This is a genomic window from Rathayibacter sp. AY1C4, assembly GCF_002932195.1.
GTDB lineage: Bacteria > Actinomycetota > Actinomycetes > Actinomycetales > Microbacteriaceae > Rathayibacter.
This window is the reverse complement of the sequence record NZ_PSWE01000012.1, coordinates 56,346-109,715: the sequence shown is the minus strand read 5'-3', so window position 1 is coordinate 109,715 and position 53,370 is coordinate 56,346. Positions and strand designations below refer to the sequence as shown.

The following is a 53,370-nucleotide window of genomic DNA, read 5'->3' as shown; positions in this document are numbered from 1 at the left end:
GCTCGCTGAGGGCGCTCTCGTCCTCGACGAGCAGGATGCTGGTCACGCGTGTTCTCCTATCGGGGCGGTCGCCGCGAAGGGCGTCCGGGCGGGGTCGGCCGTCGGGGTGACGGTCGGCGTCGCGGAGGGAGCGGGGGTCAGCGTCGAGTAGGCCTCGAGGGCGTTCGTCAGGACGGGGACGAGGAGCTCCTTGCCCTGCTCGGAGCCGTACTGGAAGTAGACGGGGAGCAGACCGCCGGGGATCGTGTCGATGTCGTCCATCTGGACGGCCTCGGTGCTGTCGGGGCGGACCTCGGTACGGCCTGGGACGGCGTCGACGGTGTCGCTGGTGCGGCCCGCGGAGCCCTCGTACTGCACCTCGACGCTCAGCGCCTCATCGGTGGAGTTCACGAGCGTCACGATCAGAGTGCCTGCCTCGCCGTCGTCCGAGACGATCATCGCGTTGCGGATGGCGAGATCGCCGATCGTCGCGCCGACTCCGTCGCTCGGGTCGTAGATCTTGCGCGTCGCCTGCGGGGCGACGAGGTTGCAGCCGGCGGTAGCGAGGGCGACGCCGACCGCGAGAACGACGGATGCAGCGATACGCGCCTTCACAGGAACCTCCAGATCGTCGGCCCCGCTCGCCCCGGACAGGGCGACTTCACTGTGCACGAGCCGACACCAGGCTAGCGTAGCGAGCACCGCGGCTCCGCCCGTCCGGACTCCCGTCCCGCTCGGCGCGCATGGTAATCTATCCGCCGCTGAAAGGACGTCGCATGCAGTTCGAGGTCGGAGAGACGGTCGTCTACCCCCATCACGGAGCCGCCACGATCGCCGAGGTGAAGACCCGGACGATCAAGGGCCAGGAGAAGACGTACCTGAAGCTCCGCGTCGCGCAGGGCGACCTCGTCATCGAGGTGCCCGCCGACAACGTCGACCTGGTCGGCGTCCGCGACGTCATCGGCCGCGAGGGCGTCGAGCGCGTGTTCGAGGTCCTGCGCGCCGAGGTCGTCGAGGAGCCGACCAACTGGTCGCGCCGCTACAAGGCCAACCTCGAGAAGCTCGGGTCCGGCGACGTCGTCAAGGTCTCCGAGGTCGTCCGCGACCTCACCCGCCGCGACCGCGACCGCGGCCTCTCAGCGGGGGAGAAGAGCATGCTCGCCAAGGCCCGCCAGATCCTCGTCTCCGAGCTCGCCCTGGCCGAGAAGACCGACGAGGACGCCGCCTCCGTGCTCCTCGACGAGGTCCTCGCATCCTGAACGGTCCGGCCGGCGCGCCGACCGCGGCCGTCGTCGTCGTCGCCGCCGGCAGCGGCACGAGGCTCGGCCGCGAGCGCCCCAAGGCCTACGTCGACTGCGCGGGGCGGACGATCCTCGAGCGCAGCCTGCGCACGGTGCTGCTGCTCGCGGAGCCGGTCCAGATCGTCGTCGTGGCTCCCGCCGCCCTCCTCGAGGAGACGGCCGCTCTCGCGCACGCCGCCGGCGCCCCGGACGGCTCCGTCAGCGTCGTCGCCGGAGGCGCCAGCCGCCAGGAGTCGGTCGCTCGAGGGCTCCGGGCGCTCGGCCCGGCCGTGGAGACGGTGCTCGTGCACGACGCCGCCCGCGCCCTCACGCCCGTCGACCAGTTCGAGCGGGTGATCGCGGCGGTCCGGGAGACGCGCGGTGGAGTGATCCCGGGTCTGCCGGTCACCGACACGATCAAGCGCATCCGCGCCGACGGCGGGATCCTCGGCACGGTGGACCGCTCCGAGCTCGCCGCGGTGCAGACGCCGCAGGGCTTCCCGCGCGCGCTCCTCGACGAGGCCTACGCCTCGGCGGAGGAGGACTTCACCGACGACGCGGCGCTCCTCGCCTCGCGCGGCGGCCCCTCGATCGTCGTCGCCGGCGATCCGCTCGCCTTCAAGATCACCACCCCCTGGGACCTGGCCCGCGCCGAGCAGGTGCTCGCACCGCCGCCCGTCGTCGTCGTGCCGCGCGTCGGCATCGGCACGGACGTGCACGCCTTCGACGACGCGTCGCCGCTCTGGCTCGCCGGGCTGCACTGGCCGGGGGAGCGGGGCCTGTCCGGGCACAGCGACGGCGACCCGGTCGCCCACGCGATCTGCGACGCGCTCCTGGCGGCGGCGGGTCTCGGCGACATCGGCTCCCGCTTCGGCACGGCCGACCCGCGCTTCGCGGACGCCCACGGCGAGGTCTTCCTCCGCGCGACCCGCGAGCTGGTGGAGGCCGCCGGCTTCGCCATCGGCAACGTCTCGGTGCAGCTCATCGGCAACCGCCCGAAGTTCTCGCCGCGGCGCGAGGAGGCGCAGAGGCTGCTCTCGGAGCTGCTCGGCGCACCGGTCAGCGTCGCCGCCACCACCTCGGACGCGCTGGGCTTCACCGGCCGGGGCGAGGGGGTCGCCGCGACCGCGACGGCACTCGTCCTCCCCACCCCCGCTGTCGCCCGGTAGTCCCCGGGCGGAGCCGCCGACCCGGCCGGGAGCGGTCCGCCCGGTAAACTCGCCCGCGTGACTCTGCGACTGCATGACTCGAAGGCCCAGGCCCTCGTCGATTTCGTCCCCCTCCGCGAGAACGAGGTCGGGATGTACGTCTGCGGACCCACCGTTCAGTCCTCGCCCCACATCGGGCACCTGCGCTCCGCCCTCGCCTACGACCAGCTGCGCCGCTGGCTGGCGTACCGCGGCTTCCAGGTCACCCTGGTGCGCAACGTCACCGACATCGACGACAAGATCCTCGCCATGGCCGAGGACGCGCGGCGTCGGGTGCCCGAGGGCGCGCCGGTCGAGCAGTGGTGGGCGCTCGCCTACCGCGTCGAGCTCGAGTTCACCGCCGCGTACACGGCCCTCGGCATCCTCCCGCCGACCTACGAGCCGCGCGCGACCGCGAGCATCGCCGAGATGATCACCCTCATCCAGACCCTGATCGAGCGCGGTCACGCCTACCCGGCGCCCGACGACTCCGGCGACGTCTACTTCGACACGCGGTCCTGGCCGGACTACGGCTCGCTCACCCACCAGCGCCTCGAGAGCATGGAGGCGGCGACCGACGCCGACCCGCGCGGCAAGCGCGACCCGCACGACTTCGCTCTCTGGAAGGGCGCCAAGGCGGAGGAGCCCGAGTCGGCCGCCTGGGCCTCGCCGTGGGGCGCCGGGCGCCCCGGCTGGCACATCGAGTGCTCCGCGATGTCGACGAAGTACCTCGGCACCCAGTTCGACATCCACGGCGGCGGGCTCGACCTGCGCTTCCCCCACCACGAGAACGAGCTCGCCCAGTCCAGCGCCGCCGGCCACGCCTTCGCCAGCTACTGGCTGCACAACGGCCTCGTGTCCGTCATCGGCCAGAAGATGAGCAAGTCGCTCGGCAACTCGGTGTTCGCCTCCGAGCTGCTCGAGGCGGCCCGCCCGCTCGTCGTCCGCTACTACCTCGGCTCGGCCCACTACCGCTCCACCCTCGAGTTCCACGACGGGGCCCTCGAGGAGGCCGAAGCGGCGCTGGAGCGGATCGAGGGCTTCCTCGAGCGCTCCCGCCGCCGCCTCGACGGCACGCGGTTCGCCGCGCTCGGCGAGCCGGTGGTTCCGGAGGAGTTCGCCGAGGCGATGGACGACGACCTGTCCGTCCCGCAGGCCATCGGCGTCCTGCACGAGACCGTGCGCGCCGGCAACGCCGCCCTCGACGCCGAGGACCTCGGCTCCGTCTCGGCCCTGCGCACCCAGGTGCTCGCGATGGCGGCCGTGCTCGGCATCGACCCGGAGGCGCCCGAGTGGGCGCGCTCCGACGACGAACCCTCGTACCGCGCGCTCAGCGTGCTGGTCGACCGCCTGGTCGCCGAACGCCAGACCGCGCGCGAGCAGCGCGACTGGGCGAGCGCCGACCGCATCCGAACCGATCTCGCCGCGGCGGGAATCACGATCGAAGACACCCAGACGGGTGCGCATTGGAGTCTCGATGGCGAATAAGCCCGGCCGCCCCGGAGCGGTCCGAAAGAAGAGCAAGGGCAAGGCCGTCGGTTCCGGCGGTCAGGGCCGTCAGGCCCTCGAGGGCAAGAAGCCCACGCCCAAGGCCGAGGACCGGCCCTACCACCCCGCAGGCAAGGCGAAGCTCGCGCGCGAGCGCTTCGTCGCTGCAGGCGGCAAGGGCCGCCCCGGCGGAGCCCTCTCCGCGGCCGCCCGCGGACAGGGGCGCCCCGCTCCGTCGCGCAAGCCCAAGAGCGGCGACGACTTCGAGATGGTGACGGGCCGGAACTCGGTCCTCGAGGCGTTGCGCGCCAGCATCCCGGCCACCACCCTCTACCTCGCGACCCGCATCGAGATGGACGACCGGGTCAAGGAGGCGCTCAAGATCGCCACCGCCCGCGGCCTTCCCGTACTCGAGGTCATGCGCCCGGAGCTCGACCGCCTCGCCGGCCCCGACTCCGTGCACCAGGGCCTCGTGCTGAAGGTGCCGCCCTACGAGTACGCCCACCCGAGCGACCTGCTCGAGCGCAGCGTCTCCCGCGGAGCGGTCCCCCTCCTCGTCGCCCTCGACGGCATCACCGACCCGCGCAACCTCGGAGCGATCATCCGCTCCGTCGCCGCGTTCGGCGGCCAGGGCGTCATCGTCCCGCAGCGCCGCTCCGTGGGCCTCAACTCCGCCGCCTGGAAGACCTCCGCCGGAGCCGCCGCGCGCATCCCCGTCGCGATGGCGTCCAACCTCACCGCCATGATCAAGGACTTCAAGCGCGCCGGCGTCTTCGTCATCGGACTCGACGGCGACGGCGACGTGATGCTGCCCGGCCTCGAACTCGCCGACCGGCCGCTCCTCGTCGTCGTCGGCAGCGAGGGCAAGGGCCTCTCCCGCCTCGTCACCGAGCAGTGCGACGCCGTCGTCTCCATTCCGATCAGCTCCGCCACCGAATCCCTCAACGCCGGGATCGCGGCGTCGGTCGCGCTCTACGAGATCTCCAAACTCCGCTCCGCCTCCGAGTAGCGCGGGCGCCGGCACGGCGATCTGCGGCGTTGTCGTCGGGCGCGATACCGCCGGTATCGCTTCCTCCTCCGCCTTGCAGCTCCCCGCGCGGGCACCGGCACGGCGATCTGCGGCGTTGTCGTCGGGCGCGATACCGCCGGTATCGCTTCCTCCTCCGCCTTGCAGCTCACCGCGCCGGCACCCGCGCTACGGGTCTGGATGTCACAGGCGCCGCCTGCGGCGAGCGGATCGAGGGGCGCCGCCTGCGGCGAGCGAGCCGGGGGAATGCGAAGAGGGCCCGTGCTGACAGCGCGGGCCCTCTTGCGGTGGTGGGGGGTCAGACGTTCTTCGTCCAGTCGACGTCGGCGTCCTCGTCGGTGAGCTCGGCGTCGCCGGACTCGTCGAGGACGAGGTTCGGGAGGGTCAGCGCCTCGGTGGGAGGAGCGATGACCGTCGCCTCGTCGCGGCGGTGACGCAGGATGTCGTTCACGTAGGCGGTGACCGCCTCCGCCAGGGGGACGTCGCGCGCCTGCTGCTGCGACATGAACCAGCGGTGCTCGAGCAGCTGGTGGAACATCTCGGCCGGCTCCAGGCGGCCCTTGAGATCACGGGGGATCGAGCGGATGACCGGCTCGAACACCTGCGCCAGCCACTCGTGCGCCACCATCTCCTCGTCCAGGCCCTGCTTGTCGTAGGTCGCCGTGTACGAGTCGAGGTCGTTGAGCAGGCGTCGCGCCTGGTTCTCCTGCGCGTCCAGCCCGGTGAGACGGAGCAGCCGCCGCTGGTGGTGGCCGGCGTCGACCACCTTCGGCTGGATGCGCACCGTCGACCCGGCCTCGTCGGTCTTGATCGCGAGCTCCTCGATGTCGAAGCCCAGCTCGTTCAGCCGGTTCACGCGGTCGTTGATCCGCCAGCGCTCCGAGGTCGCGAACGACTCGGCACCGGTCAGCTCCTTCCAGAGGCTGCGGTACGCCGCGACGATTCCGTCGGAGACCGTGATCGGATCGAGGTCGTCGTCGACGCGACCGCCGGCCTCGAGGTCGAGCAGCTCGCCGGCGATGTTGACGCGGGCGATCTCCAGATCGTTCTCGCGCTGGCCGTTCGAGAGGCCGCCCGAGTAGAGCTGCCCGGTCTCCGCATCGACCAGATAGGCGGCGAAGGCGCCGGCATCGCGCCGGAAGAGAGTGTTCGAGAGCGAGACGTCGCCCCAGAAGAAGCCGATCACGTGCAGGCGGACCAGGAGGAGCGCCAGCGCGTCGACCAGGCGGGTCGCCGTGTCCGGCCGCAGCGTCTGCGAGAAGAGCGCCCGGTAGGGGAGCGAGAACTTGAGGTGACGGGTGACGAGCACGGCGGGCAGGGCCTCGCCCTCGTCGTCGGTGCGGTTCGTGATCACCGCGCCCGGAACCACGCACGGCACGTCGAGGCGCTGCAGCGTCTTCAGCATCTCGTACTCGCGCCGCGACATCTCGGCGGTCGTCTCCTTGACGGCGACGACGTGTCCGGAGAGGTGGGCGAAGCGGACCGTGTGCCGCGAGATGCCCTTCGGCAGGGCGGCGATGTACTCGTCGGGCCAGTCGTCGAGCCGCAGGTTCCACGGCAGGTCGAGCAGGGCCGGGTCGACGGTGGCCGAGGTGATGTTCAGGGAGCCGGACATGGTGCGCCGTTCGTGTCGCGTGTCGGACGGTGGGGGAGCCGCAGACGACGCTGCCGCCGCCCTGGAGGGGACGGCGGCAGCGTGCGGTGCAGGAGGAGGCTCAGGAGAGGCGCTCGCCCGACTCCGCGTCGAAGATGTGCACGCGGTGGTTCGCGGTCACGTACACGCGGTCGCCCGCGGTCGGGTGCACGCGGCCGTCGACGCGCGCGACGATGTCGGTGCGGCGGCCCTCGACCTCGGTGTGGCCGTAGAGGTAGCCGTCCGAGCCGAGCTCCTCGATGAGGTCGACCTCGATCGGCAGTCCGCCGGGCTGGGTCGAGACGGTGACGTCCTCGGGGCGCACGCCGAGCGTGACGACCTTCTGGTTCGTCTTCGCGAGTGCCTCGCGGGCGATCGGGAGGACGGTGTCTCCGAACTTGACGCCGCCGTCGGTGACGTCCGCGTGGAACAGGTTCATCGCGGGCGAGCCGATGAAGCCGGCCACGAAGACGTTGTTCGGGTTCTCGTACAGGTCGCGGGGCGAGCCGACCTGCTGGAGGAGGCCGTCCTTGAGGACCGCGATGCGGTCGCCCATGGTGAGCGCCTCGGTCTGGTCGTGGGTGACGTAGACCGTGGTGATGCCCAGGCGGCGCTGGAGCGTGCCGATCTGGGTGCGGGTGGACACGCGGAGCTTGGCGTCGAGGTTCGACAGCGGCTCGTCCATGAGGAAGACCTGGGGCTTGCGGACGATGGCGCGGCCCATCGCGACGCGCTGGCGCTGGCCACCGGAGAGCGCCTTCGGCTTGCGGTTCAGGTAGGGCTCGAGGTCGAGCATCTTCGCGGCCTCGAGGACCCGCGCGGCGCGCTCGTCCTTGTTGACGCCGGCGATCTTGAGCGCGAAGCCCATGTTCTCGGCGACCGACATGTGCGGGTACAGCGCGTAGTTCTGGAAGACCATCGCGATGTCGCGGTCCTTCGGCGGAACGTCCGTGACGTTGCGGTCGCCGATGAGGATGCGGCCCTCGTTGACCTCTTCGAGGCCGGCGAGCATGCGCAGCGAGGTGGACTTGCCGCAGCCGGAGGGGCCGACGAGGACGAGGAACTCGCCGTCGCCCACCTCGAGGTTGAGCTTGTCGACGGAGGCGCGAGTGGCCCCGGGGTAGACGCGGGACGCGTGGTCGAAAGTTACGGACGCCATTGTTCTTGCTCCTTCACCGGCAGGTACGTGCCGGACGATCCGAGTGAATGGAAGTGATGGTCATCATCGCGTGGGCGACTCCGACCAACCGTCACAGTATGCCACGGGGCCGACAGTCGTCGGTCGGGCACCGCGTATCCGTCGTTTGGAGGTTTCCCAGGGCTCGCGCGTAGGATTCCGGCGAGTCGCGCCCGGCGACCCCCTTCTTCCCCCTCTCTCATTCGGAGCGTTCTTGTCATGACCACCGGCGGAGCCAATGACCGTCTCTCGAAGAACCAGCGACGAGAGGCCGCCCGAGAGAAGGCGCGCCGCCTGCGCGAGCAGCAGAAGCGCCGCGACCGCGTGAGCCGCTTCGCCCTGCAGGGCGGGCTCGCCGCCGTCGTGATCGCGGTCGTCGTGATCGTGGTCTTCGCCGTCACCTCGAGCATCCGCCCCGCGGGTCCGGGCCCGGCGAACATGGCGAGCGACGGTGTCGTCATCGGCGAGAACATGGTCGCGCAGACGAGCGGCGCCGTCGCCGCCGACGGGACGCCCACCCCCAGCGCGCTCGACACCTCGGCCGGCACGGTCGACATCCGGGTCTACCTCGACTACCTCTGCCCCTACTGCGGCCAGTTCGAGAAGACCAACGGCGACCAGATCAAGGAGTGGGTGACCAGCGGTGCCGCGACGGTCGAGATCCACCCGATCGCCATCCTCACGACCCGCTCCAACGGCACCAAGTACTCGGAGCGCTCGGCCAACGCCGCCGCGTGCGTCGCGGACCGCTCGCCCGACTCGTTCTTCGACTTCAACTCCCTGCTGTTCGCCAACCAGCCGGCGGAGGGGACCGACGGACTCTCGGACGACCAGTTGAAGGACTACGCCTCGCAGGCGGGCGTCGAGGACACGGCGGCCGTGAACACCTGCATCGACGACCAGAGCTTCGTGAGCTGGGTCCGCGCCGCGACCGAGCGCGCCACATCGGGTCCGCTGCCCGGCACGGACGTGCCCGCTGTCACGGGCACCCCGACCGTCCTGGTCAACGGCGAGGCGTACTCGGGCTCGCTGACCGACCCGGACGCCTTCAGCTCCTTCGTGCTCTCGGCCGCCGCCGACTCCTACTCGTCGGCGACTCCCGCGCCCACCTCCTCCGAGACCCCGGCGCCGAGCGACACGCCCGCCTCGACCGAGGCCCCCGCGTCGACCGAGACGCCCGCGTCGACCGAGACCCCGGCTCCCGGCGACGCCCCGGTCTCCACCGAGGCTCCGGCCTCCTCCGAGCCGACTCCGGCCGCCGCGGGCTGAGCCGCGGACGCGCAGGAGCCCCGCGTATGCAGAAGGCCCCGACCGCACGCAGCGGTCGGGGCCTTCTTCTCTCCTGAGCCGACGACGGGACTTGAACCCGTAACCGCCCGATTACAAGTCGGGTGCGCTACCAATTGCGCCACGTCGGCAGGTGCGCTCGCGCGCCCGGCCACCCTATCGCGGGCCCCGGATCCGCCCGGATCGGGGCCCGCCGCGTCTCACGGTTCGAGGATGCTGAGGTGCCGCTCGGCGGGAGCGGGACGCTTGGGGCCGCCGATCTTCCCGTCGGGACGGCCGACGTAGAGCCAGCCGAGCAGCTCCTCGCCCTTCTCGAGGCGATGCGCCTTCCGCACGGCCTTGTCGCGCGTGTAGGAGCCGGTGCGCCAGAAGACACCCCAGCCCGCCTCGTCGAGCAGCAGGCTCAGGAGGTGGGCGACGCCCGAGGCGACGGCCTCCTGCTCCCAGGCCGGCACCTTCGACTTCTTGACGCTGACCACGACGGCCAGCAGCAGGGAGGCGCGGTGCGTCTTCTCGATGTACTTCCGCGGGTCCTTCTTCGCCCCCGAGGCGACCGCGAAGCTGCGGCCGACCCGGTCGCGGGCGGCGCCGCGGATCTCGATGACCCGCCACGGGCGCAGCGAGCTGTGATCGGCGAGACGCGACGCCGCCGAGACGAACGCCGCGATCTCGTCGTGCCCCGGAGCCTCCGGCGTCACCTTCGAGCGCGATCGGCGCGCGAGGACGGCCTCGAGCACGGGGGAGGAGGACACGGTCACTCGCCCTCGGCCTGGAAGTTCAGGGCGATCGAGTTCATGCAGTAGCGGTCGCCGGTGGGCGTGCCGAAGCCGTCGGGGAAGACGTGTCCCAGGTGGGATCCGCAGTTCGCGCAGCGGACCTCGGTGCGGACCATGCCGAGGGTGCTGTCCTCGATCAGCTGGACCGCGTCCGGGTTCACGGACTCGTAGAAGCTCGGCCAGCCGCAGCCGGAGTCGAACTTGGTGCCGCTCTTGAAGAGCTCGGCGTTGCAGGCGGCACAGGTGTAGAGGCCGGAGCGGTGCTCGTCGAGCAGCTCGCCGGTCCACGGGCGCTCGGTGGCCGCTTCGCGCAGGACCGCGTACTGGTCGCGGTCGAGCTCCTCGCGCCACTCGGCGTCGGACTTGTTCACGGAATACGACGACATGGGTCTCCCTCGGAATCCTCGTCAGTGTACGGGGGCGGTCGCGCCCCTCCACCTGGTCCAACCCCCGGGGCGACGGCTCCATTCCGCCTCCGCGGGCTGTGGAGGAGACTCCCCGCCTCCATGCCGCGACACGGTCACGAGGTGTTCGGAGCGCCTCCCCGGCGGCGGCCGTGGGCCTGCCTACCCTGGAGGGATGAGCAGGACGACGGACCCGAGGCCGGGCACCGGTCTGTCCGAGCGCGAGCTGCGGGTGCTCGCCTTCGAGCGCGAGTGGACGGCCCGCTCCGGGGACAAGGACGACGCCATCCGCTCCCAGTTCGGACTGTCGGCCGCCCGCTATTATCAGGTGCTCAGCGCGGTGCTCGCCTCTCCGGCCGCCCTCGCGCACGACCCGATGCTCGTCACGCGGCTGCAGCGCATCCGCGACCAGCGCGCCGGCGCCCGCGCCTCGCGACGCCTCGGGCGCCTCGAGTAGACGAGCTGCTCGAGTCCACCAACGGAAGGCCGGCCGTACCCCCGATGTCGAACACGCACCCGAGAGACCGCTTCGACGAGGTCCCGGCGACGGAGGCGCGCGTCGGCGCCCACCGCCGGCCGCCGGCCCCTCACGCCCGCGCCGTCGCCCTCGCCTGGGCCGCGCTCGCCACCGGAGTCATCGTCCTGCTCGGCTTCATCGGGCTGCTGGTCATCGACGACCGGGTGCAGTTCACAGACGTGTTCACTCCGCCCACCGCGACCGCGGAGGCGACCCCGACCGCTGCCGCGACGCTCGATCCCGAGCTCGCCGTCGCCGTCCTCAACGGCACCGCCACCGTCGGACTCGCCGCCAGCGCCGGCGACGCCCTGACGACGGCCGGCTGGAGCGTCCCGACCGTCGCGAACGCGAACACCGAGGACATCGCCGCCACGACCGTCTACTTCACCGACCCGGCGCTCGAGGGAGCGGCCCTCGGTCTCGTCGACTCGCTCGGAACGGGGACCGTCCTGCTCTCGCAGGACTTCGTCGAGACGGGCTCCGTCGTCGTGGTCCTGGGGGCCGATTACGCGTCCGAGCAGGGCTGATCGGGGCCCTCTGTTACGGGCACGTTTCCTCCGTGTTGAATCCCGGGCAACTCTTCCCCGCGAGGCCCTTTCCAGCCCCTCCCGGGGCCGATAGCCGGATTAGTATTCCTGACCAGGCACCAGCACATCGCTCGTGCCGCGGGCATCACAGCACTGGGGAGTACAGAGATGGCGAACGGAACCGTCAAGTGGTTCAACGCTGAGAAGGGCTACGGCTTCATCACGGTCGACGGCGGCGGACAGGACGTCTTCGTCCACTACTCCGCGATCGACATGTCGGGGTACAAGGTCCTCGAGGAGGGGCAGCAGGTCGCGTTCGAGGTCGGCACGGGGTCGAAGGGCCCCCAGGCCGAATCGGTCCGCCCGGCCTGACCGCCGAGCCTCCCGGGAGCCGTCGTCCGCCTCGTGCGGGCGGCGGCTCCTTCGTGTCGGAGCGCGTGCCGGTCGCTTGCACTCGTCCACCGCGAGTGCCAGAATCGACCTTGGCACTCGCTCCGGTCGAGTGCCAGCACAGACATTTCACGACGTCCGGGAGGGACGAGAAACACACATGGCCAAGATCATTGCTTTTGACGAAGAAGCCCGCCGCGGCCTCGAGCGTGGACTCAACACTCTGGCCGACGCGGTCAAGGTGACCCTCGGCCCGCGCGGCCGCAACGTCGTCCTCGAGAAGAAGTGGGGCGCTCCCACCATCACGAACGACGGCGTCTCCATCGCCAAGGAGATCGAGCTCGACGAGCCGTACGAGAAGATCGGCGCCGAGCTCGTCAAGGAGGTCGCCAAGAAGACCGACGACGTCGCCGGCGACGGAACCACCACCGCGACCGTCCTCGCTCAGGCGCTCGTCCGCGAGGGCCTGCGCAACGTCGCGGCCGGCGCCGACCCGATCAGCCTCAAGAAGGGCATCGAGAAGGCCGTCAAGGCCGTCACCGCCGAGCTCATCGCCGGCGCGAAGGCGATCGAGACCAAGGAGGAGATCGCGGCGACCGCCTCCATCTCCGCCGCGGACCCCGAGATCGGCGCGATCATCGCCGAGGCGATCGACAAGGTCGGCAAGGAGGGAGTCGTCACCGTCGAGGAGTCGAACACCTTCGGCACCGAGCTCGAGCTCACCGAGGGCATGCGCTTCGACAAGGGCTACCTGTCGCAGTACTTCGTGACCGACCCCGACCGCCAGGAGGCGGTGTTCGAGGACCCCTACATCCTCATCGTCAACTCCAAGGTCTCGAACATCAAGGACCTGCTCCCGGTCGTCGACAAGGTGATCCAGGCGGGCAAGCAGCTGCTGATCATCGCCGAGGACGTCGACGGCGAGGCGCTGGCGACCCTGGTCGTCAACAAGATCCGCGGCATCTTCAAGTCGGTCGCCGTCAAGGCCCCCGGCTTCGGCGACCGTCGCAAGGCGCAGCTCCAGGACATCGCGATCCTCACCGGCGGCCAGGTCATCTCCGAGGAGGTCGGCCTCAAGCTCGAGAATGTCACCCTCGACCTGCTCGGCTCGGCCCGCAAGGTCGTCATCACCAAGGACGAGACCACGATCGTCGAGGGTGCCGGCGACGCCGAGGCCATCGCCGGCCGCGTCGCCCAGATCCGCGGCGAGATCGAGAACACCGACAGCGACTACGACCGCGAGAAGCTCCAGGAGCGCCTCGCGAAGCTCGCCGGCGGCGTCGCGGTCATCAAGGCCGGAGCGGCGACCGAGGTCGAGCTCAAGGAGCGCAAGCACCGCATCGAGGACGCCGTCCGCAACGCGAAGGCCGCCGTCGAGGAGGGCATCGTCGCCGGTGGTGGCGTCGCCCTCATCCAGGCCGGCAAGCTCGCCTTCGAGAAGCTCGAGCTCGTCGGAGACGAGGCGACCGGCGCGAACATCGTCAAGGTCGCCATCGACGCCCCGCTCAAGCAGATCGCCCTCAACGCGGGCATGGAGCCCGGCGTCGTCGCTGCGAAGGTCCGCGAGCTGCCCACCGGACACGGCCTCAACGCCGCGACCGGCGAGTACGTCGACCTCATCGCCGCGGGCATCATCGACCCGGTCAAGGTCACGCGCTCCGCTCTGCAGAACGCGGCGTCGATCGCCGGTCTCTTCCTCACCACGGAGGCCGTCGTCGCCGACAAGCCCGAGAAGAACCCGGTCGCCGCGGGCGGCGACCCCACCGGAGGCATGGACTTCTAGTCCGTCCCCCCACCACGCAGAAGGCGGTTCCCCTCCGGGGGAGCCGCCTTCGGCGTTTCCGGAGGCATCTGAGCGAGCAGCAGGCGACCGGACCGGCAGGTGGTCCTGGATCCGCTCCGCGACCACAACGGCGGTCCTCCTGCGGTGGCACCGCCCTCCGCGCCGCCTCGGTCTCCTCAGCGGACACCGGCACCAGAAGCGCGTGGGGTGCGCCGGTGCGGGTCGCGACGTACGGGGTCGGGGCGGAGATGTCGTCGGCCGAACGGATGCGGACGGCGACTCTGCAAGAGCCGGCGACGCGGCATCCGTCGAGCGTCGGGTGTCATCTCCAGCGGTCCGGGCGGGCTCGCCGCCCGTTGGTCCCCAAGAGGAGAGAGTGAGCCGTGCGCGGCCGTGCGCGGCCGTGCGCGGCCGTGCGCGGCCGTGAGCGCCGGGTGCGCGAGGTCACGGTCGCCCCGGGCGGATCGATCCGTGCCGCTCGCGGACGTCGACGGGAGAGCTCGGACCGAAGGGGCCCCCGAGGAAGGACGGACCGCGGTTCGGATCAGACCGAGGCGGGGGAGGTCTCGCCGTTCTGGCCGACCGTGAGCAGCGGCAGCGCGACGCGGAAGGTCGCGCCTCCGCCCGGCGTCTCGACGACGTCCACGCGGCCCTTGTGCGCGGCGACGATCGAGGAGACGATCGCCAGTCCGAGGCCGCTGCCGCCGGTCTCGCGGGTCCGCGAGGTGTCCGCGCGCCAGAAGCGCTGGAAGATCTTCTCGCGGATCTGCGGCGGGATGCCCTCGCCGTGATCGATGACCTCCAGCAGGGCGAGGCGGCGGGAGCGGTCGACGGCGACGCCGATCTCGATCGGAGTGTCCTCGGGCGTGTAGCGGACGGCGTTTCCGATCAGGTTCGTCAGGACCTGGCGGATCTTGTTCTCCTCCGCCATCACCATCGCGGGCACGCCCGGCTCCTCGGGGGCGGTGGCGGTGCCGGCGGCGATCTCCTCGGCGTTGACCCGGCGCGGACGCCGGCGGAATCGGGCGAGCCTCGCTCCTGCCGCGGCGATCGGGCCGGTGAGCCCGGGGTTCGTCAGCTCCATGGTCTGCGTGGCGGAGGCGCCGGCCTCGTCGGGCTCGAGCGCGGGCGTCTCCACGGGGGTGTCGTCGCGGGTCTCGACGCCGAAGTCGCGGTCGGGCCAGGAGGCCATCGCGTCCATCGCGGCGTCGCGGGCGAGCGGCATCAGATCGACGGGCGCGAGTGCGAGAGGCTTCGTCTCGTCGAGGCGGGCGAGCTCGAGGAGGTCCTCGACCAGGCCGCCCATCCGGATCGCCTCCTTCTCGATGCGCTCCATCGCCTGGCCGACGGCCTCGGGCGTCTGCAGAGCGCCCATCCGGTACAGCTCGGCGTAGCCGCGGACCGACACCAGCGGCGTGCGCAGCTCGTGGCTGGCGTCGCCGACGAAGCGGCGCATCTGGTCGATCGTGCGGGCGCGGTCGCGGAAGGCGGAGTCGATCCGCCCGAGCATCGCGTTCAGGGAGCGGTTGAGGCGTCCGACCTCGGTGTTGGGCGTCGTGCCGTCCAGGCGCTGGCTGAAGTCGCCGTCGGCGATGGCGGCGGCGGTCTGCTCGACCTCGCGCAGCGGGGCGAAGGTGGTGGTGACCAGCAGGCGGGTGAGGAGTGCGCCGATCACGACGATCGCGACTCCGAAGCCGAGGAAGATCGTGAGGTACGTCGTCATGATGACGTCGACGCTGCGGGTCGACACCGCGAGCAGGAGCGTCTGGTACTCGGTGCCCCTCGTGAACACCGTCGACATGACGTGGTACTCGACCTTGCCGTTGGAGCTCCAGATCTCCATCGGCTTGTCGCCGCCCTGCAGCGCCTGTTCGAGGGTGAAGGTCTGCGGGAAGGCGGGGTCGGCCGCGCCGGACGCGTTCGTGTTGTCGAGCGTGCCGTACTGGTCGTAGACGGCGCCGAAATCGGCCTTGGACTCGTCGATCGCGGCCAGGTCGTTGACGGAGAGGTCGCTCGCCGTCCGCTGGACCTGGTCGGCCAGCTGTGCGTCGAGCTGGGCGACGAGCTGCGGCTTCAGCATCGTCATCGTCCCGATCCCGGAGACGAGGAGTCCCAGCGTGAGCAGGAGGACCGTGACCGCGGTGATCTTCGTGCGCAACGAGATGGAGTTCCACCGCTCGGCCAGACCCTGGTGCATGGCGGTGGAACTCCCTCGGGATCGGCGGGCGCCGCGCCTCCGGCGGGAGGTGGCGCCGAGGTGGCGGAGGCTAGGCCTTCGCGACCTTCAGCATGTATCCGAATCCTCGCTTGGTCTGGATGAGCGATTCCTCCGAATGCGTGTCGAGCTTACGTCGCAGGTACGAGATGTAGGACTCGACGATGCCCGCATCGCCGTTGAAGTCGTACTCCCACACGTGGTCGAGGATCTGCGCCTTGCTGAGCACCCGGTTCGGGTTGAGCATCAGATAGCGGAGCAGCTTGAACTCGGTGGGGCTGAGCTCCACAGGCTCGTCGCCGACGAGGACCTCGTGCGTGTCCTGGTCCATGGTCAGCTCGCCGGCCCGGATGACCGCGTCCTCCTCGGCGTGCATGGTGCGGCGGAGGATCGCCTTTATGCGCGCGACGATCTCGTCGAGGCTGAACGGCTTCGTGACGTAGTCGTCACCGCCGACGGTGAGGCCCGTGATCTTGTCCTCGGTGTCGTCCTTCGCCGTGAGGAAGAGGATGGGGGAGGTGTACCCGGCCGAGCGGAGGCGCTTGGTCACGCCGAACCCGTTCATGTCGGGGAGCATCACGTCGAGGATGATCAGGTCCGGCTCCTCCTCGAGGACTGCCGAGATGGCCTGGGCCCCGTTGCCGACCGCACGCACGGCGAAGCCGGCGAAGCGGAGGCTCGTGGTGAGCAGGTCTCTGATGTTGGGCTCGTCGTCGACGATGAGAATGCGGGGTCCGTCCATGCAGGACAGTATCTGGCCGTCGGCTGTACGAAGTCTGGGAGGCGGTTGTCCGGGCGCTCGGTGCAGGCTCGGCGGCGGGGAACGCCGGATCGGAGGCGGTGCGGCAGGAGGAGAGCGCGTCCGATCAGGGCTGCGCGCGGCGGCGCCGGACACCCACGATGAGCATCGCGATCATCATGAGGAACGCGATGGGCAGGCCCACCAGCGGCACGGCGAAGACGAACTGCCAGAACGGGCCGGCGTACTCGCGGATCCCGAGCGCGGGGGCGACCAGGATCGCGAGGAACGCGAGGACCGTCACGACGATGATCGCGATGAACATGTAGGCGAGCGTGCGCTCCGCGCGTCCGACGCCCGCCGGCTCCTGTGGCTTCACTCGTCAAGGATAGGGCGGCCCCGGTCGACTAAACTGATGGCTGCTTCATTTCCAGGAGGGGTCTGCATGCCTACCGGCAAGGTCAAGTTCTACGACGAGGAGAAGGGCTTCGGCTTCATCAGCACTGATGACGGCCAGGAGGTCTTCCTGCACGCTTCCGCGCTGCCCTCCGGGACCGCGGTCAAGGCCGGCACCCGCCTCGAGTTCGGCATCGCCGACGGCAAGCGCGGGGCGCAGGCGCTCTCGGCGCGCGTCCTCGACGCCCCGCCGAGCCTGGTGAAGCTCAACCGGAAGTCCGCGGACGACATGTCCGTGATCGTGGAGGACACGGTCAAGCTGCTCGACGGGATCGGCGCCGGGCTCAAGCGCGGCCGCTACCCCGACAAGGCCCACGGGCGCACGATCGCGGCGCTCCTGCGCCGGGTTGCGGACGAGCTGGATGCCTGACGCCGACGGCACGACCGACGAGCAGCGCCCGGTCGAGGAGACCGTCGCCGCTCCGACCCCGGAGGACGCTCGCGTGGAGCAGTCCTCGGAAGAGGGCGACTCCGGCGAGCCGGACACGACTCCTGCCGAGGAGGACTCCTCCGCCGAGGACGCGAGCGGAGCCGACGAGGAGATCGCCGCTGACGAGGCGGCTCCTGTCGACGAGGCTCCCTCCGGCGAGGGTGAGAGCGACGCCGCCCTCCCGGTGACCGAGGCTCCTGGCGAGGACTCCGCCTCTGCGGAGGAGACTCCTCCGGCCGACGGTGTCGCCGCTGAGGCGGGGGCTCCCGGCGCGGACACGGCTTCTGCTGCAGTGCCGGCTCCTGCTGAGGACGCGGCCACTGCTGACGATGCGGTTCCTGCTGACGACGCGGGAACATCTGAGGACTCGGCTCCTGCTCAGGACATGGCTCCTGCTGACGACTTGACTCCTGCTGAGGATGCGGCTCCTGCTGAGGATGCGGCTCCTGCTGAGGATGCGGCTCCTGCTGAGGATGCGGCTCCTGCTGAGGATGCGGCTCCTGCTGAGGACGGTGCTCCTGCTGAGGATGCGACTTCTGCTGAGGATTCCGCCCCCGTCGCCGACGACCGTTCCGAGGCCGACGACGACGCTTCCCCGGGGGAGGCGGACGAGGCCGCCGCGGACGAGGCTCCCGAGCCCGTCTACGAGGCGGACGCCGTGCTCGCGGGGTCTCTCGATGTCGCTCGCGCCGCGCTCGCCGAGATCGCCCCCGAGGGGACGATCGGGGAGCTGGTCACGACTCTGGCGCAGGGCGAGCACGTCGTGTCGCTGCAGTTCGCGAACCTCATGCGCGGGTACCCGGGTTGGCTGTGGACGGCGACGCTGTCCCGGATCGACGAGACCGAGGACGTGAACGTCCTGGAGGTCGAGCTGCTGCCGGGCGAGGGCGCGGTCCTCGCTCCGGACTGGGTGCCGTGGTCCGTGCGTCTCGCCGACTACCAGACCGCGCAGGACTCGCTCGGCGAGGAGGTCGAGGACGCGGACGACGACGAGCTCGAGGACGCCGAGGAAGACGACCTCGACGACGAGTCGGACGACGACTCCCTCGAGGACGCGGGCGACGACGACGACTCGGATGACGACGACGACTCGGAGGACGATTCCGACGACCACGACTCGGACGACGAGGACTCGGACGAGGACGACTCCGACGACCCGGACGACGACCCCGACGACGAGGATTCCGACGACGTCGGGCCCGAACCCGCTCCCGCCCCGACCACCCGTCGCCGTCGCCGTCGCCGCTGATCCGGTCCGGCGCCGCCCGATGAGCATCGACTCCGACACCCGCATCGCCTATCCCGACGGCGCCGTGCGCTCCTCCGGGCGCGTGCAGCACGTGGGCCGGCTGCAGGACGGCCGCTGGGCGGTCGTCCTCGATGCGACCGCCGCTCACCCCGTCGACCCGACCTGGCCCGACCAGGGGCCCGACCGCGGTGCGCTGGTCGTGGCGGGGGAGCGGCTTCCCCTCATCGACTGCCGCATCGGGGCATGGCAGGGCGGCGAGCTGCACGTCGGCGAGCGGCTCCCGGCGCGGCTCGACACTCCGGAGTGGACCTTCGTCGTCGTCCACATCGTCGACGACGCCTCCTCACTCCACGTGGACGACGAGGTCGACGTCGAGGTCGAGCAGGAGCACCGGCACGAGCTCTCCCGCGGGCACACCGCCTGCCACCTCGCCTCCCTCGCCCTCAACGCCGCTCTGGCCTCGTTCTGGTCGAAGCCGGCACGCACCGACGCCCTGGGCAACCCCGACTTCGACCAGGCCGCGATCCAGACCTCGCGGATCCGCGAGTCCGGCTCCACCGACGTCTACCGCCTCGGCAAGTCCCTCCGACGCAGCGGGATGGACACCGCCCGCCTGCTGGCGGAGATCCTCGAGGTGCAGGAGCGGGTGAACGCCCTCCTCGCCGAGTGGATCGCCTCGGACGCGGAGGTGCGCATCGAGCGCGACGACGACCTCCTCAGCACGCGGCGGACATGGCGCTGCACCCTCCCCGCGGGGGACGCCGCGATCGCGTGCGGCGGCACCCACGTCGAGCGCCTCGGCGAGTTCACCGGCCTGCGCGTCCGTCTCGAGCCCGAGGCCGACGGCACCGGACTCCGGATGGAGACCGACGCGGTCTAGCGGCGGTTGCGGCTGTAGAACAGCCCGATCGTGCCGAGGACCAGTCCGATCACGACGGTCGACAGGACGACCGGCTCGATGACGGCTCCGACGGCCGTCGCCACGAGCACGGCCACGAGCGCGACCGCCCAGACGACGCATCCGACCAGCAGAGCCGTCGCGTCGTCGCTCGCGTAGGGCGGCGGCGCGGGCCGCCGCTCCTCCTCGCGCAGCCACAGCCGCATGGCGTGCCTCAGACCGCCAGGCGCTCGAGGACGTGGTCGATGCAGCCGAGCAGCGAGCGGACGTCGTCCGGCTCGATCGCGACGAACGTCGCCACGCGCAGCTGGTTGCGGCCGAGCTTGCGGTACGGCTCCGTGTCGACGATCCCGTTCGCGCGGAGGATCTTCGCGACGAGAGCGGCATCGACGGAGGCGTCGAAGTCGACGGTCGCGACGACCTGGGAGCGGTGCTCGGGCACCTCGACGAACGGGGTGGCGAGGCTCGAGGCCTCGGCCCAGTCGTAGATCGTGGAGGAGGACTCAGCCGTGCGCGCCGACGCCCAGGCCAGGCCGCCCGAGGCGTTCATCCACTCGAGCTGCGACTCCATCAGCAGGAGGGTCGAGAGCGCCGGAGTGTTCAGCGTCTGGTTCAGGCGCGAGTTGTCGACGGCGTTCTTGAGGCTCAGGAACTCGGGGATGTAGCGGCCGCTCGCCGCGATGCGCTCGATCCGCTCGATCGCGGCGGGGGAGAAGAGGCCGAACCAGAGTCCGCCGTCGGAGGCGAAGTTCTTCTGCGGGGCGAAGTAGTAGACGTCGGCCTCGGCGATGTCGACGTCGATGCCGCCCGCCGCGCTGGTGGCATCGATGACGGTGAGCGCGCCCTCGTCGCCGCGGACCCGGCGGACCGGGGCCATCACTCCGGTGCTCGTCTCGTTGTGGGGCCACGCGTACACGTCGATCCCCTCGACGATCTCGACCTCGCTCCGGGACCCCGCGGGGGCGGAGACGACGTGGGCCGGCTCGAGGAACGGCGCGGAGGCGGCGGCCGCGAACTTCTGGCCGAACTCGCCGAACGTGAGGTTCTCGGCGCGGCGCTCGATGAGGGAGAAGGCGGCGGCGTCCCAGAAGGCGGTCGAGCCGCCGTTGCCCAGCAGGACCTCGTAGCCGTCGGGGATGCGGAACAGCGTGGCGAGGTGCTCGCGCACGCGCCCGACGAGGTCCTTGACGGGCGCCTGGCGGTGCGAGGTCCCGAGGAGGTGCGCGCCCTGCGTCGCGAGGTGGGCGAGCTGGTCGTGCCGCACCTTGGACGGGCCGCAGCCGAACCGTCCGTCGTGGGGGAGCAGCTCGCGAGGAATGGTGAGGTCCGGCATGCGTTAATACTAGGGTTCCCGGCCCGCACCCCTCCTCCGAGCGACGGAGGCCTGCGTCGCGCCGCAGCGCCGATGCTGCGTCGAGGCGACCACTAGGGTGGAGCGCGCCGAGACGGGAAGGCTGAGATGACGGATCTGATCGACACCACCGAGATGTACCTGCGCACCATCCTCGAGCTCGAGGAGGAGAACATCATCCCGCTGCGCGCGCGCATCTCGGAGCGGCTCAGCCACTCCGGGCCGACCGTGTCGCAGACCGTCGGTCGCATGGAGCGCGACGGCCTCGTCGTCGTCTCGGGCGACCGCCACCTCGAGCTCACCTCCGACGGCCGCCGCAAGGCGATCCACGTCATGCGCAAGCACCGCCTCGCCGAGCGGCTCCTCCACGACGTCATCAAGCTCGACTGGGAGTTCGTGCACGAGGAGGCCTGCCGCTGGGAGCACGTGATGAGCGAGCAGGTCGAGCGCCGTCTCCTCGAGATGCTCGACCACCCGACGGAGTCGCCCTACGGCAATCCGATCCCGGGCCTGGACGAGCTCGGCGACACCCCCGCCTCCCGCTTCGCCGACGGCGTCATCAGCCTGCCGCGCTTCGTCGCGGGGTCGAGCGAGCCCCGCCGCGGCGTCGTCCGACGCCTCGGCGAGCCGGCGCAGGTCGATCCGGAGCTCCTCCTCCAGCTCAAGCAGGCCGGGGTCGTGCCCGGTGCCGAGGGCGAGTTCTCGGCCCTCAACGGCTACGTGCTCGCGCGCATCGACGGAGCCGAGGCGGGCATCGAGCTGCCCAACGAGGTCGCTGCGCACATCTTCCTCGTCGTCTGACCCGCGCGTCCCTGGGAGTGGCCCGTACGGGCCCTTACCGCATCCGGTGACCGGAGGCGAACGGGAGAGCGGTCTCTTTCCGCCGAGAAGGTGACAAATCGGTAACGGTCGCTTACGCTCTGTGGAGCCCTGCGGCCGAGCCTCGGTCCCAGGGCGCGGGATCCGACGCCCCCACACCCGTCTCGGATCCTGTGCACACCGATGCTTTGTGCATGAGACGGGACAGCTGCCTGGGCTGAGGGGACGTCGGAGGATCTCCCCCTTGCCCCAGAACCCCCTCACCCCGAACGAGGACGCCGGCTCACCCGACCGGTTCCGCTCCAACCACCCCGACCGCTCCGGCGACGCGACCTTCGAGAACCGGCCCCCGGTCATCCGCGCCCGGATCGACGGGGACGCACCCGTCTCCCGTCGCGCCGTTCCCGCAGCTCCTGCCCGCCGCGCGGACATCACCGACTTCGTGGCGTCGCCGGCCGGGACCCCGCGCAAGCGCCGGGGCCGTGTCGTCGGCAAGGTCGCGATGGTCGGCTTCGCCGGCGCGCTGGTCGCGACCATGGCGCTCCCTGCCTACGCCTTCACTCCGGGCAGCCAGGACGACGGCCTGTTCGCGGCGTCGCGAGCCGACCTCCTCCGCCAGGGCTCCGCGCAGACCGTCGCCGTCGACGGCGGAGTGGTGCAGGCCGCGATCGCCCGAGACGGCTTCTCGGCCGAGGCGGCGCCCCCGCCGCCCGCACCGGAGCCCGAGCCCGTCGTGGTCGCCGAGCCCGTTGTCGACACGAGCGACGTCGCCGAGGCGCGCGCCGAGACCGCCGAGGAGTTCAACTCCTACTCCGGCGCCTCGGCCAGCGAGATCGCGGCCGCCGCCCCGACCACCAGCTACAGCCTCTCGGCGGTGTTCGACACGGCGATGCAGTACCAGGGCGTGCCCTACGTCTTCGGCGGAGCCGACCCGAGCGGCTTCGACTGCTCCGGCTTCGTGATGTACGTCTTCGCGCAGTACGGCATCTCGATGCCGCACTCGGCCGCGGGCCAGGGCGCCATGGGCACCCCCGTCTCGCTCGCCGACGCGCAGCCCGGCGACCTCGTCATCATGGACGGCCACGACGGCTTCTACGCCGGCAACGGCAACATCCTGCACGCACCCTACGAGGGCGCGAGCGTCCGCGTGCAGCCGCTGTGGACCTCCGACTACCGGATCGTGCGCATCAACGGCTGATCCGGTCGATCCGCTCGAGAGCCCGTCCCCTCCTGGAGGGGGCGGGCTCTCGTCGTCCCGCCGTGTGAACGCCGCGTGACGAATCCGGACCGACCCCTGGTGTTCCGGGCGTGAAGGGTTAACCTGAACCCCAGTCCGCTCGCGTGGCGAGCGGATCGATTCGTCGAGGGACGGAGTGCCGGGATGGCCGAGCGGAGCGGGCGCCACAGCGTGGGGCTGCGCTCGCGCGTGCGGCAGGCCGATTCAATACGCGCGCGGGTCCTCACCGCTGCGGTGCACTCCTCCGACACGCGGATACGACTCCACGTCATCGCGCGGCACTCCGCCGCGGCCTCGCAGGGCGCCGTCATCACGACGGCGCCCTTGCTCGTGGTCGCGGCGCCTTCGCGCGACGGCGTGCGACAGCACGGAGGTCACTGATGCGCACTCTGGTTCTCAACGCCGGCTACGAGCCGCTCGCGGTGGTGTCGTTCAAGCGGGCCCTGGTCCTGCTGATGACGGAGAAGGCGACCGTGATCGCCGCGGACGAGGGCAATCCGGTGCACAGCGCGCACGGCGACCACGTGCGGCCCTCGGTGATCGTGCTGACCCGGTACGTGCGCATCCCGAGCGGCCGGAGTGTGCCGGTATCGCGCCGGGGCGTGCTCCGCCGGGACAACCACCGCTGCGGATACTGCGGTCAGCACGCGGCGACGATCGACCACATCCAGCCCAAGTCGCGCGGGGGCCGGGACACGTGGGAGAACCTCGTCGCCTGCTGCCAGCGCTGCAACAACGTCAAGAGCGACCGAACCCCGCACGAGATGGGATGGCGTCTGCGCACCGTCCCCCGGATGCCGCGCGCCGGCTCCTGGCTCGTGCGCGGCGCGGAGCGGACGCAGCCCGACTGGGACGACTACCTGGCTCCCGCAGCCTGACAGGCCGCGGTCGCGCCGCTGGCGGCGTCGTCGTCGGGCGCGATCGCCGGTATCGCTTCCTCCTCCGCCTTGCCAGCGCCTGACGGGCCGCGGTCGCGCCGCTGGCGGCGTTGTCGTCGGGCGCGATACCGCCGGTATCGCTTCCTCCTCCGCCTTGCCAGCGACACGACCGCGACCCGTCAGGAGAGGGGCGTCGGGTGCGGCCCAGCGTTACTCGTTGTCGTTGCCGGTGTTGGCGCTGGCGTTGCCGGAGCGCTCGCCGGCCCAGGTCCAGTTCGCGACCTCGGGGATGTCCTCGCCGTGCTCGCGGGTGTAGGCGCGGGCGCGGATGCGGGCGTCCTGCATCTCCTGGCGGAGACCGGCGGCGCGGGCGCCGAGGCCGGGGGTCCGGTCGATGACGTCGATCACCAGCGAGTAGCGGTCGAGGTCGTTGAGCATCACCATGTCGAAGGGAGTGGTGGTGGTGCCGTTCTCCTTGTACCCGCGCACGTGCAGGTTGCCGTGGCCGGTCCGCTTGTAGGTCAGGCGGTGGATCAGCCACGGATAGCCGTGGTACGCGAACACGATCGGGCGGTCGGGGGTGAAGACCGCATCGAACTCGCGGTCGGAGAGGCCGTGCGGGTGCTCCGACTCCGACATCAGACGCATCAGATCGACCACGTTGACCGTGCGGATCGCAAGGTCCGGCAGCGTCTCGCGGAGGATGCTCACCGCCGCGAGGGTCTCGAGGGTCGGCACGTCGCCCGCGCAGGCGAGCACGACGTCCGGGGACTCGCCCTGCCGCTCGCTGCTCGCCCACTCCAGGATGCCGAGGCCCCGCGTGCAGTGCGCGACCGCCTCCGCCATCGTGAGCCACTGGGGCGAGGGCTGCTTGCCGGCGACGACCACGTTGACGTAGTCCACGCTCCGGAGGCAGTGGTCGTAGGTCGAGAGGAGCGTGTTCGCGTCGAAGGGCAGGTAGACGCGCACGACCTCGGGCTTCTTATTGACGACGTGGTCGATGAAGCCCGGGTCCTGGTGGCTGAAGCCGTTGTGGTCCTGGCGCCAGACGTGGCTCGAGAGCAGGTAGTTGAGGCTCGCGATCGGGCGGCGCCACTCGATGTCGCGGGTGCCGTCCAGCCACTTCGCGTGCTGGTTGAACATCGAGTCGATGATGTGGATGAACGCCTCGTAGCAGGTGAAGAGCCCGTGGCGGCCGGTGAGCAGGTAGCCCTCCAGCCACCCCTGGCACTGGTGCTCCGAGAGCACCTCCATGACCCGCCCGGCGCGAGCCAGGTGGTCGTCGAGGGGGCTGAGCTCGGCGTCCCACTGCTTGTCGGTGGCGGCGTAGACGGACTGCAGCCGGTTGCTCGCGACCTCGTCCGGCCCGAAGAGGCGGAAGTTGGTCGGGTTGGCGCGGATGACGTCGGCGAGCCATTCGCCGAGCACCTTGGTCGCCTCCGCGACGGTGCCACCCGGCTGCTCCACGACGACCTCGTAGCGGCGGAAGTCGGGCAGGTCGAGGGTCTGCCGCAGCAGCCCGCCGTTCGCGTGCGGGGTCGCGCTCATCCGCAGCTCGCCCTCGGGGGCCAGCGAGCGGACGCGGTCGACCACGCCGCCCTCCTCGGTGAAGAGCTCCTCGGGCCGGTAGGAGCGGAGCCAGTCCTCGAGGAGGCGGGTGTGCGCCTCGGTGTCGCGGGCGTTGGGCAGCGGGACCTGGTGCGAGCGGTAGGTGCCCTCCACCTGGACGCCGTCGATCTCGGTCGGGCAGGTCCAGCCCTTCGGGGTCTTCAGCACGATCATCGGCCAGGCCGGGCGTGAGAGGTCGCCGGCGGCGGCGCGCTCCTTGATCGCCGCGATGCGGTTGAGCACCGTGTCCAGGACGTCGGCGAACCGCTCGTGCACGCGCATCGGGTCCTCGCCGTCGAAGCCGCCCTCGACGAGGAACGGCTCGTGGCCGTAGCCCCGGAGGAGGCTGTCGAGCTCCTCCTGCGGGATGCGGGCGAGGACGGTCGGGTTCGCGATCTTCCAGCCGTTGAGGTGCAGGATCGGCAGGACGACGCCGTCGGTGAGCGGGTTCACGAACTTGTTGGAGTGCCAGCTGGTGGCGAGCGGGCCGGTCTCGGCCTCGCCGTCGCCGACGACCGCCGCGACCAGGAGGTCCGGGTTGTCGAAGGCCGCTCCGTACGCGTGGCTCAGCGCGTACCCGAGCTCTCCGCCCTCGTGGATGCTGCCCGGAGTCTCGGGGGCGGCGTGGCTGGGGATGCCCCCGGGGAAGCTGAACTGGCGGAAGAGGCGGCGCAGCCCCTCCTCCGACTCGTCGATGTGGGAGTAGATCTCGCTGTAGGTGCCGTCGAGGTAGGCGTTGGCGACCATGCCCGGTCCGCCGTGGCCGGGACCGGTGATGTAGAGGGTCGGCTGGCGGCGCTCGCGGATCGCGCGGTTCAGGTGCGCGTAGATCAGGTTGAGGCCGGGGGTGGTGCCCCAGTGGCCGAGCAGGCGGGGCTTGATGTCCTCCCGGCTCAGCGGGGTCTTCAGGAGCGGGTTCGCGAGCAGGTAGATCTGCCCGACCGCGAGGTAGTTCGCGGCGCGCCACCAGGCGTCGACGGTGTCGAGAGTGTCCTGCGTCAGCTCGGCGTCGGCGGGTCGGGCGATCCAGCTGTGCTCGGGGACGGGCAGGAGGGACGGAGCGGGGGAGTCGGCCATGTGCCCACGCTGGCATCCGGACGCCCGGGGCGGAAGGGCCTTGCAGGCCCGGCTCCGGAGGGGGTCAGGCGCGCGGCGTCGCCCGGCGGAGGACCAGCGAGCCGACCGCCGTCAGGAGCGCGGCGGGGACGAGGAGCAGAGCGGCGGCTCCGGCGGTGCCCGCGCTCTCGAGGACGTCCACCACGACCGGCCGGCCGCCGGCGAGAGCGACGACGACGACCACCGCGAGTGCCGCCGCTCCGAGGACGAGGAGGAAGGCCGTCACTCCGCGCTCCCGCCAGCGGAGGAAGACCGCGCCCGTTGCTCCGCCGAGGGCGAAGGCGGCGAGGAGCGAGCAGAGCAGGACGACGAAGCGCTCGAGCCACGGGCCGTCGAGGGGAGAGGCGAGGAAGAGCGCGCCGCCCAGCCACCAGCCCCTGGTCGCCTCCTCGATCGCCCCGAGGGCCATGACGATCGCGGACCAGAGCACGGACAGTGCCGCGAAGGCGAGGGCGCTGCCGAGGACGTGGTCGCGCCGGGTCGCTCCGTAGCTCAGCGCCAGCCCGAAGGTGGCGGTCGTGGCCTGGATGGAGCCGATGAAGAGGAAGACGACGATCAGCATCCCCGGCCCCACGAGCAGGATGCCCGAGTCGCCGCCGCCCCGCTCGGCCCCGATCCCGCGGAGGACGAGCCACCAGATCACGAGGTTGCCGGCGAGGACGGCGAGCAGGACGAGCAGCGGCCAGCCGAGGACCGTCCCGGGGTGGGCGAGGTGGAGCCTCAGGACGGAGAGGATCCTCCGCGGGGAGGCGGAGCGGCGGGCGGGGGCGGTCATGGTCGGTCCTCTCGGATCGGTGGCGGTGGTGTCAGCTGCTGCGCGGGGTGGCGCGGCGGAGGATCGCCCAGCCCGCGACTCCGGCGATCGCGGTCGGGATGAGCGAGAGGGCGTAGCCGCCCGCGTATCCGACGCTGCCGAAGAAGGAGCCGACGGCGGGCCAGTTCTCGGTGAGGGTGAGGAGGGTGATCACGGCCAGCAGGAGGGCGCCGAGGATCCCGAAGAAGAGCAGCATCCCGCGCTGGCGCCAGCGCACGTAGACCGCCGCCGTCGCCGCTCCGATGAAGAAGAAGAAGAGCAGGGCGCAGAGCACCGCGACGGCCTGCTCGCCCACGGAGTCCCCGCCGAAGTAGATCGAGCGGAAGAAGCTGCCGCCGAAGCCCCAGCCGTCGGTCGCGCGCTCCACGATCCCGAGGACCACGAAGACGCCGGTGTAGAAGACCGAGAGGGCGACGAAGGTGAGGGCCGTGCCGAGGGAGAAGTCGCGGCGGGTGGCACCGTAGCCGAGGGCGAGGCCGAAGGTGACGTTCACCGACTGGACGGCCACGACCATCATGTAGACGAAGAGGAAGAAGGACGCGCCGGAGTAGGTCATCCCCTCCTGCGCCTCGAGGCGCTCGCCGGAGTCGAGCCCGCGGAGGATCAGCCACCAGACGACCAGGTTGCCCGCCAGGATGACGGCCGTGATGATCAGCGGCGTGTAGAGGATCGTGGCGGGGTTCGCGAAGTGCAGGCGGACGATGCTGCCGAGGCGGCCGACGGCGGTGTCGTGGCGCGTGTGGGCGCCGGTGAGGGCGGTCATTCCGAGGCCTTCCCGGTGGTGAGCTGGACGACGAGCTGCTGGAGGGGGACGGACTCGAGCTCGAGCCCGTGGCGGGCGGCGGAGGCGCGGCCGGCGTCGTCGAGGCGGGGGAGCGTGGCAGAGGCGCGGCTGCCGAGAGCGGAGCGGGCGATGACCTCGCGGCCGGCGGTGAACGACTCGACGGCCTGCCGGGGTCCGATGACCGTTGCCGCAGCACCCCGCAGCTCCTCCGCGTCACTGTCGACGACGAGGCGGCCCTGGTCGATGACGAGGACGTGCTCGAGCAGGCTGCTGACCTCGTCGATGAGGTGGGTGGAGAGGACGACCGTGCGCGGGTGCTCGGCGAAGTCCTGGAGGAGGCGGTCGTAGAACAGCTGCCGGGCGACGGCGTCCAGCCCCAGGTACGGCTCGTCGAAGAACGTGAGCGGGGCGCGGGAGGCGAGACCGACGATCACTCCGATCGCCGAGAGCTGTCCGCGGGAGAGCTTCTTGATCTTGCGGTCGACCGGGAGGCGGAAGTCCTCGACGAGCTCGCGGGCGAACGCCTCGTCCCAGCCGTCGAAGAACCAGGGAGCGCTGCGCAGGACGTGCTTCACCTTGAAGTCGTCCGGGTACTTCTGGCTCTCCTTGATGAAGCAGGTGCGGGAGAGGACGGCGGCGTTCTCCACAGGCGACTGCCCGAAGACGCGGATCTCGCCCGAACTGGCGAACTCCTGGCCGGTGAGCAGCGACATCAGCGTCGTCTTGCCCGCGCCGTTGCGGCCGAGGAGGCCGTGGATGCGGTTCTCCTCCAGCGCGAAGCCGATGCCGTCGACGGCGCGCATGCGTCCGTAGTGCTTGGTGAGGTCGTGGACCTCGATGACCGCGCTCATCGCGATCCCCCTTCTGTGATCATGTCGGCGAGCTGCTCGGTGCTGAGGCCGAGCTTGGCGGCCTCGGCGAGCAGCGGAGCGACGAACTGGTCGCGGAACTGCGTGCGGCGCTTCTCGACCAGCCGGTCGCGCGCCCCCTCGGCGACGAACATGCCGATTCCCCTCTTCTTGTAGAGCACCCCGTCGTCGACGAGCAGGTTCACGCCCTTGCCGGCGGTGGCCGGATTGATGCGGTGGAACGCGGCGAACTCGTTGGTCGACGGGACCTGCGACTCCTCCGGCAGCGCGCCGTCGATGATGTCGTTCTCGATCTGCTCGGCAATCTGCAGGAAGAGCGGGCGGGAGTCGTCCACGCGGGCTCCTTCGGTGCTGGGTTGAGTGGTTAGTTGGTGTTGTAACTAACCATGGAGGCGGGAGGCCTTCGTGTCAAGAGGGGTGTGCCGCGCAGTCGCCGCGACGAGGGCCGTGGCGTGCTTCGCTGGCCTTGTGGTGGGGCCCTGTCGTCGCTTCGCGGGGGGCGGGGCACGGCGGGTACACTGGCTCGGCCAGCCTCTGTAGCTCAATGGAAGAGCGACTCCGTCCTAAGGAGCAGGTTGGGGGTTCGAGTCCCTCCAGGGGCACCACGATCCGCAATCGGGATCAGTCCATCGGACGACCGCCGCTTTCGCTCCGTCTGACGCCAGCGTCCGCCCCCCGCCCAGCACTCCGAGCTCTGCTCGTCGAGGCGACGACGGTCCGAGCCCTCGATGGTCCTGCCCGGGTGGGGACTCCTCGGCGGCAGGGACGCACGACCGAGGAGCTCCGTCGCGCGTTCTCGGCCGTCCTCGTCCTGAGCCTCTCCATCCAGCGGGACCCGTTCGCGGACAGACGGCGCGCGGGTTTCAGTGCGCTGCTCGCGATAGCCGGTCGCATGGCGGCCGTCCGCAGGCGGTGACCGGCGGAATCCGAGACCCCCTTCTCGGCGGGATGTGGCGGGCCGTCTTCCGCCCGCGGTACGTGCGCGAGCTCCTCGATCAGGCGGGGAGCACGGATACGCTCTCGAAGCGTCGCCCGAGGTTCCGACCGCTCACGGTCTTCTGAGGGCGTCCCGCGGGCCTTCGTTCAGGCTGCCTCGACATGATCGAGGCTGGTACTCGACGGAAGGTTCTCTGTGAGCATGTTGAAGCGCGTTCTCGGCATGGCGTCGAAGGCGCTCGATTCGAAGAGCGGCTCGGGGTCGTCCTCGAGCGGGACGACCGATTGGCGCGACCTGGTGCGCACCGCCGCCGACAAGGTGACGGGCGACTCGCGGAGCGGGCAGGCTCAGCCGCCCCAGCAGTACGGCTCGCCGCAGCGCCCCTCCGCGCGACCCCAGGACGCCCGGCCCGGGCAGCAGCCTGTGGTCACGCAGGAGGACCGCGCGGCGATCGCGCGCTACGACTACCTCCTCCGCACCGCCGACCCGGAGCAGCTCGAGCAGGTCCACCGCGACGCGTTCGCGAAGCTGACGCCGGCGCAGCGCACCCAGGTCGAGGCCCGGCTCCGCGACGAGCTGCCCGCGAACGAGCAGCCGCGGTCCTCCGCCCCCGACGACCTGGCGCGTGCGGCGACGCGGGGAGAGGCGAACAACCCGGGATTCCTCAAGAAGATGTTCTCGAAGCCGGGGACGCGCGGTACGCTCGCGGGCGCGGGCGTCGGAGCGGCGGCGGGCATCGGGCTCGGCGCGGCGGGCGGACTGCTCGCGGCGGTCGCAGGCGGTGCCGTGATCAGCAGCGTCGCCGGTCCTCTGCTCGCGCAGGCGTCCGGTCTCGGCGTGGACTTCGAGAACCTGGCCGGCGGATTCGGGGACCTGGGTGACTTCGGCGACATCACGGGCGGCGCGGGCGAGTTCGTCTCCGGCGCGGGCGAGCACGTGTCCGGGCTGGGGGAGCAGGTCTCCGAGTTCGGCTCGGACTTCCAGCTGCCGGGTCTCGGCGACCTCGGGAACCTCTTCGACCGCTAGGCGGTCCCGGCCGGAGCGCTCCGGCGGCGGAGGAACGGCGACGCGATCGCGAGCGCCGCTCCGACGACGAGCAGGACGGCGCCCACGATCGCGACGGCGGTCGTCGACCAGTCGGGGAGGTCGACGACCGTCGTGCCGTTGAGGAGCTTCCATTCACAGGCTGCGCCGAGCGGCCACCACGACCAGAAGCCGCGGACGAGCTCTCCCGCTTCGGGCGGGACACCGCCGAGGCTGACGCTGCAGACGTAGTCGAAGCCCTGACGGTCGATGTTCGCGTACTGCAGAGGCACGAGTGCGAGCGCGGCCAGGCCGGCGACGGCGAGGACGAGGCCGGCGATCAGGGCGAGACGGGCGGCCGTGAGGCGCTTCTTCACCGGTGTCGAGGCGGGGGCGGGCGGCGTCTCGGTCATCGTCCGATGGTGGCACGCGTTCGTGGGGAGCAGGCGTGTGCCCGGGATCGGCGCCGAACAGCGCGGAGGCACGGGGCGGATCCGTCGGAGCCGCTCCTCGACCGCAGGCGCCACGGACGTCGGCCGGCACAGCGGCGACGGGGAGCCCTCGGCGTCGTACCCTCGACTGCATGGGGTTCGTCTTCTCGCTGGTGATCATCGTCCTGACCGTGCTCGCGCTGGTCGACGTCGTACGGCAGCCGGACAACGTCATCAAGAACCTGCCCAAGATCGTGTGGATCCTGCTGATCTTCTTCCTCCCGCTCATCGGCGTCTCGCTGTGGTTCCTGCTCGGGCACGACTGGAAGCGTGGTGACGGCGGATCCTTCGTGCCGGGCGGCCGAGTGCCCCGCCGCCGGAAGCACGCGCCGCCGACGGTGGTGGTGCGGCCCGCTCCGAAGAGCACCGAGGAGCAGCTCGCCGACCTCGAGCGCGAGGAGGCGCACTACGCGCGGCTCGCGGAGGAGCAGCGTCGCCGCCGCGAGGGGGAGCGGCCGCTCGACGCGTGAGCGGCCGCTCCGGAGGCCGCTACTTCGAGAAGTTCGACGCCGTCCACTGGATCGAGGCGATCTTCGCCTGGCCCGCGACGCTCGGGTGGAAGTAGTCGGTGGTCCCGATCAGGCCCTTGGTGACGGGGGTCGCGGTGAGCGCTCCTCCGTCCCAGTCGCAGAGCTGACCGGCGGCGCTGCACGCCGTCTGCAGCGCGGTGTTGTACTGCGTCGTCCGCGTCTTCGCGGCAGCGGCGGAGGCGGCCGCGGCGGTGCTGCTGAGCCTGCGGCCGGTGGAGCTGACGCCGCGCGTGGTCCGGCAGAGGTCGCCGCCCGCCCAGACGAGCGCGCCGACTCCGGTCTTGACGACCGACCACTCGGAGGCCACGTTCGGCATCGACGAGAGGACGATGCGGGCGGAGGGCCACGTGGTGCGGATCTTCGTGATCGCGGCGGAGGCTCCGGTGCGGAACGTGCTCGCCGGGGTCATCGTGTAGCCGTCGGAGGCGACGCGGTTGTCGGGCGAGCAGAGGTCGTTGCCGCCGATGAGCAGGGTGACGACGTCCGGCCGCACGCCGGCGGCGACCGCGGCGTCGATCCGCGAGGGGACCTGCGCGACGACGTCGCCGGTGGTGGCGAAGTTCGCGGTCGTGACGGTGGTGCCGGGGAGCGCGGTCCGCAAGCGGGAGGCGAAGGAGTTCACGGAGGAGCTGGTGCCGGTGGACCAGTTGTTGCGGGGGCAGTCCGCGAAGGAGCCGCAGGTCCCGTAGGCCTGGGTGATGGAGTCGCCGAGGCTCAGCACCGAGAGGGTGGCGGGAGTGGCGGCGGCGGCGGCCTGCGCCGGGAGCAGCGCGGCGGCGAGGGCGAGCGCGGCTCCGACGGCGAGGGCGCGGACGCGGCGGCTCGGGGTCGGCGGGCGGGAGAGGGAGAGGCTCATGGGGGACCGTTCTCGAGGGGGAGGACGGTGGGGGAACCGTCGGTGCTGACGCTAGGGGAGCGGCGCCCCGGATGACCCCGAACGGGTGACCCCAGAACGGGCCGGATGTGCGCGACGGCAGCGGATCCGGTCGTCCGGCGGGCGGAACCGTCTAGAAGGCGAGCGTCCTCTCAGCCGCCTGCCACCGGCACGATCCGCAGCCGGCTCATCGCCCAGACCAGCGCCCCCGACGCGAGGAACGCGACCGCGATCACGACGACGAACACCGACACCTGCCCGTACCCGGTCGCGGGATCCAGGAACGGATAGGGCACCCAGCCGTCCGTCGCTCCGCGGATCAGCACCACGACGAGCCAGACGATCGGGTAGACCACGACCAGCCAGAGCCTGCGCCACGGCAGCGGAGGGCGATCCGCGAGCAGCAGCCAGTCGAGCAGTCCGTAGACGGGGAACAGCACATGCATGACGGTGTTGGCCCACGGCAGCGCCACTCCGCCCGCCACATCGGTGAGGAGGGTGTTGTAGACGAGGCCGACGACGATGATGTACCCGGTGAAGGCACCCCGCACCAGTAGGAGCCCGCCGGGCGCGGGACGGCGGCGGAGCGCGAGCACGGCGGTGGCTCCGAGCACGACGGCCAGCACGATGTTGCTCTGGATGGTGAAGAAGCCGAAGAAGTTGAACGGGTTCAGCGGCGTCCGAGAGGCGGTGTCGACGGCCGTCGCGATCACGGCCACCAGAACGGCGGCGGCCACGAGGAGGCGGAGGAGCGCGACCGGCACGCGGGCCGACTCCGCCCGGGAGGAGGGAGCGGGTGGCGTCATCGCTCGAGCGTAGCGCCGGAGCGCCTACCCTGTCCCCGTGCTCACGATCGGTGTCGACCTCGCTGCGGAGCCGGTGCGCACCGCTCTCGCCGCCCTCGAGTTCTCCGGCGGCCGGGCCGTCGTCCGCTCGCTCGTACTCGGCGCCGAGGACGCGACGATCGTCGAGGCGTCACGGGACGCGGCGGTCATCGGGATCGACTGCGCGTTCGGCTGGCCGGTGGAGTTCGCGGCGTTCGTCTCCGCGCACACGCGACGGGAGGTCTCGCCGCGGACGCTCGCGGGACGCGACTGGCGCCGCCGCCTCGCGTACCGCGAGACGGACCGGGTGGCGCGCGAGGTCACCGGCCGCTGGCCGCTCAGCGTCTCGACCGACCGGCTCGGGATGACCGCGATGCGCTGCGCGGAGCTGCTCGACGCCTTCGCCGCGAGCGGGGAGGACGTCGACCGCTCCGGGCGCGGACGGCTCGTCGAGGCGTACCCGGCGGCGGCGCTGCGGCTCTGGGGAGTGGACACCACGGGGTACAAGACGCGACCGGAGGCCGTGGCGCTCGCCGCGGAGTCGCTGCGACGGGCCGCACCCTGGCTCGATGTGCCGGCGCCCGCGCTCGCGCTGATGAGCCGCTCCGACGACGCGTTCGACGCCGTCGTCGCCGCTCTCAACGCCCGCGCCCACGCCCTGGGCGCGACCCTGCCGGTGCCTCCCGAACTGCAGGAGGCGGCGGAGGCCGAGGGGTGGATCGCGGTCCCGACCGGATCGCTCGCGGAGCTCGCGGGCTGATCCGGCCGTCTCGACGGGTGTGCGCTCAGGCCGGGATCTTCGCCCCCAGCAGGCCGGCGGCGACCTCGGCGGCCCGCTCGGCCTCCTCGACGGTCGAGAAGGGTCCGGTGGGGACGAGGGAGGGCGCGGTGGTCAGTCGGGCGTCGATCTCGAGTCGGAACCGGGGCAGCTCCGCCCCGGGAACGACGACGATCCTGACTCCGTTCCGGCTCCATCGCGCGGGTTGGATAGAAGAAATCTGTGTCATGGTGCTCTCCGCTTTCGCGATCATCCGCACGGGTGGCTGACGCCTCGACCGTGCACGCTTCACGCTACGTCCGGTGCCCGTCTCTCCGAACGGGCTTGACCTCTCAGGCTCGTCGGGCGTAGTGCCTCATTGCAGTCGGTCGAGGGTGTCGCTGATCCGCCGCAGGCACTCGATGAGGACCGACACCTGCGCGGCGTCCAGGTCGGCGAGCACCTCGCCCTCGGCGGCGACGAGATTGCGCATCGCCTCGTCGACCCGCTTCGTGCCCCGCGGGGTGAGCGAGACGATCTTGCTGCGCGAGTCGGCGGCGTTCTGCTCGCGGACCACGAGCCCGCGGGCCCCGAGGCGGTCGACGCGGCTGGCGAGGTTGCCGCTGGACAGCGCGAGGTGCGTGGCCAGGGCCGAGGGCGTCATCCCGCCCTCCCCGCGCTGCCGCAGCAGCGAGAGGAGCTCGAACTCCCACGGGGCGAGATCGCTGACGGCGAAGGACTGCCGCCGCACCTCCTGCACGCGCGGGCTGAGCCGGCGGAGGCGGGAGACGACGTCCAGAGGCGCGAAATCGAGGTCGGGCAGGGCCCCGGCCCACGCGTCGATCACCAGATCGACATCGTCGTCTTCGCGCATGCCCCGATTATCCCCGGACGGCGCGGGCGCCGACGACGGGTGGTCCGGGGAGGCCGGCGGGCCTAGCCTGTGCGGACGACGGGCGGACCGGTCAGGCGCGGGCGGCCCGGACGTAGGCGACGATCGCGTTGGCGTGGCCGTGGCCCAGGCCGTGCTCGGTCTTCAGCCAGGTGACGACCTGCATGTGCGGCTCGGAGCGCAGACGCTCGTCGGCGAGGTCCAGCCAGTCCTGGACGGGACGGTCGTAGGTCTTCTCGATGCTCGGGAAGTACGAGGCCGGTCCCTTCGGCTTCGCACCGTCGGCGGGCGGTTCGGGAGCGAGCACGCGGTCGGTCATGCGGTCACGATAGCGAGCCGCGGTCAGGTCGTGTAGGCCGAGGGGTCGAACCGGCCGAGCTCCTCGCGGAAGGCGAAGGCGAAGTCGGGCCAGAGCAGGGTGAGTCGCCGGTTGTCGTCCAGGTACCAGCTCTCGCAGCCGCCGTTGGTCCAGACGGTGTCGGCGCTGAGGGCGTCGAGGCGGGCGACGGAGGCGGCCTCGGCCTCGGCGGTGACCTCGAGCCGGTCGGCGCCGGAGACCGCGAGGTGGTCGAGCGCGGCGAGCACGTAGGCGATCTGCGTCTCGATCATGTGCACCGCGGAGTTGTGGCCGAGGCTCGCGTTGGGGCCGTTGACGACGAAGAGGCTCGGGAAGCCGTGGACCGCGGTCGACTCGTACGCGACCATGCCGTCGGCCCAGCGGTCGGCGAGGAGGACGCCGCCGCGGCCGCGGATGCGCCGGGCGAAGGGCGGCCGCGTGGAGTGGAAGCCGGTCGCGAAGACGAGCACGTCGACCCCGTGCGGGACGCCGTCGTCGCCGAGCGCGGCCCCCTCCTCGAGGCGCCGGAGCGGACCGGGGACGACGCGGACGTGCGGCTGCGCGAGAGCGGGGTAGTAGTCGTCCGAGAGGAGCACGCGCTTGCAGCCGATCTCGTAGTCCGGAGTCAGCACGGTGCGGAGTGCGGGATCGATGATCTGCGACTCGAGGTGGCCGAGCGCCTCCGCCCGCAGCCGGTCGATGGCCTCGGGCACGGCGACGCGGCCGGCGAAGCCGAGCTCGGCGCGCCAGAACAGCTCCTCGCGGAGCCTCGCCAGGGCCCCGGGCGCGCGGGAGAGGGTTCGGCGCTCCTCCGGCGGGTACGGGCGGTTCCGGCGGGGGACGACGTACGGGGCTGAGCGCTGGAAGAGCACCACCTCGGCGGCGCGCTCGGCGAGGTGCGGCACGATCTGCACGGCGGAGGCTCCCGAGCCGACGATGCCGACGCGCTTCCCGTCGAGGTCGACGTCGTCCCGCCAGCGGGCGGAGTGGAAGGCGGGACCCGCGAACGAATCCAGGCCCGGGACGGCCGGGAGGCGGGGCTCGGAGAGGCGCCCCGCGCAGACGAGGAGGACCGCGGCGGAGTAGTCGCCCCGGGAGGTGCGCACCCGCCAGCGGTGCGCCTCCTCGTCGAAGACCGCCTCGAGCACCTCGGTCCCCAGCCGGAGCCGGGGCGCCAGGCCCTCCTTCTCGACGACGCGCTCGAGGTAGGACTGGATCTCGGCCCCGGGGGCGTAGAACGCCGACCAGTCGGCCTCGGGGGCGAAGGAGTAGGAGTAGAGGTGCGAGGGGATGTCGCAGGAGACTCCGGGGTAGACGTTGTCCCGCCAGGTCCCGCCGATCCGCTCGGCGCGCTCCAGCACGACGAACGAGGTCCCGCCGCGGCGCTCCAGGCGGACCGCGGTTCCGAGCCCGGCGAACCCGGCGCCGATCACGACGACGTCGACGTCCATCAGACCGTCGTCCTCGCCAGGACGCTGCCCGCCGGGTCGCGGTGCGGATCGGCGAGGAAGTGCTCGAGGACGGCGAGGAGCTCGGCGGGCCGCTCGGCGAGCACCGCGTGACCGGAGTCGAGGACGGCGTAGCGGGCGTCGTCGATCGCGCCGAGCAGGGCCTCGGCGCCCTCGACTCCTGCGACGGCATCGGCGGAGCAGCCGACCACGAGGGCGGGAACCCGGCAGTCCATAGCGGCCGCAGCGACGTCGGCCCGGGCGGAGGCGGCGAGCATCCTGGCGGCGTCGGCGCCCCACGGGGAGGAGGTGGTGGCCGAGCGGACGGCGAGGAGCCGAGCGGCCTCCTCCTGCGCGTCGGGCGGCAGCATCGGCCAGAGGCGCGCCGTGCGGAGGAGGCGCTCCGTCGGGCGCAGCCATCCGGCCACGAGGGCGAGGGCGCGCACCCGCCGATCGCCCGCGGCGAGGGCCACGGCGGCTCCGAGCGAGTGGCCGATCAGGACGGCCTCCTCGGCGCCGAGCGCGTCCAGGGAGGCGCGGACCGCGGCGGGTCCGTCGAGCCAGGGGTCGCCGAGATCGGCGAGCTCGAGCGCGGCGACGCGGTGGCGCCGCGCCAGCATCGGCAGCAGCAGCCCGGTGTCGCTCCGTGCGCCCCGGCCGACGCCGGTCAGCAGCAGGACCGCGCGCGGGCTCCCGGCGCCCGCGGTCAGCAGCCGCACGGTGGCGCTGTCCGACTCGATCCGCTCCTCCCGGACCAGCTCGGCCTGGCGCCGCAGGTACTCGGAGCGGGTCATGACGCCCGGCGGGTCCCGCGGACCGGGAGGCGCATCCGCTGAGGACCCGCCGCTGCGACGGGCTCCGCCCGCAGCGCCCTCTCCGGCGCGACCACGCCGTACGTCGTGGTGCGCTGGCGCCAGCCGCGGCCGATCTCGCCGCTCAGCCGGGCGACGGTCGCGATGTCGAGCGAGCGGTAGGCCTCCGCTCCGGCCTCGGGCCGCAGGGCCCCGTCGAGCAGCAGGCCGCCGAGGTCGTCCGCCCCGCCGCGGAGGAGGACCTGCGCCGCATGCAGTCCGAGCTTGGTCCAGGCGGTCTGCACGTGGGCGATCCGGCCGTGGAGGATGAGCCGTGCGACGGCGTGCACGGCGCGGGTCTCGCGGAGGGTCGGCCCGCCCCGGCTCGCGCGCACCACGGAAGGAGGCGCCTCCGCCGGGACGAAGGGCATCGCGATGAACTCGGTGAAGCCGCCCGTCTCGTCCTGTATCGCCGCGAGCGTGCGCAGGTGCGCGAGCTGCTGCTCGGGGGTCTCGACGTGTCCGTAGACCATGGTCGAGGTGGAGCGGAGGCCGCTGCGGTGCGCGGCCGTGATCGCCTCCCGCCACTCGGCCACGGTCGGGTCCGTCCCCTCGCTCAGGACGGCGCGGACGTCGTCGTCGAGGATGCGGGCGGCGGTCCCCGGGACGGAGTCCACGCCGGCCTCGCGCAGAGCGTCGAGCATCTCGGGCAGGGTTCGGCCCGTACGCCGGGCGACCTCGAGGATCTCGCCGGGCCGGTAGGCGTGCAGGTGCAGCGAGGGCTGCCGCTGCTTCAGCGTGCGGACGATCAGCAGCAGATCGTCGCCCGGGTGCTCCGGTCCGATCGCGCCCTGAAGGCAGAGCTCGGTGGCGCCGAGCGCGACCGCCTCGTCGGCGAGCTCCTCCAGCCGCTCGACGGTCAGATCGCCGACTCCCCAGAGCGAGGTGTCGATGTTGCGGTTCACGACGACCGAGACCTCGTCGCCGGCGGCGTCGTGCCGCAGGTCGTCCGCCAGAGCGGAGAGGGCGTCGAGGTCGTCGCCGTCGGCTGCGAGCAGGGCGAGGTAGTCGGCGTCCTCGAGACCGGCGGGGTCCGTCTCCGCCCGGGCGAGCACGGCGCCGAGGGCGGGCGCGACCGGTCGGGGCAGGGGGTCGAGCGAGTCGCGGTAGGGCCGGGGGAGGACCGCCGCCGCCTCGTCGGCGAGCCAGGTCCCGCGGTCGGCGAGTGCCTCGACGTAGGGAGCGACGCGCGGATCGATCCAGGTGGCCGAGTCGCGGAGGTACTGCGGGTGGGCGGTCAGCCGCTCGTGCAGCCGGTAGCCGGCCGCCGCGGTGAGCCGCGCGAGGTCGTCGATGTTCGGCCAGGGGCGCTCCGGATTCACGTGATCCGCCGTGAGCGGGCTGACACCGCCCCAGTCGTCGACCCCGGCGCGCAGCAGCAGCCCGAGCTCCTGCTCGTCGGTGAGGTTCGGCGGCGCTTGGATCGTCGCCTCGGCGCCCAGCACGAGGCGCGCGACCGCGACGTTGGCCACGTACTCCTGCAGCTCGAGGTCGACCTCGTTCTGCATGGCCGTCCGCGGCTTCGCGCGGAAGTTCTGGACGATGCACTCCTGCACATGGCCCCACCGCTCGTGGGACTCGCGGATCGCGAAGAGGGCGTCCGCCCGCTCCGCCGCGTTCTCGCCGATGCCCAGCAGCACGCCGGTGGTGAAGGGGATGCGGCTGCGTCCCGCGTCCTCGAGCACGCGCAGGCGCAACGCCGGGTCCTTGTCCGGGGAGCCGTAGTGCACGCCGCCCTTCTCGGACCAGAGGCGCTCGGCGGTCGTCTCGAGCATCATGCCCATCGAGGGCGCGACCGGGCGGAGCCGCTGCAGCTCGGCCCACGACATCACGCCGGGGTTCAGGTGCGTGACCATGCCCGTCTCGCTCATGACCAGGACGGCCATCGCGCGCACGTACTCGAGCGTCGAGGCGTAGCCGTGCTCGGCCAGCCAGGCGCGGGCGACCGGCCACCGGTCCTCCGGGCGGTCGCCGAGCGTGAACAGGGCCTCCTTGCAGCCCAGCGCGGCACCGGCGCGGGCGACCTCGAGGATCTCCTCCGGCTCCATGAAGGTCGACTCGCGCTTGGCCGCGAGCCCGCCCGGTGTCTCCACGAAGACGCAGTAGTGGCACCGGTCGCGGCAGAGCTTGGTCAGCGGGACGAAGACCTTCCGCGAGTAGGTGACGACGCCGGGCCGTCCGCGGCGGGCGAGTCCGTCGTCGCGCAGGCGGCCGGCGGCCTCCAGCAGCAGGTCGAGGTCGTCGCCGCGCGCGCCGAGGAGCTCCTCGGCGGTCTCGCGCGTCAGCGCCTCGCCGCGGTCGAGCCGGGCGAGCAGGGTGGCCGTGGTCATGCGGGAGCGGCCCTTCCGAAGGGGGTCGTGGCGGAGGCGGGAGGTCAGAGCGCGCGCAGCCGCGGCGCGAGGTCGCGCTCGAAAGCGTCGAAGAAGCGCTGCTGGTCGTCGCCCGGGGCGTGGAAGACCAGGTGGGTGAAGCCCGCGTCGACGTAGGGCTTGATCTGCGCGACCGTCTCCTCGGGGTCGGAGCCGACGATCCAGCGCTTCGCGACCTGCTCGATCGGCAGCTCGTCGGCGGCGCGCTCCATGTCGACCGGATCGGTCAGCGAGTGCTTCTGCTCCGGCGACAGCGAGAGCGGCGCCCAGAAGCGCGTGTTCTCGAGCGCGAGCGCCGGATCGGGATCGTAGGAGAGCTTGATCTCGATCATGCGGTCGATGGTCGAGGAGTCGCGATCGGCCGCCGCGGCGCCCGCCTCGACGGCGGGGAGCAGCTTCTCGGTGTAGAGCTCCATGCCCTTGCCCGACGTGCAGATGAAGCCGTCGCCCGCCCGGCCGGCGTACTTGGCGACGACGGGGCCGCCCGCCGCGATGTAGACCGGCACGCCGCTCTCGGGCTTGTCGTAGATCGACGCCTCGTGCGTGGAGTAGTACTCACCGTCGAAGGTGACGCGGTCGCCCGCCCACAGCGCGCGCATCAGCCGCACGGCCTCGCGCAGGCGGGCGAAGCGCTCCTTGAAGTCGGGCCAGGTCTGCTCGCCCGCGCCCTGATAGCCGGTGGCGACCTCGTTCAGCGCCTCGCCGGTGCCGACGCCGAGCATGATCCGCTCGGGGTAGAGCACGCCGAGCGTGCCGAACGCCTGGGCGATGACGGCGGGGTTGTAGCGGTAGTGCGGGGTCATGACGGAGGTGCCGAGAGTGATGGTGGAGGTGCGCTCACCGGCCGCGGCGAGCCAGGCGAGGGAGAACGGCGCGTGCCCGCCCGTGTGCCGCCACGGCTGGAAGTGGTCCGAGACGACCGCGGTCTCGAAGCCGTGCCGCTCGGCGCCGACCGCGAGCTCGACGAGCTCCCGGGCGCCGAACTGCTCCGCCGATGCCTTGTACCCGAGCGTGATCGTCATCTGCAGCCTTCGTGAGAGGTGGGACGGCTCCCGGAGCGGGAGCGGCCCCTCCATTCTGCGCCTGCCGCGGCGCCCGGCGGGACGGGTGGACGCACCCGGGGGAGGCGTGCCCCGATCCCGCGCTGGGGAGGAGCGTCAGGCCGGCGGAGCGGCGATGTTCACCATCCAGCCGACGCCGTAGCGGTCGACCAGCATCCCGAAGCGGTCGCCCCAGGGCGAGGCGACCAGCGGCTCGACGACCGTGCCGCCCTCGGCCAGGCCGTCCCAGTAGCCGCTCAGCTCGGCGTCGTCGTCGCCGAAGAGCGCGATCGTGATGCGGGCGCCGCTCTCGGCCGGGCTCGAGGAGGGGGAGTCGGAGCCCATCAGGATCATCCCGCTCGGCGTGACGAGCTGGGCGTGCATGATCCGGTCCTGGTCGGCCGGATCCGCGCTCATCCCGAAGTCGCCGAAGCGGCTGGAGCTGAGCTCGCCGCCGAGGACGTCCCGGTAGAACTCCATCGCCTCCTGCGCGGAGCCGTCGAAGCCGATGTAGGGGCTCAGTGAAGTGGGCACGGCACGCCTTTCCGTCGAGGTGCGCCCAGTATCTCCGCGTCCCGACGCGAGCACCAGGGGCGTCCTGCAGAAGGTCCGCCCCCGGCCCTCAGAGCTCGTCGCGGGTGGGCGGGTTCGCGCCGGAGCGGGAGGTCGTGATGCCGGCGACGTGCGCGGCGTGGCGGCCGATCGCGTGCAGGGCGGGGCCGTCGAGGAGCATCCCGTTCGCGGCGCCGAGGCCCTGGCGGAACGCCTCGTCGAGGATCGCGCCCATCGCGGAGTCGCCGGCGCCGATCGTGTCCGCCACCACGATCCGGGCGGCGGGCACGGTCACCCGCGTGACGGTCGAGGCCAGCAGCAGTCCCTCCGCGCCGCGTGTGACGACCGCGAGCTGCGACCCGAGCGAGAGCAGTCGGCTGAGGACCTCGTCGAGCTGCATCGTCGGGTAGAGCCACTCCGCGTCCTCATCGCTGAGCTTCACGACCTCGCACGCGGCGGCGATCCGCTCGAAGCGCGCGAGCGCCTCGGCGTGCGCGCCGACCAGAGCCGGGCGGATGTTCGCGTCGACGCTCGCCGTCGTTCCGGCGGGCAGAGCCTCGAGGAGCTCGAGCACGGCGGATCCGCCCGGCTCGAGGAAGATCGCGATGGAGCCGGTGTGGACGTGGGAGGCGCCCTCCGGGTCCGCCGCCGGCGGGTTCCAGGAGAGGTCGAAGACGTAGCGGGCCGACCCGTCCGCGGCGAGGACCGCCCGAGCGGTGCTGGTGCGCTCCGAGTCGCCGTGCCGGACCTCCACTCCGGAGGCCTCGAGGTGGGCGCTGATGCGGCGGCCGCGCTCGTCGTCGGCGATGTCGGTGACGAGGGTCGCGGGTCGCCCGAGTCGGGCGAGCGTGAGGGCGACGTTGGCCGGGGAGCCGCCGACGTGCTCCGTGGCGCTGCCGTCGCGCTCGACGATGTCGATCAGCGCCTCGCCGATGACCAGGGTGCGGGAAGCCGGGCTGACGCGCTCGTCGGTGGAGGACATGCCGACATCATGCCGGGTGACGGGGTCGCCCCGCGACGCGCGGGGCCGACCGGCGGAAGCGGCTCGCGTCCCGCCCGCGGTCTCAGCCCCGGTCGCGCAGGTCCGCCAGCACCGCGTCCACGGTCGTGATCTCGATCAGCGGCGCGTACAGGGACATGGCGTCGAGCGCGCGCTGGTGGTCGGCCTCGGAGGCGCCCGCGCAGGCGTCCGCGGCGACCCTGACCCGCACTCCGGCGTCCGCGGCCGCCAGCGCCGTCGAGAGCACGCAGCAGTCGGTCGAGACGCCGGTGAGCACGAGCTCGCGGGAGTCGTCGAGCTCGGCCTCGAGCTCGGGCCCCCACTTGCCGAAGGTCGTGGCGGTGATCGTGCGGTGGCCCTCGAACCCGGCCACGAGCTCGTAGAGCCGGTCGCTCTCGGGGACGAGCGCGAACGGCCACTCGCGGTAGTAGGGGATCCACGCGCCGGCGGGCCGCTCCGGGGCGACGAAGCGGGTGGTCACGACCCGCTCGCCGAACGCCGGGAGGAGCCGGCGGGTCCCCTCGGCCGCGCGCTCGAATCCGCCGGATCCCCACGGCGACTCGGCGTCGGCGAAGACGTGCTGCAGGTCGATCGCGACGAGCAGGCTCACGCCGAGGCCTCCTGGCGGCGGACGGCCCCGCGCGAGAGGGCGAGCGTTCCCGCGAAGCCGATCACGAGCGCCACGAGGACGCCGAGGTTGGCGCCGGCCCAGTCGCCGTCGCGGCCGCCGAGCGGGCCGAGGAGGTAGCCCTCCCACTCGAACCCGGGGGAGTAGTTGACCACCAGGCCCCAGCCGACGATCGCGCCGATCAGCACGAGGGCCACGGGGACCGCCGAGACGCTGCCGTAGCGGCCGCGGGAGTCGTACAGGGCTTCCTGGTCGTAGTCGCGCCGGCGGAGGAGGAGATCGGCGAGGAACACGCCGAGCCAGGCCGCGATCGGCACGCCGAGGGTGATCAGGAAGCCCTGGAACGGGCCGAGGAAGTCGCCCGCGACGAACACGACGTAGACCGCTCCGAGGACCATCAGCACGCCGTCGATCCCGGCGGCCACCGGCCGCGAGACCTTGAGCCCCGTGCTGAGCAGCGCCAGGCCCGAGGAGTAGATGTCCATCACGGCCCCGCCTATCAGGCCGAGCAGCGCGACGACGATGAAAGGGAGCAGGAACCAGGTCGGCAGGATCCCGGCGAGCGCTCCGATCGGGTCCGCGGCGATCGCGTCCGAGAGCTCCTGCGAGGAGCCGGCCAGCAGCAGGCCGACGACCACCAGCACGACGGGCGCGACCGCTCCGCCGATCGTCGTCCACGCAATCACTCCGCTCGTGCGGGCACCGCGGGGGAGGTAGCGGGAGTAGTCGGCCGCGGCGTTCACCCAGCCCAGCCCGAAGCCGGTCATCATGAACACGAGCCCGCCGATGACCGCGGCGGCCGAGCCCGCGGGCAGGGCGCCGACGGCGGCGAGGTCGATCCGGTCGAGGACGAGCACGACGTAGACCACGGTCAGCACGGCGGTCGCGACGGTGATCGCGAGCTGGAGCCGCATGATCAGGCGGAAGCCCGCGATCCCGGCGATCACGATGAGCGCGGCGACCACGATCAGCGCGACCACCTTGGTGAGCACGCCCCCGTCCCAGCCGAACTCCTCGAACACCGTCGCCGTCGCGAGCACCGCGAGGGAGGCCAGCACCGTCTCCCAGCCCACCGTGAGCAGCCAGGAGATCACCGAGACGAGGCGGTTGCCGTCGACCCCGAAGGCCGCCCGGCTGAGGACCATCGTCGGGGCGGAGCCGCGCTTGCCGGCGACGGCGACCAGACCGCAGAAGAGGAACGAGACGACGATCCCGATCACGCTGACGAGCGTCGCCTGCCCGAAGGAGAGGCCGAAGCCGAGGAGGAAGGAGCCGTAGCTCAGCCCGAGCACGGACACGTTCGCGGCGAACCACGGCCAGAAGAGGTCGCGAGGGCGGCCGTGCCGCTCCGACTCCTGGATCGTATCGAGGCCGTTGAGCTCGATGCCGCTCGCGGGGCGGGTGCTCGGACGATCGGGGGAGGTCATCGCGTCCTCGTTCTCACGGGTGCCGGCCCTGCGCCGGAGCTGTGACGAACCTACAGCGCCCCGCGCTCGAACAGCAGCCGGAGCGATTCGAGGTCGTCCGCGACCCGCGCGCAGTCCTCGTCCCAGTCGTCGAGACTCATCCCGAGGCGCCGCCGCACGGTGAAGGCCACCTCGGCGCCGTCCCCGTTCACGAGCACCCGGAGCGGATTGTCCACCACCGTCCCGTCGGGGAGCGTGACCTCGTGGTCCGCGACGCCGAACGGGTTCTGCGGGGCGAAGCGCACCTCGACCCGGCCCATCGGCGAGTCGGCGAACCAGCGTCCGTCGACCTGCTCGAGCGCGGAGGAGGCGAGGCCCGCGGCCCACCGCGGGAGGTTCGCCGGGTCGGAGACGAAGGCGTACACCTCCGCGGCCGGAGCCTCGATCACGACGCCCACGGGGCGCGATTCGTACAGGGTCATCCGCTCGTCCTTCCTCTGCAGCCGGTCAGTGCTCGTCGCCGAAGCTGGCGACCAGCAGCGCGGCCAGCGCCGTCCGCTCCAGCATGCCCTCGATGCCGATCGCCTCGCTGCGCGCGTGCGCCCCCTCGCCCGGGGCGCCGAGCCCGTCGAGGACCGGCAGGCCCAGGGCGGCGACGAGGTTGCCGTCGCTCGCCCCGCCGACCGCGATCTCGCGGAGGGGGACGTCGATCCGCTTCGCGACCCGCTCGGCCCTGCGGTAGAGCGCGGCGACGGAGGCGGTCCGCTCGAAGACGGGCCGCTCCCAGGAGCCGCGCACCTCCAGCCGGATGCGCGGGTCGGCGGCGGCGAGCGCGTCGAGCTCGGCCTCGACGCGGGCGGCCTCGGCGGATCCGCGGATCCGCGCCTCCAGCTCCAGGCGCACGCGGGCCGTCGTCACGTTGACCCGCGAGCCGCCGGAGACCACTCCGATGTTGACCGAGGTGCCCTCCTCCTCCCGCGCGATCGCCAGCACCCGCGGGATCAGCGAGCCGAGCTCGTGGATCGCGCTCGCCCCCTTCTCCGGCTCGACCCCGGCGTGCGCCTCGACCCCGACCACGTCGATCACGAAGCGCCCGATGCCCTTGCGCGCCGTCTTGACCGCGTCGCCGATCGCGCCCTCGAACACCAGGACCGCGTCGGCGCCCGCGCACTGCCGCTCCAGGAACGGGCGGGAGGCGGCGCTGCCGATCTCCTCGTCCCCGCTCATCACCAGGCGGACGGCCGGATGCGGGACGCCGGCGTGGCGGAGCGCGGCCACCAGCCACACCATCTGCACCAGCCCGGCCTTCATGTCGTAGCTGCCCGGGCCGCTCAGGCGGTCGCCGTCGACGGCGAAGGGCCAGGAGCGGGTCGTGCCCAGGGGCCACACCGTGTCGTAGTGGCCGAGCAGCGCCACGAACGGACGCGTGCCCCGGTGCGGTCTTGCGCCACCGCTCGCCGGGACGGTCCAGCTGGTCGCGGTCGGCGCGTCCTGCGCACGCCGGTGCTGCACGTCGGCGTCGTGCCCGAGCCGCTCTCCCACCCAGTGCACCAGGAAGGCGTGCAGCTCGCCGAGCGCCTCGAGGGAGTCGCTGGGGCTCTCGATCATCACGAGGTGCCGGACGTCGTCGAGCATCCGCGAGCGGTTGTCGCGGAGGAAGGAGCGCACGCGGGCGGCGTCGTCGGCATCGGGGAAGGTCATCGACTCCGGAGTACCAGAGTGCGGCCGCTCGCGCGAACCGGCTGAACCGTTCGGGCCCCCGTTACGTTGGTGCAGGAAGAGGTGGAGATGTCCGAGGATCAGGCCCAGATGCTGCGTGCGCTGCACGACGAGCACGCCAGCGCGCTCTGGCGGTTCGTGCTGCGCCTGACCGGCGACCGCCAGATGGCGGAGGACGTCGTGCAGGAGGCGCTGCTGCGCGCCTGGAAGCACCCCGAGATCCTCGCCCAGGGCGAGGCCGCCGCCCGCTCCTGGCTCTACACCGTGGCCCGGAACCTCGTCATCGACGACCGCCGCAGCGCCCGCTACGCCCGGGAGCTGGGCACGGACGAGGTCCCCGAGCGCCCGACCGCCGACCGCACCGACCAGGTGCTCGACGCCTGGCTGCTCTCGGACGCGCTCAGCGGACTGAGCCACGACCACCGCGCGGTCATCGTGCACGCCTACTACGGCGGCCGCACGGTCACCGAGATCGCCGCGCTGCTGGGGATCGCCCCGGGCACCGTCAAGTCGCGGATGCACTACGGGATGCGGGCCCTCAAGCTCGCACTGCAGGAGCGGGGGGTGACGGAGCTGTGAGCCGCGACCCCTCCTCCGACGACCGGCACGACGACCCCTTCCGCGACTGGGACGCCGCGTACCTCCTCGGATCCCTGACCGCTGCCGACCGCCGCGAGTACGAGCTGCACCTGCGCGCCTGCCCCGGCTGCCGCGAGTCCCTCGCCGAGTTCGTCCCGCTGCCGGGCCTGCTGGCCCACCTGCCCCAGGACGAGGCGATGCGCCTGGTCGAGGAGCCGGAGGCGGCCGGCGATCCGGCTCCGGCGGCACTGCTGACCCGCCTCGCCGCGGCCACCGACTCCGTCCGCCGCCGGACGCGGCTGCGCATCGCGGGCCTGGTGCTCGCCGCCGCGGGCGTCTCGGCCGCCGCCGCCGTCGCCCTGCCGCTCGCGATCGGCCCGACCCTCGCCCCCGTCGAGACCGTCGGCTCGACCGTCTCGCTCGCCGCGGCTCCGGGCGTCCCCGTCGAGGCCTCCGTACGGTTCGTGCCGCAGCAGTGGGGCACGCGGATCGACATGGACTGCAGCTGGGCCGACACGGCCGAGCAGTACGCGGGCTCGGCCGGCTACGTCCTCTACGTCACGGACACCTCGGGCGGCACCGAGGCCGTCGGATCGTGGACGAGCGCGCCGGGGACGACGATGGAGCCCAGCCTCGCCACCGGGCTCCCGCTCTCCGAGATCGCCTCGGTCGAGGTGCGGCTGCAGGGATCGGACACCGTCGTGCTCACCGGCCGCCCCTGAGCGGGCCGCCGGATTCCCAGGTGCGCGCTCGGCGGACTGAGTAGCTTCTCAGTCATGACGATCGCGACCCTCGCCCTCGCCCCCGCCTCCGTGGCGACCGCCTCCTCCTCCGACAGCATCGACGAGCTCTCCGGACTCGTCGGCGTCGCCGCGCGGGTGATCGCCGCGCTCGGAGAGGCGGGCGTCGGCCTGCTGACGCTGATCGAGACGGTGTTCCCGCCGATCCCGAGCGAGCTCGTGCTGCCGCTGGCCGGCTTCCTCGCCCAGCAGGGCCGGATGAACCTGGTGCTGGTCGTGATCACGGCGACCCTCGGCGCCTACCTCGGCGGCCTGATCCTCTACGCGCTCGGCCACCGCATCGGCACGGAGCGCTCGATCCGCCTGCTCTCCAAGCTCCCGCTGGTCGACCGCGAGGACTTCGAGAAGGCGGTCGGCTGGTTCCGCCGGCACGGCACCTGGGCGGTCCTCTTCGGTCGCCTCATCCCGGGCGTGCGCAGCCTCATCTCGCTCCCCGCGGGGGCCGAGCGGATGAACCTGCTGCTGTTCTCGGGACTGACGATCCTCGGCTCCGGCGTCTGGAACGGCCTGCTGATCGGCTTCGGCGCAGCCCTCGGCACGCAGTACGAGCTCGTCGACCAGTACGCGGGCGTGCTCGACGCGATCATCTACAGCGCGTTCGGCGTGCTGCTGCTCGCGCTCGTGGTGCGCCGCGTGCGGCGGCACCGTGCCGCGGCGCGCACCGGATCCCGCCACTGACCTGCGTCCACGGGCGGGCGGGCGCAAGGCCCCGCGCCACCCCGCCCCGGTGCCCTAACGTTCGAGGGGTCCGCACTCCCCGACGCGAAGGAACGCCATGTCCGAGACCGCCGCGCCCACGATGTCCCGCACCTCCGTCGAGCGCTGGTGGATCATCGCCGTCTCGCTGATCGCGATCGTGCTCGGCGTCATCGCCGTCCTGATCCCCGGTCCGACGCTGCTGACCGTCGCCATCGTCTTCGGCATCCACCTGATCGCCGCGGGCGTCTTCCGCCTGCTGCTGGCCTTCACCGCCTCGCGGCTCGATGCCCGGGTGCGCTGGCTCGCGGGCCTGCTCGGCGCCCTGATCCTGGTCGCGGGCATCCTGTGCCTGTCGAACCCGTTCGAGTCGCTGAGCGTCCTGGGCCTCGTGATCGGCGCGGGCTGGATCCTCGACGGCGTCTCGAGCATCACCAGCGGCCGCACCGTCGCCGGCCCCGCGTGGCTGCCGATCGCGGCAGGGATCGCCTCGGTCATCGCGGGCGTCCTGACGATCATCATGCCCGTGCTGGCGCTGGCCTCCTTCGTGACGGTCGCGGCCATCCTGCTGATCGTCGTGGGCGTCTCGGGCCTGCTCCTGCTCCCGGGCCGCACGAAGCGCCCCGAGAGCGCCGAGGCGTAGAACGCGCGGATGGCCGATCCCGATCTCGTCCCCGAGCTGCTCGTCGCCGACCTCGACCGGAGCCTGGGATTCTGGTGCGGTCCCTGCGGGTTCCGGATCCACTACGCCCGGCCCGAGGAGGGCTTCGCGTACCTGGTCCTCGGCTCCGCGCACGTGATGCTCGAAGAGGCGGGGCGGGGCCGCAACTGGATCGCTGCACCGCTGGAGCGCCCGCTCGGCCGGGGGATGAACCTGCAGCTGCACGTCGACGACGCCGACCGGACGGCAGCGGCGCTCGCCGAGGCCGGGACGCCGCCGTTCTCGCCGCTCGAGACCCGCTGGTACCGGGTCGGAGCGGAGGAGGCGGGCGTCCGTCAGCTGGTGGTGGCCGATCCCGACGGGTACCTGCTGCGGTTCCAGTCGTCGCTCGGACGCCGACCGGCCCGAGCGGACGTCCCCGTCGCTCCCTGACCGGCCGACCGCGCCACCATCCGCTCGGCTCGGGACGTCATGCCAGCGAGTGACGACCGTGACACCGCGCGGCTGGTTGCCTCGGAGACATGACGCAGCACCCCGCCACCGCGACCCTCCCGCAGGTCCCGCCCGCCGCCCTCTCCGAGCCCGCTATCGAGCAGGCCGCCTCGGCGGAGCACGAGCCCCTCGTCCGTCCGGCGGACCTGGTGTCGGCGCTCACGGGCGTCGCGCTCTGCTTCTTCTCCCTCTTCGTCTACGCCATCGCGCACTGGCAGTACTTCGGCGCGGACGTCGACGAGGTGAGCGTCCTCGGCTGGCTCGCGCCGCTGATCGCCGGCGTCGCCTGCCTGCTGTCGGCCGTCGTGTCCGTCGGGGTCCGCGCCTCCGGGCGCCGCGCCGAGCGGACCGCGGCATGATCGCCGTCCTCGCCGGGCCCGGCCTCGAAGCCGCGGAGCAGCTCCTCGTCCGCGCCGGATGCCTCCGCCCCGAGCACCCGTGGGCGGCCGGTGCCGCCACGGAGGCCGCGCCGCGGATCGACTTCGCCGTCCTCGCCGAGCAGGCGTGCCTCCTCGACCTCTCGGAGGAGGCGGTCGCCCGCATCGCCGTGTCGCTCGCCACCGGCCGTCCCGTCGATCTGCGGAGCGCCTTCGGGCATCTCACGCGCGACCACGCCCGGCTCGTCATGACCGCGGTCGCCGCGGCCGCCGGGCACGACCGCGTGAGCAGCCGGATCCGCGTGGTCGGCGACGAGCGCCGGGTCGAGACGGCGCCGCCCCTGGCCGTCTGGCCCTCCTGACCCCCGCCCGCCCCGATCGGGCGGGCGCGCTCGCCGATCCGACCCGGCGCTCCGCGTGCCTCCGATGCTCCAGGCAGGTGAGCCGTTCGGAGGTGCCGTGCCGCCGACCCGCGTCGCTACGGCCTTTCGGAGGTGCCCGGTTTAGGGTGTCCGTGTGCAACGAGTCGACGATTTCCCAGGAGCCGGACCGGTGGCGACCTCACCCGAATCCGGTGACCAGGGGGAGGCGTCCGCGCATCGGCTCTCCCCGACGGCGACCTCTCCCGTGCAGGTGACGAGCGGCGAGGCCGGCTACCAGGGCGGCAACGTGGCCGATCCGGTGTGGCAGTCGTGGCGCGACGAGCTCGCCAAGGTCGGCGGTCCGTCGCCCCTGCTCCACTTCGTGGACTCGCCCCGGACGCGCATCGAGCTCTCGACCACGCACCCCGGCGGGCTGCCCCCGTTCATCTCGGGCAAGACGACGCTCCTCTCCTCGCTCATCCGCGACGAGCTCGCCCTGCGCACCGCGAAGAACGCCGCGGGTGCGATCACCGACAAGGGGATCGAGCTGCGCTCGGTCCGCGGCATCGAGGGCGTCCACCTCGCCATCGGCCTCGCCCAGTGGCGCGCCGGCGACACGGAGTTCACCGCACCCGTGCTCCTGCGCCCGCTCGCCATCCGCCGCTACGGCCGCGACTTCGAGCTCAAGCTCAAGGGCCAGCCCTACTTCAATCCGCAGCTCGCGCGCGCCCTCAAGCAGCAGTTCGGCATCACGATCGACCCCGAGCAGTTCGTCGAGCTGGCCGTGCAGAACGGCGTCTTCAAGCCGCAGCCGGTCATCGACCAGTTGCGCGGCCTGACCTCGCACCTGCCGTGGTTCGCCGTGCACCCGCGCCTCGTGGTCTCGAGCTTCGCCGACGTGGCGGGCGACATGCTCCGCGACGCCCGGATGCTCGAGCACCCGGTCCTCGACGCCGTCGCCGGGAACCCGGCCGCCAAGCGGGCGCTGCAGCAGTCGCAGAAGGTGGCGTCGATCATCCCGCAGGACGAGCGTCCTCCGGCGACCGACAACCTCCTCCTCGACGCGGACGCCGAGCAGGAGCAGGTGATCGCGAACATCGCGGCCGGCAACTCGCTCGTCGTGAAGACCCTTCCCGGCACGGGCGGCACCCAGACCATCGTCAACGCGATCGGCGCCCTGGCCGCCCAGCACAAGCGCGTGCTGGTCGTCAGCGCCCGCCGGTCGAGCCTCGACAGCATCCACCAGCGCCTGCTCTCGGCGGGCCTGGGCGGCATCGCAGTCGGGCCCCGCACGCTCCGCCGCGACCTCATCCAGTCGATCGGCCGCAACGAGAAGGCCGCGCGCCCCTCCGTCAGCGAGATCGACGACGCCCTGCTCCGGCTGCGGAAGGTGCTGCTCGACTACCGCGGCGCGCTCTCCCGGCGCGACGAGAGCTTCGGCGTCTCGGCGCTGCAGGCCCTCGAGGAGCTCGCCCGCCTCTCGCAGCTGCGGACGCCCCCGTCGACCGCCGCCCGCCTCGACCGCCGCTCCGTCACCGCTCTCGCGCACAGCCGCCCCGAGGCGACCCGGATGCTGATCGAGTCGGCGCGCCTGGGCGAGTTCCGCTACGGCCCGGGCGACTCGCCCTGGTACGGGGCCCAGTTCGACTCCACCGCCGACGCCGAGATCGCCCACGAGCTGGCCAAGCGCCTGCACCTGCGCGACCTGCCGCGCCTGCTCGACCGCGCCCAGGACGTCATCGGCCAGACGCGGATGCGCCCGTTCGAGTCGGTCGCCGAGCTCGGCATCTACCTGCGCCTGCTGCAGGACGTCCGCGAGACGCTGGACAAGTTCCAGCCGGCCGTTTTCGACCGCTCGATCCAGGACCTCATCGTCGCCACCTCGCCGCGCCGCGAGGCCGCCGAGATGTCGTCCACCAACCGCCGGCGCCTGAAGAAGCTCGCGCGCGAGTACCTGCGTCCCGGCGCGCACGTCACCGACCTCAACGCGGCGCTCCGCCGGGTGCAGCAGCAGCGGACGCTGTGGCAGCGCTACGCGGTCGCCGGCACGATCCCCGAGGTCCCGGTCGGCGTCGCCGACGTGCAGGTGGCCTACCAGCAGGTGACCGACCAGCTGAGCCGTCTCGACGAGCCGCTCGGCCGCCGCGGGACGAACCTGCAGCTCGCCTCGCTCCCTCTCGCGGAGCTGGCCTCGATGGTGTCCGGCCTCGCCGAGGACAGCGAGGTGCTGGCCAACCTCCAGGAGCGGACGACCCTCCTCGCCACCCTGCGCGACTGGGGCCTGGACCCGCTGCTCACCGACCTCTCGCGCCGCCACGTGCCGGCCGAGCTGGTCGCGGGCGAGCTGGACCTGGCCTGGTGGCGCTCGGCGCTCGAGATCATGCTGACCGACGAGCGCGCATTGCTCGGCGGCAACACGAGCGTGCTCGACCGGCTCGAGGCCGACTTCAAGCTCGTCGACGAGGCGCACGCCGCCTCGAGCGCCGAGCTGCTGGCCTGGAAGCTCTCCGAGACCTGGAAGATCGGGCTCGTCGACTGGCCGCAGGAGCGCGACGCGCTGCGCGCGCTGCTGCGCACCGAGGCGGCGACGACCCCTCAGGAGCTGCAGAAGGCCGCTCCGCACCTCTCGCGCGTGCTCGCTCCGGCCTGGCTCGCCTCGCCGTACGAGGTGCACCGCATCGGCACCGAGACGACCTTCGACGCGGTGTTCCTCGTCGACGCCGGGGCGACCACGCTGGCCGAGAACGTCGGAGCGATCCGCCGGGCGAAGCAGGTCGTCGCGTTCGGCGACCCGGTCACGCAGACCC

The 53,370-nt window shown here is 72.2% G+C and carries 57 protein-coding genes and 2 tRNA genes (1 of these 59 cut by a window edge); 27 read left to right on the top strand and 32 right to left on the bottom strand.

Features of this window, described 5'->3' with window-relative positions:
* Window positions 1-42: 42 nt before the first annotated feature.
* A complete protein-coding gene (locus tag C5C99_RS17105) occupies window positions 43-594 on the bottom strand; it encodes a hypothetical protein (RefSeq protein WP_104355311.1) in 552 nt (183 codons plus the stop codon).
* 161 nt (window positions 595-755) lie between these two features.
* Between C5C99_RS17105 and C5C99_RS08350 the strand changes: the two genes are divergently transcribed.
* The 4 genes from C5C99_RS08350 to rlmB are packed head-to-tail and all read left to right on the top strand — an operon-like array spanning window position 756 to window position 4,943.
* Window positions 756-1,238 (top strand): CarD family transcriptional regulator, encoded by a 483-nt coding sequence (locus tag C5C99_RS08350; RefSeq protein ID WP_104224589.1) that lies wholly within the window; start codon window positions 756-758, stop codon window positions 1,236-1,238.
* Window positions 1,232-2,428 carry a 2-C-methyl-D-erythritol 4-phosphate cytidylyltransferase gene (gene ispD / locus C5C99_RS08345; protein WP_104339909.1) on the top strand — a complete coding sequence of 399 codons (1,197 nt, stop codon included), beginning with the start codon at window positions 1,232-1,234 and terminating at the stop codon, window positions 2,426-2,428. Before C5C99_RS08350 ends, ispD begins: the two co-directional genes overlap by 7 nt.
* A 57-nt stretch (window positions 2,429-2,485) precedes the next feature.
* The gene (cysS, locus tag C5C99_RS08340) at window positions 2,486-3,934 is read left to right on the top strand and encodes a cysteine--tRNA ligase (RefSeq protein WP_104339905.1); all 1,449 of its coding nucleotides are present in this window, start codon (window positions 2,486-2,488) and stop codon (window positions 3,932-3,934) included.
* Window positions 3,924-4,943, top strand: coding sequence for a 23S rRNA (guanosine(2251)-2'-O)-methyltransferase RlmB (rlmB, locus tag C5C99_RS08335; RefSeq protein WP_104224591.1), 1,020 nt, complete (start codon window positions 3,924-3,926; stop codon window positions 4,941-4,943). The genes cysS and rlmB overlap by 11 nt, the downstream gene beginning before the upstream one ends.
* Window positions 4,944-5,259: 316 nt before the next feature.
* Here rlmB and C5C99_RS08330 read toward each other — a convergent pair whose 3' ends face one another.
* Both C5C99_RS08330 and C5C99_RS08325 read right to left on the bottom strand, forming a co-directional pair.
* Entirely contained in the window at window positions 5,260-6,576 is a 1,317-nt protein-coding gene (locus C5C99_RS08330) for a DUF4032 domain-containing protein (protein ID WP_104226481.1), read from the bottom strand.
* Window positions 6,577-6,676: 100 nt separating this feature from the next.
* Window positions 6,677-7,753, bottom strand: coding sequence for an ABC transporter ATP-binding protein (locus tag C5C99_RS08325; protein WP_104339904.1), 1,077 nt, complete (start codon window positions 7,751-7,753; stop codon window positions 6,677-6,679).
* Between the two features lie 237 nt (window positions 7,754-7,990).
* Here C5C99_RS08325 and C5C99_RS08320 point away from each other — a divergent pair, with 237 nt between their 5' ends.
* Window positions 7,991-9,040 carry a thioredoxin domain-containing protein gene (locus C5C99_RS08320; RefSeq protein WP_104314574.1) on the top strand — a complete coding sequence of 350 codons (1,050 nt, stop codon included), beginning with the start codon at window positions 7,991-7,993 and terminating at the stop codon, window positions 9,038-9,040.
* Window positions 9,041-9,116: 76 nt separating this feature from the next.
* Here the strand turns inward: C5C99_RS08320 and C5C99_RS08315 are convergent.
* The 3 genes from C5C99_RS08315 to msrB all read right to left on the bottom strand — a co-directional run bounded on the left by C5C99_RS08315 (window position 9,117) and on the right by msrB (window position 10,220).
* Window positions 9,117-9,189, bottom strand: a tRNA-Thr gene (locus C5C99_RS08315).
* 69 nt (window positions 9,190-9,258) lie between these two features.
* Window positions 9,259-9,816 (bottom strand): nitroreductase family protein, encoded by a 558-nt coding sequence (locus tag C5C99_RS08310; protein ID WP_104226480.1) that lies wholly within the window; start codon window positions 9,814-9,816, stop codon window positions 9,259-9,261.
* Entirely contained in the window at window positions 9,813-10,220 is a 408-nt protein-coding gene (msrB, locus tag C5C99_RS08305; RefSeq protein ID WP_104255437.1) for a peptide-methionine (R)-S-oxide reductase MsrB, read from the bottom strand. The genes C5C99_RS08310 and msrB overlap by 4 nt, the downstream gene beginning before the upstream one ends.
* A 193-nt stretch (window positions 10,221-10,413) precedes the next feature.
* Between msrB and C5C99_RS08300 the strand changes: the two genes are divergently transcribed.
* From C5C99_RS08300 to groL, 4 genes are all read left to right on the top strand, one after another.
* Window positions 10,414-10,695, top strand: coding sequence for a DUF3263 domain-containing protein (locus C5C99_RS08300; protein WP_104224597.1), 282 nt, complete (start codon window positions 10,414-10,416; stop codon window positions 10,693-10,695).
* 44 nt (window positions 10,696-10,739) lie between these two features.
* Entirely contained in the window at window positions 10,740-11,282 is a 543-nt protein-coding gene (locus C5C99_RS08295) for a LytR C-terminal domain-containing protein (RefSeq protein WP_104337243.1), read from the top strand.
* Window positions 11,283-11,450: 168 nt separating this feature from the next.
* Window positions 11,451-11,654, top strand: coding sequence for a cold-shock protein (locus C5C99_RS08290; protein WP_104224599.1), 204 nt, complete (start codon window positions 11,451-11,453; stop codon window positions 11,652-11,654).
* Between the two features lie 178 nt (window positions 11,655-11,832).
* The gene (gene groL, locus C5C99_RS08285; protein ID WP_104224600.1) at window positions 11,833-13,455 is read left to right on the top strand and encodes a chaperonin GroEL; all 1,623 of its coding nucleotides are present in this window, start codon (window positions 11,833-11,835) and stop codon (window positions 13,453-13,455) included.
* A 544-nt stretch (window positions 13,456-13,999) separates the two neighbouring features.
* Here groL and C5C99_RS08280 read toward each other — a convergent pair.
* From C5C99_RS08280 to C5C99_RS08270, 3 genes are all read right to left on the bottom strand, one after another.
* Window positions 14,000-15,652 (bottom strand): HAMP domain-containing sensor histidine kinase, encoded by a 1,653-nt coding sequence (locus C5C99_RS08280; protein WP_104224601.1) that lies wholly within the window; start codon window positions 15,650-15,652, stop codon window positions 14,000-14,002.
* A gap of 70 nt (window positions 15,653-15,722) precedes the next feature.
* Window positions 15,723-16,412, bottom strand: coding sequence for a response regulator transcription factor (locus C5C99_RS08275; protein WP_055787731.1), 690 nt, complete (start codon window positions 16,410-16,412; stop codon window positions 15,723-15,725).
* Window positions 16,413-16,536: 124 nt separating this feature from the next.
* A complete protein-coding gene (locus tag C5C99_RS08270) occupies window positions 16,537-16,788 on the bottom strand; it encodes a hypothetical protein (protein WP_258061220.1) in 252 nt (83 codons plus the stop codon).
* Between the two features lie 66 nt (window positions 16,789-16,854).
* On the opposite strand from C5C99_RS08270, the gene C5C99_RS08265 reads away from it, so the two are divergent.
* Genes C5C99_RS08265 through C5C99_RS08255 form a run of 3 tightly spaced genes read left to right on the top strand, consistent with a single transcriptional unit; the run spans window position 16,855 to window position 19,424 of the window.
* Entirely contained in the window at window positions 16,855-17,235 is a 381-nt protein-coding gene (locus C5C99_RS08265) for a cold-shock protein (protein WP_104224602.1), read from the top strand.
* The gene (locus C5C99_RS08260) at window positions 17,228-18,544 is read left to right on the top strand and encodes a DUF3027 domain-containing protein (RefSeq protein ID WP_258063668.1); all 1,317 of its coding nucleotides are present in this window, start codon (window positions 17,228-17,230) and stop codon (window positions 18,542-18,544) included. The genes C5C99_RS08265 and C5C99_RS08260 overlap by 8 nt, the downstream gene beginning before the upstream one ends.
* Window positions 18,545-18,563: 19 nt before the next feature.
* Window positions 18,564-19,424, top strand: coding sequence for a metal-dependent hydrolase (locus tag C5C99_RS08255; RefSeq protein ID WP_104339903.1), 861 nt, complete (start codon window positions 18,564-18,566; stop codon window positions 19,422-19,424).
* Here the strand turns inward: C5C99_RS08255 and C5C99_RS08250 are convergent.
* Both C5C99_RS08250 and serC read right to left on the bottom strand, forming a co-directional pair.
* Window positions 19,421-19,648 carry a DUF2530 domain-containing protein gene (locus tag C5C99_RS08250; RefSeq protein ID WP_104224604.1) on the bottom strand — a complete coding sequence of 76 codons (228 nt, stop codon included), beginning with the start codon at window positions 19,646-19,648 and terminating at the stop codon, window positions 19,421-19,423. The genes C5C99_RS08255 and C5C99_RS08250 overlap by 4 nt on opposite strands.
* Before the next feature lie 8 nt (window positions 19,649-19,656).
* A complete protein-coding gene (gene serC / locus C5C99_RS08245) occupies window positions 19,657-20,775 on the bottom strand; it encodes a phosphoserine transaminase (RefSeq protein ID WP_104263055.1) in 1,119 nt (372 codons plus the stop codon).
* Window positions 20,776-20,901: 126 nt separating this feature from the next.
* Between serC and C5C99_RS08240 the strand changes: the two genes are divergently transcribed.
* The 3 genes from C5C99_RS08240 to C5C99_RS08225 all read left to right on the top strand — a co-directional run bounded on the left by C5C99_RS08240 (window position 20,902) and on the right by C5C99_RS08225 (window position 23,727).
* The gene (locus tag C5C99_RS08240) at window positions 20,902-21,594 is read left to right on the top strand and encodes a metal-dependent transcriptional regulator (protein WP_104224606.1); all 693 of its coding nucleotides are present in this window, start codon (window positions 20,902-20,904) and stop codon (window positions 21,592-21,594) included.
* Between the two features lie 262 nt (window positions 21,595-21,856).
* Window positions 21,857-22,810, top strand: coding sequence for a C40 family peptidase (locus C5C99_RS17320; RefSeq protein ID WP_258063667.1), 954 nt, complete (start codon window positions 21,857-21,859; stop codon window positions 22,808-22,810).
* A 419-nt stretch (window positions 22,811-23,229) separates the two neighbouring features.
* The gene (locus C5C99_RS08225) at window positions 23,230-23,727 is read left to right on the top strand and encodes an HNH endonuclease (RefSeq protein ID WP_104224608.1); all 498 of its coding nucleotides are present in this window, start codon (window positions 23,230-23,232) and stop codon (window positions 23,725-23,727) included.
* A 210-nt stretch (window positions 23,728-23,937) separates the two neighbouring features.
* Here the strand turns inward: C5C99_RS08225 and C5C99_RS08220 are convergent, their stop codons facing one another.
* The 5 genes from C5C99_RS08220 to C5C99_RS08200 all read right to left on the bottom strand — a co-directional run bounded on the left by C5C99_RS08220 (window position 23,938) and on the right by C5C99_RS08200 (window position 29,253).
* Window positions 23,938-26,412: a phosphoketolase gene (locus C5C99_RS08220; RefSeq protein ID WP_104339901.1), complete on the bottom strand. Its 2,475-nt coding sequence runs from the start codon at window positions 26,410-26,412 to the stop codon at window positions 23,938-23,940.
* A 64-nt stretch (window positions 26,413-26,476) separates the two neighbouring features.
* Complete coding sequence (locus C5C99_RS08215) at window positions 26,477-27,226, bottom strand: hypothetical protein (RefSeq protein ID WP_104339900.1); 750 nt, start codon at window positions 27,224-27,226, stop codon at window positions 26,477-26,479.
* 31 nt (window positions 27,227-27,257) lie between these two features.
* A complete protein-coding gene (locus tag C5C99_RS08210; protein WP_104335747.1) occupies window positions 27,258-28,028 on the bottom strand; it encodes an ABC transporter permease in 771 nt (256 codons plus the stop codon).
* Entirely contained in the window at window positions 28,025-28,900 is an 876-nt protein-coding gene (locus C5C99_RS08205) for an ABC transporter ATP-binding protein (protein ID WP_104224612.1), read from the bottom strand. Before C5C99_RS08205 ends, C5C99_RS08210 begins: the two co-directional genes overlap by 4 nt.
* On the bottom strand, window positions 28,897-29,253 hold the full coding sequence (locus C5C99_RS08200; RefSeq protein WP_104224613.1) for a GntR family transcriptional regulator: 357 nt from the start codon (window positions 29,251-29,253) through the stop codon (window positions 28,897-28,899). Before C5C99_RS08200 ends, C5C99_RS08205 begins: the two co-directional genes overlap by 4 nt.
* A 195-nt stretch (window positions 29,254-29,448) precedes the next feature.
* Between C5C99_RS08200 and C5C99_RS08195 the strand changes: the two genes are divergently transcribed.
* Window positions 29,449-29,523: transfer RNA gene (locus tag C5C99_RS08195), tRNA-Arg, on the top strand.
* Between the two features lie 533 nt (window positions 29,524-30,056).
* On the top strand, window positions 30,057-30,881 hold the full coding sequence (locus tag C5C99_RS08190) for a hypothetical protein (RefSeq protein WP_258063666.1): 825 nt from the start codon (window positions 30,057-30,059) through the stop codon (window positions 30,879-30,881).
* On the opposite strand, the gene C5C99_RS08185 is transcribed toward C5C99_RS08190, so the two are convergent.
* Window positions 30,878-31,291 carry a hypothetical protein gene (locus C5C99_RS08185; protein ID WP_104339898.1) on the bottom strand — a complete coding sequence of 138 codons (414 nt, stop codon included), beginning with the start codon at window positions 31,289-31,291 and terminating at the stop codon, window positions 30,878-30,880. The two genes, C5C99_RS08190 and C5C99_RS08185, sit on opposite strands and share 4 nt — an antisense overlap.
* A gap of 170 nt (window positions 31,292-31,461) precedes the next feature.
* Between C5C99_RS08185 and C5C99_RS08180 the strand changes: the two genes are divergently transcribed.
* Window positions 31,462-31,839 carry a PLD nuclease N-terminal domain-containing protein gene (locus C5C99_RS08180; RefSeq protein WP_104339897.1) on the top strand — a complete coding sequence of 126 codons (378 nt, stop codon included), beginning with the start codon at window positions 31,462-31,464 and terminating at the stop codon, window positions 31,837-31,839.
* A gap of 19 nt (window positions 31,840-31,858) precedes the next feature.
* Here the strand turns inward: C5C99_RS08180 and C5C99_RS08175 are convergent, their stop codons facing one another.
* Together C5C99_RS08175 and C5C99_RS08170 are read right to left on the bottom strand one after the other, a co-directional pair.
* A complete protein-coding gene (locus tag C5C99_RS08175) occupies window positions 31,859-32,755 on the bottom strand; it encodes a GDSL-type esterase/lipase family protein (protein ID WP_104328774.1) in 897 nt (298 codons plus the stop codon).
* Window positions 32,756-32,925: 170 nt separating this feature from the next.
* Window positions 32,926-33,579 (bottom strand): Pr6Pr family membrane protein, encoded by a 654-nt coding sequence (locus tag C5C99_RS08170; RefSeq protein ID WP_104246723.1) that lies wholly within the window; start codon window positions 33,577-33,579, stop codon window positions 32,926-32,928.
* A gap of 37 nt (window positions 33,580-33,616) precedes the next feature.
* Between C5C99_RS08170 and C5C99_RS08165 the strand changes: the two genes are divergently transcribed.
* Window positions 33,617-34,357: a DUF429 domain-containing protein gene (locus tag C5C99_RS08165; RefSeq protein ID WP_104246722.1), complete on the top strand. Its 741-nt coding sequence runs from the start codon at window positions 33,617-33,619 to the stop codon at window positions 34,355-34,357.
* Between the two features lie 25 nt (window positions 34,358-34,382).
* On the opposite strand, the gene C5C99_RS08160 is transcribed toward C5C99_RS08165, so the two are convergent.
* The 13 genes from C5C99_RS08160 to C5C99_RS08100 form a co-directional block, all read right to left on the bottom strand.
* The gene (locus C5C99_RS08160) at window positions 34,383-34,604 is read right to left on the bottom strand and encodes a hypothetical protein (protein WP_146076606.1); all 222 of its coding nucleotides are present in this window, start codon (window positions 34,602-34,604) and stop codon (window positions 34,383-34,385) included.
* 126 nt (window positions 34,605-34,730) lie between these two features.
* Window positions 34,731-35,228 carry a MarR family winged helix-turn-helix transcriptional regulator gene (locus C5C99_RS08155; RefSeq protein ID WP_104225059.1) on the bottom strand — a complete coding sequence of 166 codons (498 nt, stop codon included), beginning with the start codon at window positions 35,226-35,228 and terminating at the stop codon, window positions 34,731-34,733.
* A gap of 91 nt (window positions 35,229-35,319) precedes the next feature.
* A complete protein-coding gene (locus C5C99_RS08150) occupies window positions 35,320-35,565 on the bottom strand; it encodes a DUF4287 domain-containing protein (RefSeq protein WP_104232872.1) in 246 nt (81 codons plus the stop codon).
* A 23-nt stretch (window positions 35,566-35,588) separates the two neighbouring features.
* Window positions 35,589-37,034, bottom strand: coding sequence for an NAD(P)/FAD-dependent oxidoreductase (locus tag C5C99_RS08145; RefSeq protein WP_104339896.1), 1,446 nt, complete (start codon window positions 37,032-37,034; stop codon window positions 35,589-35,591).
* The gene (locus tag C5C99_RS08140; protein WP_104339895.1) at window positions 37,034-37,825 is read right to left on the bottom strand and encodes an alpha/beta fold hydrolase; all 792 of its coding nucleotides are present in this window, start codon (window positions 37,823-37,825) and stop codon (window positions 37,034-37,036) included. Before C5C99_RS08140 ends, C5C99_RS08145 begins: the two co-directional genes overlap by 1 nt.
* A complete protein-coding gene (cofG, locus tag C5C99_RS08135; RefSeq protein ID WP_104339894.1) occupies window positions 37,822-40,212 on the bottom strand; it encodes a 7,8-didemethyl-8-hydroxy-5-deazariboflavin synthase CofG in 2,391 nt (796 codons plus the stop codon). The genes C5C99_RS08140 and cofG overlap by 4 nt, the downstream gene beginning before the upstream one ends.
* A gap of 44 nt (window positions 40,213-40,256) precedes the next feature.
* Entirely contained in the window at window positions 40,257-41,273 is a 1,017-nt protein-coding gene (gene fgd / locus C5C99_RS08130; protein WP_181074566.1) for a glucose-6-phosphate dehydrogenase (coenzyme-F420), read from the bottom strand.
* A 135-nt stretch (window positions 41,274-41,408) separates the two neighbouring features.
* Entirely contained in the window at window positions 41,409-41,825 is a 417-nt protein-coding gene (locus C5C99_RS08125) for a VOC family protein (protein WP_104246718.1), read from the bottom strand.
* 88 nt (window positions 41,826-41,913) lie between these two features.
* Entirely contained in the window at window positions 41,914-42,825 is a 912-nt protein-coding gene (locus C5C99_RS08120) for a carbohydrate kinase (RefSeq protein ID WP_104339893.1), read from the bottom strand.
* Between the two features lie 82 nt (window positions 42,826-42,907).
* Window positions 42,908-43,453: a cysteine hydrolase family protein gene (locus C5C99_RS08115; protein ID WP_104255421.1), complete on the bottom strand. Its 546-nt coding sequence runs from the start codon at window positions 43,451-43,453 to the stop codon at window positions 42,908-42,910.
* Window positions 43,450-44,898, bottom strand: a complete 1,449-nt coding sequence (locus C5C99_RS08110) for a cytosine permease (RefSeq protein WP_104335760.1) — start codon at window positions 44,896-44,898, stop codon at window positions 43,450-43,452. Before C5C99_RS08110 ends, C5C99_RS08115 begins: the two co-directional genes overlap by 4 nt.
* A gap of 50 nt (window positions 44,899-44,948) precedes the next feature.
* Complete coding sequence (locus tag C5C99_RS08105; protein ID WP_104309811.1) at window positions 44,949-45,359, bottom strand: SRPBCC family protein; 411 nt, start codon at window positions 45,357-45,359, stop codon at window positions 44,949-44,951.
* A 25-nt stretch (window positions 45,360-45,384) separates the two neighbouring features.
* The gene (locus C5C99_RS08100) at window positions 45,385-46,578 is read right to left on the bottom strand and encodes a M20/M25/M40 family metallo-hydrolase (protein WP_104225069.1); all 1,194 of its coding nucleotides are present in this window, start codon (window positions 46,576-46,578) and stop codon (window positions 45,385-45,387) included.
* Between the two features lie 87 nt (window positions 46,579-46,665).
* Here C5C99_RS08100 and C5C99_RS08095 point away from each other — a divergent pair, with 87 nt between their 5' ends.
* From C5C99_RS08095 to C5C99_RS08060, 8 genes are all read left to right on the top strand, one after another.
* Window positions 46,666-47,175 carry a sigma-70 family RNA polymerase sigma factor gene (locus C5C99_RS08095; protein ID WP_104225070.1) on the top strand — a complete coding sequence of 170 codons (510 nt, stop codon included), beginning with the start codon at window positions 46,666-46,668 and terminating at the stop codon, window positions 47,173-47,175.
* Window positions 47,172-47,897, top strand: a complete 726-nt coding sequence (locus C5C99_RS08090) for an anti-sigma factor (RefSeq protein WP_104273099.1) — start codon at window positions 47,172-47,174, stop codon at window positions 47,895-47,897. The genes C5C99_RS08095 and C5C99_RS08090 overlap by 4 nt, the downstream gene beginning before the upstream one ends.
* 54 nt (window positions 47,898-47,951) lie before the next feature.
* The gene (locus C5C99_RS08085) at window positions 47,952-48,653 is read left to right on the top strand and encodes a DedA family protein (protein ID WP_104339892.1); all 702 of its coding nucleotides are present in this window, start codon (window positions 47,952-47,954) and stop codon (window positions 48,651-48,653) included.
* A 97-nt stretch (window positions 48,654-48,750) separates the two neighbouring features.
* Window positions 48,751-49,314, top strand: a complete 564-nt coding sequence (locus C5C99_RS08080) for an HdeD family acid-resistance protein (RefSeq protein ID WP_104225073.1) — start codon at window positions 48,751-48,753, stop codon at window positions 49,312-49,314.
* 9 nt (window positions 49,315-49,323) lie between these two features.
* A complete protein-coding gene (locus C5C99_RS08075) occupies window positions 49,324-49,764 on the top strand; it encodes a VOC family protein (protein WP_104339891.1) in 441 nt (146 codons plus the stop codon).
* 89 nt (window positions 49,765-49,853) lie between these two features.
* On the top strand, window positions 49,854-50,183 hold the full coding sequence (locus C5C99_RS08070; RefSeq protein ID WP_104288088.1) for a hypothetical protein: 330 nt from the start codon (window positions 49,854-49,856) through the stop codon (window positions 50,181-50,183).
* Entirely contained in the window at window positions 50,180-50,563 is a 384-nt protein-coding gene (locus C5C99_RS08065; RefSeq protein ID WP_104333096.1) for a hypothetical protein, read from the top strand. Before C5C99_RS08070 ends, C5C99_RS08065 begins: the two co-directional genes overlap by 4 nt.
* A 190-nt stretch (window positions 50,564-50,753) precedes the next feature.
* A protein-coding gene (locus tag C5C99_RS08060; protein WP_374952906.1) for a DEAD/DEAH box helicase crosses the window boundary here: on the top strand, window positions 50,754-53,370 show its 5' portion. 1,208 nt of this gene lie beyond the right edge of the window; only the first 2,617 of its 3,825 coding nucleotides appear in the window; it begins with the start codon at window positions 50,754-50,756; the stop codon falls past the right edge of the window.

Coding starts and splice junctions, on each gene's coding strand:
- C5C99_RS08350 (WP_104224589.1), top strand. CDS start 756: ATGCAGTTCGAGGTCGGAGAGACGGTCGTCTACCCCCATCACGGAGCC.
- rlmB (WP_104224591.1), top strand. CDS start 3,924: ATGGCGAATAAGCCCGGCCGCCCCGGAGCGGTCCGAAAGAAGAGCAAG.
- C5C99_RS08330 (WP_104226481.1), bottom strand. CDS start 6,576: ATGTCCGGCTCCCTGAACATCACCTCGGCCACCGTCGACCCGGCCCTG.
- C5C99_RS08325 (WP_104339904.1), bottom strand. CDS start 7,753: ATGGCGTCCGTAACTTTCGACCACGCGTCCCGCGTCTACCCCGGGGCC.
- C5C99_RS08320 (WP_104314574.1), top strand. CDS start 7,991: ATGACCACCGGCGGAGCCAATGACCGTCTCTCGAAGAACCAGCGACGA.
- msrB (WP_104255437.1), bottom strand. CDS start 10,220: ATGTCGTCGTATTCCGTGAACAAGTCCGACGCCGAGTGGCGCGAGGAG.
- C5C99_RS08300 (WP_104224597.1), top strand. CDS start 10,414: ATGAGCAGGACGACGGACCCGAGGCCGGGCACCGGTCTGTCCGAGCGC.
- C5C99_RS08295 (WP_104337243.1), top strand. CDS start 10,740: ATGTCGAACACGCACCCGAGAGACCGCTTCGACGAGGTCCCGGCGACG.
- C5C99_RS08290 (WP_104224599.1), top strand. CDS start 11,451: ATGGCGAACGGAACCGTCAAGTGGTTCAACGCTGAGAAGGGCTACGGC.
- groL (WP_104224600.1), top strand. CDS start 11,833: ATGGCCAAGATCATTGCTTTTGACGAAGAAGCCCGCCGCGGCCTCGAG.
- C5C99_RS08280 (WP_104224601.1), bottom strand. CDS start 15,652: ATGCACCAGGGTCTGGCCGAGCGGTGGAACTCCATCTCGTTGCGCACG.
- C5C99_RS08275 (WP_055787731.1), bottom strand. CDS start 16,412: ATGGACGGACCCCGCATTCTCATCGTCGACGACGAGCCCAACATCAGA.
- C5C99_RS08265 (WP_104224602.1), top strand. CDS start 16,855: ATGCCTACCGGCAAGGTCAAGTTCTACGACGAGGAGAAGGGCTTCGGC.
- C5C99_RS08260 (WP_258063668.1), top strand. CDS start 17,228: ATGCCTGACGCCGACGGCACGACCGACGAGCAGCGCCCGGTCGAGGAG.
- C5C99_RS08255 (WP_104339903.1), top strand. CDS start 18,564: ATGAGCATCGACTCCGACACCCGCATCGCCTATCCCGACGGCGCCGTG.
- C5C99_RS08250 (WP_104224604.1), bottom strand. CDS start 19,648: ATGCGGCTGTGGCTGCGCGAGGAGGAGCGGCGGCCCGCGCCGCCGCCC.
- serC (WP_104263055.1), bottom strand. CDS start 20,775: ATGCCGGACCTCACCATTCCTCGCGAGCTGCTCCCCCACGACGGACGG.
- C5C99_RS08240 (WP_104224606.1), top strand. CDS start 20,902: ATGACGGATCTGATCGACACCACCGAGATGTACCTGCGCACCATCCTC.
- C5C99_RS08225 (WP_104224608.1), top strand. CDS start 23,230: ATGCGCACTCTGGTTCTCAACGCCGGCTACGAGCCGCTCGCGGTGGTG.
- C5C99_RS08220 (WP_104339901.1), bottom strand. CDS start 26,412: ATGGCCGACTCCCCCGCTCCGTCCCTCCTGCCCGTCCCCGAGCACAGC.
- C5C99_RS08215 (WP_104339900.1), bottom strand. CDS start 27,226: ATGACCGCCCCCGCCCGCCGCTCCGCCTCCCCGCGGAGGATCCTCTCC.
- C5C99_RS08210 (WP_104335747.1), bottom strand. CDS start 28,028: ATGACCGCCCTCACCGGCGCCCACACGCGCCACGACACCGCCGTCGGC.
- C5C99_RS08205 (WP_104224612.1), bottom strand. CDS start 28,900: ATGAGCGCGGTCATCGAGGTCCACGACCTCACCAAGCACTACGGACGC.
- C5C99_RS08190 (WP_258063666.1), top strand. CDS start 30,057: ATGTTGAAGCGCGTTCTCGGCATGGCGTCGAAGGCGCTCGATTCGAAG.
- C5C99_RS08185 (WP_104339898.1), bottom strand. CDS start 31,291: ATGACCGAGACGCCGCCCGCCCCCGCCTCGACACCGGTGAAGAAGCGC.
- C5C99_RS08180 (WP_104339897.1), top strand. CDS start 31,462: ATGGGGTTCGTCTTCTCGCTGGTGATCATCGTCCTGACCGTGCTCGCG.
- C5C99_RS08175 (WP_104328774.1), bottom strand. CDS start 32,755: ATGAGCCTCTCCCTCTCCCGCCCGCCGACCCCGAGCCGCCGCGTCCGC.
- C5C99_RS08170 (WP_104246723.1), bottom strand. CDS start 33,579: ATGACGCCACCCGCTCCCTCCTCCCGGGCGGAGTCGGCCCGCGTGCCG.
- C5C99_RS08160 (WP_146076606.1), bottom strand. CDS start 34,604: ATGACACAGATTTCTTCTATCCAACCCGCGCGATGGAGCCGGAACGGA.
- C5C99_RS08155 (WP_104225059.1), bottom strand. CDS start 35,228: ATGCGCGAAGACGACGATGTCGATCTGGTGATCGACGCGTGGGCCGGG.
- C5C99_RS08150 (WP_104232872.1), bottom strand. CDS start 35,565: ATGACCGACCGCGTGCTCGCTCCCGAACCGCCCGCCGACGGTGCGAAG.
- C5C99_RS08145 (WP_104339896.1), bottom strand. CDS start 37,034: ATGGACGTCGACGTCGTCGTGATCGGCGCCGGGTTCGCCGGGCTCGGA.
- C5C99_RS08140 (WP_104339895.1), bottom strand. CDS start 37,825: ATGACCCGCTCCGAGTACCTGCGGCGCCAGGCCGAGCTGGTCCGGGAG.
- cofG (WP_104339894.1), bottom strand. CDS start 40,212: ATGACCACGGCCACCCTGCTCGCCCGGCTCGACCGCGGCGAGGCGCTG.
- fgd (WP_181074566.1), bottom strand. CDS start 41,273: ATGACGATCACGCTCGGGTACAAGGCATCGGCGGAGCAGTTCGGCGCC.
- C5C99_RS08120 (WP_104339893.1), bottom strand. CDS start 42,825: ATGTCCTCCACCGACGAGCGCGTCAGCCCGGCTTCCCGCACCCTGGTC.
- C5C99_RS08110 (WP_104335760.1), bottom strand. CDS start 44,898: ATGACCTCCCCCGATCGTCCGAGCACCCGCCCCGCGAGCGGCATCGAG.
- C5C99_RS08105 (WP_104309811.1), bottom strand. CDS start 45,359: ATGACCCTGTACGAATCGCGCCCCGTGGGCGTCGTGATCGAGGCTCCG.
- C5C99_RS08100 (WP_104225069.1), bottom strand. CDS start 46,578: ATGACCTTCCCCGATGCCGACGACGCCGCCCGCGTGCGCTCCTTCCTC.
- C5C99_RS08095 (WP_104225070.1), top strand. CDS start 46,666: ATGTCCGAGGATCAGGCCCAGATGCTGCGTGCGCTGCACGACGAGCAC.
- C5C99_RS08085 (WP_104339892.1), top strand. CDS start 47,952: ATGACGATCGCGACCCTCGCCCTCGCCCCCGCCTCCGTGGCGACCGCC.
- C5C99_RS08080 (WP_104225073.1), top strand. CDS start 48,751: ATGTCCGAGACCGCCGCGCCCACGATGTCCCGCACCTCCGTCGAGCGC.
- C5C99_RS08075 (WP_104339891.1), top strand. CDS start 49,324: ATGGCCGATCCCGATCTCGTCCCCGAGCTGCTCGTCGCCGACCTCGAC.
- C5C99_RS08070 (WP_104288088.1), top strand. CDS start 49,854: ATGACGCAGCACCCCGCCACCGCGACCCTCCCGCAGGTCCCGCCCGCC.
- C5C99_RS08065 (WP_104333096.1), top strand. CDS start 50,180: ATGATCGCCGTCCTCGCCGGGCCCGGCCTCGAAGCCGCGGAGCAGCTC.